Here is a 57,671-nt window from a genome sequence, read left to right on the forward strand (position 1 = left end):
TGAGTATAAAAACAATGCCACTTTAACACCTACAACGTGTGGGGTATTAGGCTGTAAATCTGAAATTATACAAAATAATACAGTAATAAGTGATGTTATTTTTAGTGGTCAAGTCAATCCAAATAATAATACTTCTAAAGTAACAATTGAAGTTACAAACAGAAGCAATAATGAAGTCCGCTTTGTTACTTCAATTTGCTTACCAAGCAATGAATGTAAGTTTTTCTTACCCGCTCAGTTTGAAAACGCAAATTATGCTTATAATAATGGTGAATTTGTAAAACAAAGAGAAAAAAGAAATGCTTCGCCTTATAGGGAAACGCTTAAGTGGGTTGGAGGAAGTATGGTTGGAGCTTGGGTTGGGAGTCAGTTTAATGATTTTAATAATAATATTGGAAATATGCTTCAAAAAATCAATCAACATCGTCAAGATTATCTAGTGCGGGGGGGGGGTATTTCAAGAACTGGTGGTGGTTCATACCTTCAAGAAGCACATGGTGAATCTGATTTTCAGCAGTAATATAAGAAATGAAAATTTTAGAATATATCTCCTACTTAATTCTTCAAACAATTTTTAATTTTCTTTTATTTAAATTTATTATTCTTATTTTAAAAGGAAATTTTAGATCAATTGATTTATTAAATATATTTTTTAGATTTATTCTATTTGAATTTTTATTCTATTATATTTTTTTCATGCTAAAGAATTAGCATGAAAAATGCTTTTTTAAATAAAAAATAACTCAACCAATTAATGGAAATCTATAAAATAACTCAATAACTATTATAGGATAATTCTATGAAAATTGTAATTTCAATTTTGTCAATGTTTTTTGCAACATCGGTTTTTGCAAATAATCAAAATTTGAATATTGAAATATCTTCAATAGAAAATAATGGTCAGGAAGATTCTCATAACAATCGACGATCTAAAAGATGTGCTACTCGTAGCCCAGTATCAGGTAATTGTATACCTAAGCAAATATATGAAATTGAAGCCGCGTGCATAGCAACACTAAATAACCCAGCAGGCGCAAGTCCCGAGGGAGTTGGTTTATGCACTTCAATCATTCTAGGTTGCTGGAACCACCCTAGTGTATGTCGGTATCAAGTTTGGTGGGGATAGTGCAGGGCAGTACCTCTGGGGTGCAATGATAGTCTGAAAAAATCCTCACCAATTTTAATTCTCCCACAAAAAAAACTCCGCTTTCGCGGAGCCTTTTTTTGCCAAAGAACTTATATTTAAGAAAACAAACTGGGTGCAGGGAGTTAAAATTAGAAGCGGTAGTGTGCAAATGCTTTGTTTGCTTCTGCCATTTTATGAACGTCTTCACGTTTCTTAATAGCAGCACCACGGCGGTTTGCCGCATCGAGGATTTCGGCAGCAAGCTTATCGCGCATGGATTTTTCATTGCGTAAGCGAGAGTAGGAAATGAGCCAACGAAGAGCAAGAGCTTGCCTGCGCTCAGGACGAACTTCTACAGGGATTTGGTAGTTAGAACCACCAACGCGGCGTGTGCGAACTTCAACTTGTGGTTTGAGGTTTTCAAGAGCGCGTTTGAAGACAACAATAGCTTCTTCACCTTGAGCTTTTTGAGTTACAATTTCAATGGCGCCGTAGAATATTTTTTCTGCTGCGCTTTTTTTTCCATCTTCCATCATACAGTTGATGAACTTAGTGACTAATACGTCACCAAAGACGGGATCTGCTAATACTTCGCGTTTTACCGGGCGACGTCTGCGTGCCATAAATTAAATTCCTTTAAAAATAAGAGAAACTTCAAAGTTTCTGTGAAACCTTTACTCAAAAACAAAGCTTTTAACTTTATTTCTGTTTGATGTGTTCACCATATTGCAGGCAGGGAGCAACAAATCTCACCTCAGCGAAAGCTTACTTCTTGCCTTTTTTAGCAGGTTCAGCAGCCGCAGCGCCTCCCTTAGGACGTTTTGCGCCATAAAGAGAACGGGATTGGCGACGTTTTGCAACGCCTGTGGTGTCAAGTGCGCCACGAACAATGTGGTAACGCACACCAGGTAAGTCTTTTACACGACCGCCACGAACGAGAACAACGGAGTGCTCTTGTAAGTTATGGCCTTCACCTGGGATATAGGAAATCACTTCAATACCAGTCGTTAAACGAACCTTTGCTACCTTACGAATAGCAGAGTTTGGTTTTTTTGGTGTTGTTGTGTAAACGCGTGTACAAACGCCACGACGTTGTGGGCACTCTTTAAGTGCAGGAGATTTGCTGCGGTAAGGGTTTGGCTTACGGCCGCTTGCGACAAGCTGGTTAATGGTTGGCATACGAAACCTTTCCTTGTATGTAGCCTTTTGTTTTCTTTGCACACGGTTCTTTGGCATAAATAGTGTGCATAAAGTTGCCTTAGGCAATAGGGGCAAACAATAGAAAAGCTTCCCGTCAAAGTCAACTCTTTTTTCTAGGGAAAAAGCGCATCTGTTGCAGGAAATCGCGCAGGCACTTTTGGCAGCTAAAAACGCTTAAATTATTATAATATATTAATATTATTAAATAAAAATCCCCCTAAAAGAATTTGCTCATCCTTCCTTTGCAGGGCGCCCCAATGACATCCGCACCCCCTACTTCCCAAGCCAGAGCTCTTTTATGGGGCAAGTTGTGGACTCAAGTTTTATTTCTATATCAGTTACCTTAGCTTTAAAGAAACAAAACTCTGTTTCCTGTTACGGGGGCTACAATGGCAATGCAAACCTCAAATTCGGGTCTATTTTCTATAGGAGCAGTAGCAACTCCTCCTCAAAAAGAAAATAACCTTGAACAACAAGAACCCAAAAAAGGGAACAATAATAATGTTAATTTTGCAAATTTCATCGATGACTTATTTGCAAAATATAGCATGGACGATGAAGGCGGCGAGGATCCCGCACCTTTGCTTTTCAAAAAAAGTGATAATAAAAAAGCGGACGATTTAAACAATCTAATAAATTCTGTGTTAACACCCACATTTCCGTTTCAAAGCTCTCTACAAATGAATAAGGAAGACAATACCTCATTTGCATGGCAGCAACCTAAAGCAAGTTTTAATACCGAAAATAAAGTAGCAATAGATTTAAAACCCGTGGAAAACTTTTCCATAGGAGATTATAAATTTTATCCTATTTATCCAGAAAATATGAATATTTCAAAAGAGGAACAGCCAACACTTATCGATAAAAACGCGCAACCTTTAAATAACTTAATGAAATTTGATGCCGTGGATTTGAAAGTGATTCAAAATCCCAATATCACGGATAATAAATTCACAGCCTTTGATAAAATGAGCGTTCAACCAACTCCTATTGCATTGAAAGATTTGCAAAAGGGTGATTTGGTTTCTATAGCGCCTCTTGATAATAATAAAAATATATTTTTACCCTTTTCAAAAATGAATGTAGAAATACAGAATGCGATTCCTGATGTAAAAATGAATAACGCAAAGTTAGACAATAAAATAAATTTAAATAACATCAACTTATTAGAAAAAGGGAATCCGAAACAAGAAATTATTGATTTTGGTGAGAACTTTTTTGGGTATCCCGTTTCACACTTAGAGCAGGACAATAGCATAAAAACAGATTATTACTTATTTAAGAAAGAAAGCCTACCTGAGGGAGATAAGCAATTATTAATTGGTATTTTATCTAAAGATACCGATAATGATGCTTTACCAAACAATTTTGACTTAGGAAAACAAGGAAAACCCCTCCTTATAGGATATCAAGAAGACAAACCAAAATTTTCAAAAATGATGACTTTAACAGATTTAAAAAATAATATCGATAATTTATTTAACCGTATATTAAAAAATCAAAATGAAGATGATTTTTTAGGCGATGATCAACAATGGAATGGAAAAAACTTTAAACCCGCATTTTCAAATGCTCCAAAATCAATTTTTGATGAACCGCACAAATATTTTTTTAATGCTAAGGATTTTGAAAATAAAGATTTTTTTAGCAACGGTAATTTTAATAATATCAATTTTAAAGGTAAAAATATTGATATTAATCCAAATGCATTAAAAGCAATGGAAGATTTATTAAAAGCGAAAATGCAACAAGGATTTGGAAATATCAATTTTGAGAATGTGGATAAAGATAAAAAAGGACTTGACTTATCAAAGACAGATTTCATTCGTACCAATTTTGAGAAAGTAAAGTTCGAAGGTTTAAATAACAAAGAGAATAGAGAGGATTCTCCTTATTCCTTTATGTCCGACTCTGATAATAATAAAGATACACCCAAAAAAGAACTGGGTGAAAAATTATCATTAGAAAATAAAGGGATCTCTTTTGAAAAAGGCATCACACCTCATTCTTCATCTCCTATTGTGGTTTCAGATAAAAGCAATGCCGATTTTTCAAATACCATTATATCGACAGCAACACGCAGAGCAGTCGATCTCTCTAATCAATTACAAGCACGTGGCGGTGGTACAGCAAAAATTCAAATACAAGACGATAAAGTAGGCAGTCTTGAATTAAGTATTCATATGAAAAAAGACAATACCGTCAGCATGGAAATTAAGGCTTCGGATAAGGATTTAAAAAATATCCTAGAAAAAAATTCTGATACTTTAAGAAAATCATTGGACAATCAAAATATATCACTCACTGATTTTAAAGTTTCCACCATTGAAAAATCAATTCAAACAAACATGGGAAGTGCGGCAGGGCAAGGTTTTTCACAACATCAATCCCAACATAATGGTCAAAATGGAAATCTGAATAATCCTGATAATCCTCAACAGGCTTTAAATCAAAGTTTTTTACAGAATAGTTTTAGCAATGGAAGCAATTCTTTTTTTAAAAATCCTGAGTCCGATTTTTCATTTAATAGAAATCATATTCAAGATTACGTTAATAAAAACGTATCTTTTAAAAATGTGGAAAAAAATTCCATAACAAATATTCAACGCGGTGCAAATGGATCTATTAAAGTTTTAGTTTAATCATGGTATTTTTATTATTATTTAATAGTGGAGTGAGCTATGGATATTGGAGCAGCAAGAGGTCTTGCAAAAATACCGGAACAACCTTTAGAGCCACCGAAAAGTGCGGGACTCAAAATGGAAAAAGGCGATGAGGCTATTAATTTTGATGATATGATTTCCTCATCGAATCAAGCACGTCAGGCAGAAATTGAAAAAGAAAAAAATGAAGCCGGTGGTGATTTCCGTCTCGGTGAAACAAAAAATGATAGAGAATTCCGTCAACAGCTGGAAAAAGTAACAGGAAAGAAATTAAATACACCGAAAAACAAAATGGAAAGAGATGATTATTTGAATTTACTTGTAACTCAATTAAAGTATCAAGACCCTAGTAAGCCCATGGAACACTACGAAATGGCCTCACAAATGGCTCAATTTAATACCGTTGAACAACTTATGGGTGTGAATAAAGTATTAGCTGATATGAAAAAAATGCAAAATGAAGCTAAGGCTGAAAAACTCACTCAATATTTAGGAAAAGATATTGAAATACAAGGTAACAACGTCAGACTTTCTCCAGACGGCACCGCAAATACAATGAAGTTTGAACTCCCTTCAGCAGCTTCTAATGCCATCGTTGAAATTCGCGATGAGCATTTAAAAGTTGTGAAGAGCATTCATATGGGTGCCGTACAAATTGGCACAAATAAAGTAACATGGGATGGCACAAATGATAAAGGTAACAAATTACCAGGCGGTGACTACACATTTAGCGTATTATCATCAACGGAAGACGGTAAACCCATGACAGCAAAAACTTCATTCATGGCTAAGGTGGAAGGCATTTCTGATATTTTTTCAGGTGGCAAGTTAGATACAACCGTGGGCGCCGCCGATCCTTCCAAAATAATTGCCATCCGAAATCCTGAAGTGGCAGATGCAAATAAAGCGAATAAATCGCAATTAGCAGCCTATGCGCAAAATGGAGCACAAGTAGGGCAGCCACAAAATAAAGACCCCGGCGCCCAAAAACAATTAAATCCAAACGATCCCAATAATCCGCCCGCAAATCAAGGGATGAACAATGCTCCTATGAATTTAGGTAGTAACAATCCAAATTCAAGTTCTCCACAAAATTCAGATGCAAATACGGCAAAATCACCTTATGAAAGGGCTCCCTTAAACAATACAAAACCCTTAGCGGAAGCACGTCCTATTTTTAGCTCAACACCTCCTTGGGAACAAAAACCAGGAGCAAGCGCTAATGTAACAGAAGAAACACGATCTCCCCCAGCAAAAACAGTTATGAATTCAACACCTAAACCGCAGTCTAGTTTAGATGAATTTAAAGCCGCTCCTAAATACGGTGGCGCTCCCGCAGTAGCGGGAATCAGTGGCAGGGCGAATTAAGTTTAGTTACCTTATGAAAGGAATAGTATCATGCCAATAAATTATGCCTTATTTAGTGCGGTAACAGGTTTAGGAACAAACGCTGATGGTATGTCCGTTGTTGCCAACAATATTGCCAACGCAAACACCCGTTCCTTTAAAACAGACAGAGCTGAGTTCGAGGATATGCTCGCCGTTTCTTTAAATGAAAATTCACAACTAGGACGTGGTGCCCGCTTAAGAAATATTACAACACTATATAATCAAGGCGCCGTTACAAATACGGGACAAATTACCGATTTAAGCGTTCAAGGTGACGGATTTTTTATCATTAAAAGCGATACAGCAGAAGTAAAAGAATCTAACGGTTTATTTTATACGAGACAGGGAAGCTTTCGCTTTGATAAAGACGGTAAGTTAACAGATCCTTCAGGCGCCCGCGTTCAAGGTTACATGCCCGACCCCGATAGCAACAACCGCCTTTCCGTTAAAATGACGGACTTACAAATTCTTTCCAATATCATTCCACCTAGACCCACAAACATTGTGAATGTCGTAACAAACCTGGATGTACGTGATAAACCACCCGTAGACACCTTCGATTTGTCACGCCCTGCAGACACCTCAAACTTTGCCAGTGCCGTCACAATTTACGATAATTTCGGTAATGGAAGGCAAGCGGTTATTTATTATGTAAGACAAAAAAATGAAGAAGGTGAAAATAGAAATCTCTGGAAATGGTATGCTACTGTGGATGGTGGGGAAGTCAGAAGAGTCGGCAATAAAGACGGTATGGAAGAAGTCACTCCCCAAAGAGATGCCAAAGGAAAGCTCCTTCCTACGGTTATTAAGGAAGGCTCCGTTGAATTTGATGAAGATGGCAAACCCATTCTTCCCTTTAAAACCAAAGCGGGTATTCCTATTCAAATTGATATTATTGAAAAGACCGACGCCGCTCAGGTTGAATTTACCAACGGTGCCAGACCTCAACTTATTCAATTTAACTTAGGACCTACAATTGATGAAGATTTTGTCATCGGTACGCAAGGATCTACAAGCTTAGCAGCAAAGTCAGGAGTGGCTTTCCACTCGCAAGATGGCTACGAAGCGGGCTATTTAAAAACGATTAAAATTGACCTCGATGGCATGATCCGAGGAACATATACAAATGGCCTAGAACGCCGCCTCGGAGCGGTTGCCTTAGCTGCCTTTCAAAATAACCACGGCTTACAAAAGATTGGTCGTAACAATTACATTGCCACACCTAAAGCAGGTGAAGCCCGGATTGGTTTGCCCCAAACCATGTCCCGCGGAAGTATTTACTCCGCCAGCCTTGAGGAATCCAACGTCGACCTGGCGCAGCAATTTGTGGATATGATTTTAACCCAGCGTGGTTTCCAGGCAAACTCCAAAGCCGTCACAACGACCGACACCATGCTTGAAGAAATTATTAACTTAAAACGTTAATAGTTAGCAGAACCCCCTCCACCTAATAAATCCTGAATAGATTGCATTTCTCATTTAAGCTGCTAAATGTAGCATGTATTGTCTTACTGAAATTAATGGTAAGATATTGATATTACGTATTTTTATAGCAGTGTTGTCATGAATCAATTCTCACAAAGTAAAAACCTGTTTCAAAAGAAGCTCAATTTTGCTTGTTCCAATCCCATAAAAGGGATACTCATCATTTTTATGCATCTATGTTTCATTTTTTCTCCCATTTTATTATTTCATTACATTTCATTAAAAAATACATTATTAAACATTATAATAACGACTTTTTTTATATTTTTTAATGGAACGCGCATGAGAGCGCTGGGTAACATTATTCATGAATGCTGTCACTATACCTTTGTTCCTGGTAAAAAGTTAAATACCTTTTTGGGAAAAACACTCTGTACACTGGAACTGAATTGTTTTCATACCTATCAAAAAGAACATTTTTCACATCATCGTTATCTTGGAAACATTTTATACGACGAAGATTTTAAAATAAGACATAAACTGGGAATTTGTGATAAAAACCCATTTAAAATATCCCGATTTTTAAAAATCATTTTTTCACCTAAAAATTGGTATTTCTTATTTATATCCTCTATTAAATTAAAAATAAAATCATTAAAATCTCTCATTTTTTATACGATATATCTTTCTGCATTTATTTGTTTATGTTACTTATTTGGATTCCAACTTATATTTCTATTTATCATAATCCCTTTTTTAACAACATATCAAATGATGAAATTAATGTCCGATTTTCTCGATCATGGTGGACTTTATTTTAGAAAAGATGATGAATTTAAAACACGAAATCATTATTTTTCTATTCCCTTACTCAATTGGATTTTTTTTCCGCGCAGCGATTGTTTTCACTTAGTACATCATTTATACCCACGCTTACCGAGCAATTTTCTTTATAAAAAACATGAACACTTATTAGAGGAAAATGATAATTATAAAAAAAGAAGGCATTGTATTTTTTAAATTCATATTAAGGCCACAATAAATATTGGCTTCCTATGGGATCGCGACCTTCACGAATATAATGTGCTGCTGATTTTTCTTTTAATTCCACATCGTCATAAGGTAAAAAAGTATAATCACCATTTTCTTTTTTTATAGTTAGCGTATTGGGTTGTCTCTGATTTATACCCTTAATTTCTACTTTATCTCCAGAGTCCCAATCATCACCTTTTTTCCTTGCAATTGTGACATCATCCCCTTCTTCCATGTCGTGCAATTTAGGCGGAGGCACCCGACGGATAGTTTGTTTCTCTCCGTCTTTATAGTATTCAACAATGTAAGGCGTACGATCGTAGACTGGTAGAACCAATGATCTCCCCCTTGAGTGGGCACAATTTACCCATGGTTCCGTCGGCATAATTTGTTAAAGGCTTAAAAAATATGAAAATATTTAAACTTATTATCCTCTTATTGTTAAACTTTTTTTTATTTCCAATTTATTTCGTTTTGTATGTTTGTTGTCTTTTTCTATCCTTTTGCCCTATTTTTCCCACTAAAGTGGCAAAGGAAAACCTCAAGCAACGCTTGGGAATGAGAGGAATCAAAGCCCATTTTTTAATTTCTTTAGTTTATTTAGGGTATGTTTTCTATTTTTTTGAAGCTTTTTTCTTTGAAATATTTCATCTAAATATTTGTTTACATGAAAAAGGATTCAACTACGAACAACTTTTGCAGGGAATTCGCGAAAAATACCCTGACTCGCACAACAAAGGTATTGTCTATATTTTATCGCATATGGCCAATGTGGAAATGTACTCTATTCCTGTTATGGAAGAATATCGCAAAGGCAAGCACACTCAGGTTTACGCCTTGGCACAACCCTCCAAACTGAACTTTATCAATAAGCTTCTTTCCTGGTACCGGGTCCGACCAGGCATGGGCGTGATTTGGACAACAAAAAGTCTATTTTCTAAAATGGAAGAGGTCATCGTTCAAAAAAAAGCATCCTTTTGCATGCTTGTCGATCAAAAACCTAAAAGCGGAGGACTATTTATACGTTTTTTTGGAGAATACGCGGCTTTTCCCGTATCGGGACTTAGAATGTGCATGAATCAAAATTTGATTGTGGTTTATGCGGCTGCTTATCGTATTTTACCAGGTATTGTTAAGTTAAATATGCAATGCGGTAAAAATCCTCATCTGAAAAATGAAATAGAATTACCTCATGCACCTCATTATCTATCAACTATGGCCTTATCAGAAGCAGAATTATATCATAAAAATAGTATTAAAGAACGCGAAAAAGATGTCAGCTTAGAAATGTCATTTTTTGTAAATTGGATTGAACATCAAATTCGCAAACACCCCGAGCAATGGAGTTGGGATTATAAAAAATGGTCTCGAGATCCTGCCGGCAATTCTAAATTAATATAGTCATAAAAAAACTGGTAAGTTGTTAACTTACCAGTTTTAAGGTAATTATTAAATGATTTCGCGTCCTGCAATAGTTCCGGCAGTACGGCTAGAACAGCCACAAGTGCGGTTTCCTGCAGATTCAAACATAGAACCGCAAGTTAAACAGCGACGAACACGAACATGGATAGGAGAAAGTCCCGCAAGGCGTCTTGCGATGTTTTTTTGCTCAATATCCTTAATCACACTGGGAGGTAGTGTTTTGACGCGAAGACCGTTTTCAAACCTTTCCCCATTAGCTAACTCAGACACTTGGTTATTGGTAGATTCTTTCGTTGACACGATTTCTGGCTCACTTGAAAGAAATAGGGCACGAAGGTTGCGCTTAAACATAATCACCTCATATATGTGTTTAGGTATTCTTATACTTATAAGATGGGATCTTGGGGGGAAACCCCTTCAGAAGTTCAGAAGTTAATGGAGTTTATACAAATATTCTTTGATCTGGATCAATAACAATTATGATACATTCTTTATCCCCAAAAAAACGCATACAATACCGTAGTTTAGCCAAAACGTCCATGATATTTTTATTTTTTTTCTGCTTCTTTGCAGGATGCGTCCAATCTAAAAACGTACATCACCAGTTTTTTGAGGAGTTTTCGCAGTCTTTTTCATCAAAGTCCAGTAATTCACCATTTCTTTCGTATAACTATATAGATTTAAACCCATATGTAACAAATGGTCTTGTTTGGGCGCCTATGGTTTTACCCATAGAGCCATGGTTTAACATGCGAGAATCCGATCTTTTAATTGGCTATTGGAACGGACTCAACAACCCTATCTTGCCACCTGAACCTGGCAATTGTCGCATTTTAGACGACAACAATCTCGAAGAACTGCCCAAAGGTTCGTTAAAACTCATTCATTTTACTTCCGATCGCATCAATCCAGAGCAGGACGCCAATGAACTCTTCTTTTTATTAAGCCCCAAAGATCACAAACCCTTTGCTATAGTAAAATTAAACCCTTACGGTTTTGCTAGCTGTTTTATTTCACTTTTATCTTATCATATTTCCACAGGATATGGACAATATCGAAAAGAAATGAAAGTTGAAGACAACATACCCAATATTAAAGTTCCCTTTCCTGAAAATGTTTTTATAAAAATAGATCCCACGCCTCAAAATGGAATCATTGAAGGAGATACCTTACGCATTGGAAGAAATATTTCAGAACATGGTATTTCCTCAATAGTAGAAAATTATAATGAAGGACGTTTTTTAATTCCTTCTAAAATTAAAGATGATCTTTATGAACAAGGGAATTTTACAACAAAAAGCTTGGGTGTTGATGAATATTTAAAATCTTCTATATTAATTGGAAAAAATCCTTTTGAAATCACTTTAGAACCATCGTCATACAAATTTGCTATTTTTAGAAAAAACAAATTAATTTGTTTAAAAAGCGCCACAATTAAAGAATTTGAAATTTATGAATTAACTTGTCCTCAATTAATTAAAGATGAGTATGAATTTGAAGACGAATCAAAAAATTATTATCTAGATTCAACTTTTTTTCCATTCACATTTATAGAAGGAAAAGAATTTCAAAATTGGCTTTTTGCTTCATCAAATTATTTTTTAGCAGCTCCCTCATTTGAAAATCTAGATAATTTTTATAAGAAAGAAGATGACACTAATATAAAAAAACAATTTTCAATTGTGTATCAAAATCAAAAATCAAAAGAAGTAAAATATTTACCATTTACTTATTCTGCAAAAGCTGCATCTGAAATAAAAAAAGGAAGTTTATCTGAACTTTATTTAGGTGTAAGTGGAAAAATAAATTCTACATATATCACTCTACTCAGAAATAATCTTGAAAATAATTATTATTTAGGCGTTCCCTTAGGCGGGGCAGGTGAAGAAAACGTTGCAAAATACTCTGTTCCTTTTTCAAGTTATACAAAAATAATTAATTTAGTCCCCTCATTAAACTTTTTAAATTTGTCTAATATTCAAGCAACAAATGGGGCTTTATTTTATTTGTTCGAACCCATGACCCTGCCGCAAAATGAAGGGCTGTTATCGAGTTATGTACAACAACGTTTTCGCCTGAGAATTTCAATTCCGGCATGGAATTCTACTAATGTTGTCGAAATGTATATTAATGGTAAAATTCATCGTCGCTGGATTCTCGACCGTGGCGATATTTCAAAACCTTTTTCTAAAACATTTGAAGAAAATTTATCGGAATCAAATGCTTTTACGGTAAGGTGGGTTGCTTGGGGAGAAGATTTTCTTTCTAATTTTTTAACGGGAACAAACAACACTCTCCCATTTGCCATGACACGGGATTATTGCATAGATACCGTAGGCGATGGGATATGTCATGTGGAGGCAAATAAATGATTATATTTCGTCATAAATCACTTGAACAAGATTACTTAAATCGCTTCGATATTTTAAATAAAAAAAGCGCTTCTTTATATTCCTCATTAATTGATTCTACTCTTTTAAAACAAAGTTCTACGGATTCACAGATTATTGAACTCTGTCAAGAAGCTTTACAAAATTCCTTTAGAGCCGTCTGCGTTCCACCAAACTATGTCGGTTTAGCAAAAAAAATCCTGCAGAATTCTAATGTAAAAATATGTAGTGTTGCTGCTTTTCCTCTCGGATATTGCAGCCTCGATACAAAAATATTTGAGATTGAAAACTTAATCCAAAACGGCGCCGATGAAATTGATTTTGTTCAAAATGTCACTTTGGTTAAAAATAGTAATTTTAGTGAATTAGAAAAAGAATATAAAACCATTGTTTCTGTCGCAAAAGATAAACTTATAAAAGTAATATTGGAAACAGCCCTACTCTCCGATGAAGAAATTTATAAATGTTCTTTTTTAGCTGCCCTTTCTGGAGTTCATGTGGTAAAAACATCGACGGGATTTTCAACTCGGGGAGCCTCCTTAAATGACATTGAAGTTATTAAAAACGCACTGTCTAAATACCAAAATGAAACAGGTTACTACGTAGGTATCAAGGCAAGTGGAGGCATTCGATGTTACCAAGACGCTGTTTCTTTTGTCCAAGCAGGAGCAACCCGATTAGGAACCAGTGGCGGATTAGCCATTATTAACGAAAAAGAAAATCTTTCATCTTACTAATTTTTTTATAGGAATTCTCTATGGAAAATAATACCGAATTGAACCATAATGCAAATTCAGAATCTTATTTAAACAATCTTAATATTTTAACAATTATTCTTGGTATTGCTGGTTTTTTTGTCTCATTATATGCACTCGCTATCCATTTGCAACTCAGCACAAAAGGCGGGGCTCAAATCTGTGATTTCAATTCAACAGTAAATTGTTCCAATGTGATTGGAAGCTCTTACGGTTCCTTTGCCGCCATTCCTTTAGGTGCATATGGAATGACATATTTTGCCATAATTTTATCTGCTTCATTCATGCCTAAATTGGCAAAAGTAAGCAGAAAATGGCTTGCCTTTTGGGAAATGATTATTGCTCTCGTAGGTTTTGTTGTTGTTGGAATACTCATTTATATTTCTTATAATATTTTAAAAATGATTTGCCCAACTTGTTCTATTATTCATGGAATTGTTACTTTGTATACTATTCAAAAAATAGTCCAGTTTTTTAAATCGAAAAATGAACCCAACCTTCCTAAAAATGATTCCTTTTTAAGGCTTATGGCTGTTTCCTTATGCCTTGGCATACCGCCACTTGCCATTGGTCTTATTTCTCCTCTTTTTGCTCATTACTTCATCAAAGAAACCCCAGCGAATCAAAGCAATGCGAGCAATAATACAACCAACTCAAACAATCCCGATCCCTCAAACTTAACACCAGCACACCCCCCAGAAAGTGCTATGTTAACTTTTAATAAAACAAACTTTGTGGGCAATGGTGAGGATTACCGTAGAGGCGATGACAATGCAAAAGTCATCATTCAAGTATTTTCAGATTTTGGATGCCCCCACTGCCGTATTGCTACCGATGCGATTATTAAGGCACAAGATACTGTCGGGCATGATAAAGTTTTATTTGTTTACCGCTTTTTTCCTTTAAGTAACAAGTGCAATCCCTACATTCCTGGAGAAGGAGGCTATCCTTACGCTTGTTCCCTTGCCGAAGCCGCACGCTGTTCAGGACAACAAGGTAAATTTTGGGAATTTAAAGCTTGGGCGTTTGAAGGGCAAACTTGGAGCGACTCAGAAAGAGCACAGAAATTTTCAATGGAAGGGTTAAAAGTACAGGTGACTACCTTAGGTATGAATGCAGAATCTTTTGCACAATGTGTGCAATTAGACACCGAATTGCCAAAAATTAAAGACGATGCTGCCCTTGCAAATAAAATGGGGATTATGGGAACACCTCTCATTGTTATCAATGGCATTCAATATGATGGTCCTCATTCCCCAGACGCTTTTATGCAAGCTTTTCAACAAGCACTTAGCAGAGTGAATTAAAAAATTCTTAAAAAAGAAATTATTTACAACTTTAAAAAATTAAATTAACACTCTACACCATATTAATAATAATTTAATATTAATATGAGCTTTATATTTTTTAATAAATTAAAATAAGAGGTCTTACTTTGAAAAAAATCTTTAGCTTATTTGCCATAATTTCATGCTTTCATTCCGTTTCTTATGCCGACTGCTTTATATTAAGTGAAAATAATAAAAATATTATTAAAGAGGGTGATTGCGAGACAGCTTACACCCCGGCATCCACATTTAAAATACCAATAAGTTTAATTGGTTATAATGAAAAAATTCTAAAATCGGAAACCCAACCCAAATTAAATTTCGAGGAAGGTTATGTCGATTGGCTCGATAAATGGAAACAACCACACGATCCAAAGTTATGGATGGCAAATAGCTGTGTCTGGTATTCTCAATTGATTACAAAAAAAGTGGGAATGGACAAATTTAAAAAATATATGAACGATTTTAATTACGGTAATAAAGATCTCTCTGGCGATAAAAATAAAGATAATGGTCTCGAACGTGCCTGGCTATCAAGCTCCCTCGAAATTTCTCCAGAACAACAACTTAATTTTCTATATGGATTAAATAACAAATCATTAAAAGTAATTGATTTATCTTATAAAATGACTCAAAATATTTTATTTAATGAAGCACTAAAAGACGACTGGAAACTATATGGAAAAACAGGAAATGGAAATGTATTAAATAGAGATAAAACTCAAAAGACAGAGCGTCAAGTAGGTTGGTTTGTAGGGTGGATAGAAAAAAAAGATCGTAAAATTATGTTTGTTCACCTTATTGTTGATTCCGACAAAAAAGACTCCTATGCAAGTTTACGTTCAAAAGCAAAAGCTAAAGAAAAATTAGAACACTATTTAAAGAATAATTAAATTATTATTTTGCAAGAGCTGCTACTCCCACTAAGCTTTTAATATCATCGTCAGTAATAGAAATTCCGGCACCTACAAATGGGAAAGGCTTGTTATATAACACAAGTCCATCGACACCGCCCGTAACAAAGAAATTTGGCGTGATAAATACGTTTGAAAAAGCTTTAATATTAAACGCGCCTTTTGTTCCATATATTGTATCGGAAGGAGTAGGAGCACCACCAAACTGAGAAAATTCAAAAGTTGTTACAAATTTATCGTTAAATGCGTAAAAATCTGTAGCAAATCCTCCAGAGTTGGCAAACATACCAAGACGTAAACCTACAAATCCAAAGCGCTGTGCAATTTGCAAATTAAAGCGTAAATTAGAAAGATTTTCAGGCGTATTTTGCTGCACATTTGTCGTTGTCGTATTTCCATTTGTTGTCGATGTTGTTGTTGAATTTGTTACCTGTCTTCCATAGGGAGCATTGGTAATACCAAGCAAATAATAACGATCAGGACGAGTAGCTAAAGTAACATTAAACTCATTGACGAATTTATCTCCCGTTTCTGCATTTTCAAGGCGATATTCTGCTCTATCCATTATAGTTAATTTTAATTGTGAAATAGGTTTAACGACATCTTGAATACTTTTTAAAGTTGCTTTTACTTCGTCTGCAGTTTCATCTTTTGCTATTAATTGCCCTAAAGTACCTTCACCACCTTCAATTTTAGTAGCCATTCTTTTAATTGATGCTGTGGCTTCATCTACATTGGCAATAATATTTTCAATACGCTCTCTGTTTTCAGGAGTTGAAATTTGTCTTAATTCCGTTGTAAATGATTTCATATCAGAAATAATTTGATCAATTTTAGAGTCGTTTCGTGCAATTAAATTAGAAATATGAACAGCACTATCGCGAATTCCTTTAATGGCCTCTTTAATATTTGTTTTTTGTGAGGAAGTGATATCGCGCAGATCGCTTGTCATACCCTCAATATTTGTCACAATATTGCGAATGGAATTTTCACCATCTTTGGTTCCTAATACGTTAGCTAAGTTACCGCTAATTTTTTTAATATCATTAGCAATCTGATTTAAACTAGCCATCAGGGAGTCCATATCGTTGGACTCAGAATTTCGTGGCATGAGATCACCGGAACTCATATAGCCTACACCCTGATAATTACGAACAACTTCAATATAAACATCACCCAAAATTCCACGAGATCGGATTTCAATAAAAGATCCTTTAGGTATTTTGAGATCTCCATCCACACTAAAATTAATTCGCGCACCATCTTGTAAAATTTCAACTGAGGTGACTTCACCAACCTGAACGCCCGAAGCGCGCACCTGGGTTCTTTCTGCAACCCCTTTCACGTTATTTAAAACAGTATAATAATGTTGTTTTTTAGATGAAAAGGGATTTCCCCCAAGCACAACAGCAGTCGTAGTGAGAACTACGGTTCCCACAATTGCAAACAAACCAACTTTTACTTCCGAGGACAAAGACATGAAAACTTAACCCTTACCTGCCACAGATGGCATAAATAAATATTAAATTAAGCTATAGGAACTTCCAAAGGACCATTTCTGCCGCCGGTAAGAAATTGTTTTACAAGATCGTCTTTACTAGAGCGAAAGTCTTCTGGTGTTCCTTGAAAGTAAATTTTCCCTTTATGCAAAAGGAAGATATACTCAGCGATACTCATTACAGATGTGATATCGTGGCTCACCACAACAGAGGTTATACCACTCATTTTCTTTTGTGTGCTATAGATAAGCTTGTCAATCAGATCGGAGACAAGAGGATCCATACTGGTTGTAGGTTCATCGTAAAGTAACAATTGAGGTTTTAAAGCTAAAGCCCTCGCTAAGCCCACTCTCTTACGTTCACCAATGGAAAGTTCTGGCGGATATTTATTTTCTATTCCAGGCAAACCAACCAACTCGAGCAATTCGGAAACTACATTTTCAATTTCTATTGCAGATAATTTCAGATGATTTTGAATAGGAAAAGAAACATTTTCAGAAATAGTTAAGCTATCGAATAAAGCACCATCTTGAAAAAGAATTCCTATTTTTTTACGAACTTCAATCCATTCATCTTCTTTAGCATTTTTCATTTGCACGCCATCGATCCATATTTCACCAGAGTCGGGCTTTAATATTCCAATAAAATGCTTTAAAGTAACAGATTTTCCTTCACCACTTCGTCCAATAATAAATGAAATCTTGTGTTTTGGAATTTCTAAATTTAACCCATTTAAAACATGATTATTTCCAAAAGATTTTTTTACATTAATTAATGATATAATGCTATCATCATGAGACATTTTTTATTTACCTTACCTGGAAAATCGTAATTATAAAATCTCCCACCAATATAGAAAGCAAGCCCGCAACAACAGCACTTGTTGTCGCTTCGCCGACGCCTTTGGCTCCCCCCTTTGCTTTAAACCCTTTGTAGCATGCGATAGATGAAAAAATAAAACCAAATACCGTGGCTTTTACAAGACCCTTTACCACATCACTCCAATAAACAATCCATTTTAATTGCTGCATAAAAGTCATGGTGTCAACACGATAAAAAAGCACCGCAACAAGGTAACATCCAATGACGCCAACGAATAAAAAAATTCCAGCTAATATAGGCATCATAATTGTACTTGCTATAACCCTAGGAACAACAAGGTAACTAATAGGATTTACACCCATAGCTTCCATAGCATCAATTTGCTCATTCACACGCATAGTTGCAATTTCTGCAGCCATGGCAGCTCCGGCGCGTCCTATAACAATAAATCCACACATCACAGGACCTAATTCTAGTGCTAACGATTTTCCCGTTGCCGCTCCCATTAATCCTTCAGCACTAAATAATTTAAAAATAACTCCCAATTGCAACCCTAAAACAGCTCCCACAAACAATGCTGATATAAATATAATTGTTGAACTTTTATTACCTACAAATTCTAATTGTTTTACAATAAGGCCAATACGAAAAGGGGGTAAAAAAAACCATCTGAATACATCTTTTATAAATATTAAAAAACGGCCAAATCCCGCAAATAATTTAATTAAAAATAATCCAATTGTTTCTGGAATTTTTAAAATTTTTTTCATAAAGAGGTTTTTCCTGTTTTTTGCCTAATGATATCCCCTAAATTAGATAAATCGGAGAGTCTTAATTCGTTATCTAAATCTAAACTTGCTGAAAGAGGGATTTCAATAACATCCACAGAAAATTCAGATAATTTTTGACGAACTTTATGCTGTGTTGAAAAATAACTTGCTAAATAATTAGCAAACATTTTTTCATTGGAATTTTCAGAATACTCCTGATCCAAAAATTTATTTAATAGTTCTTCATCTTTTAAATTTAAAGGAAAAGCTCGATTTATAATGGCTAAACTCGGATTCATTTTCATTTGATTTAAAATTCTTCCAATTTCTTTTGTAACAGCTACAGCATCTTCACGAATAGAACTCACTAAAATAATATTTGTTGAGTTATGCTTTAACCATTTTTGTGTATATTTCAGACGCTCTAATGCCGTAATAAAAACTTTGTCTAGCATAGTCAAAAACTCACCAAAATTAATGATAAAATTTCGACCACCAACCAACGCTAAGCCTTCTAAAATTTTTCGAGCGCCCGACTTAAAAGCCCATGCCACAATGTTGGGCTTTTCTTGAGCACTTCCAACAAACCATTTTAACCAATCAATAATTTTGCTGTCTAAAAAAGAAGATACTTTTTCAGGTTTCGCAATAAAATCTATGGCATGAATTCCAGGTGCCGTATCAATGACCAATTCCTCTACATCGGGATATTGCTCTACCCATTCAGCTACACGAATTGCGGCTAAGGTGTCTATAGCTGTGGCCATTTTACTTGAAAGAGCGACATAATATGGATTTTGAAATAATTTCGTTTGCTCCTCATTTTTTATTCCTTTTTCTTCAACCCAACGCGCTAAACTCTCACCAATATGTAAAATAGCAGCACGTAATTCTCCATCCTTATTTTGCAAGGGAATCAGAGTTCCTACTTCAGAGAGAGCACCCACTCCTAAAGCAGATTGCAGTCTCTTGGCGGGATCAATACTCAATAGCCCCACTTTTTTCCCTGAATTTGCTAATGAAAGAGCAAATGATGCAGAGAGTGTTGTCTTCCCAACTCCTCCTGCACCCAAAAATATGTGAAGCTTTGGAAAAACAAAGGACATAAAAACCTCAACAAATATTTGTTACTTTAAGATATGGAAGAAAAATAATTAGATAATGCTTCAATAATTTGTAAGGGAGATTCAATTTTTTGCAATAATTCAACATCAGGCAATGACATAATGGGAAGCTGCTGATTTGTTTTTGCAGTAAAATCATTCACCCATTGTGTAAGTTTATTTTCATATAGATTTCTTTTGTTGAGCATGGATAATATAAGATCAATTTCTTGTTTAGATTCTTGTTGAGTCAAGCTTGATTTTAAATTTAAAAACCATTCTTCATGTTCCGCCCTGCTTAACTCTGGAAAAAATTGAGCGTTATTCGACTGATTGACAATAACAGCTAAGGGAGGACGCTGCATTTGCGCTGTTAATTTAGGTATAGATTCGAAACATTCCTCAATGGGAAGCTCTTCCGGTAACGTAACAACAAAAAAACCTGTTTTTTCTTTGTTCATTAATAATTTTGTAACCCGCTCACATTCTGCTGCCAAAGGCCCTGTCATACCTAAATTTGCAACGGCAGGTGCAATTCCAAACAATGAAATACCATGTCCTGTCGCAGGAGAATCAACAATAACACGATCGTAATGATAACCCTTTTCTTGTTGTGCTAATTCAACAAGCCAGAACAAGCGACCTAAAAAAAATAATTCCTGAACTCCGGGAGCGGCATGTATAAGACGTTGCACATGGCGATTTTCTATGACCATAGCATAAATTAATTTCATTTTTAAATGATCGACAAAATACTCTCGAATAGCATCGGAAGCAGAATAATTCATCACTTTGAAACCACCTGGCACAGCTGTTTCTTTGTGATGACATGGAGACATAGAATATAATGGAGAAATAGAGTCTTTTAATGACCATTGAACAACAAGGACTTTTTCGCCTTGTTTTGCAAAATAGGAAGCTAAAGAGGCAGATACTGTTGTTCTCCCTACGCCACCTTTACCAACAACAAATAAAAGTTTTTGGCTGATTTGTTTTAAAGGAATCATGCCTTAAACTTTTGGGATATCTTTGTGATCAACATCTACAACTTGTGTTTGGCTTTGTGAAGACGGAGATTTCAATTGCTTTTCATCCGCATTAGAACTGTTGAGTCCTTTTTTAAAATTTGAAATGCCTTCACCAAGAGATTTTCCAACAGATGCCAAGCGACTTCCGCCAAATAACACAATAACAATACCAAAAATAAGAGCAAGTTCACCAAAGCTAAAGGTGTGCATAACCACCCTCCAAATAATAACGAAAAACAGTCCCACTTTACAAAGTAAGGTTTTTAAATAAACCATCTCGCATGGGATAACCTTAGCACAATCATATGTCAAATATCAATTCACCTTTGACAGCGCTGCATTTTTCGCTTCAGGAGGCATAGCCATCACAACTGCTTCGGCCAAATCCATAATTTCAAGATCTTTTGTTGCTTCTAAATTTTGAAAAGCACTCTTAAAATTGATCATACAAAAAGAGCAACCTGTAACAAGCGTTTTTGCACCTGTCTGCGCAACATGTTGCAAGCGTCTTTCGACAATTTTTCCGCCACCTTCGCTTTCATACCACATGTTGCCCCCACCCATGCCGCAACAGCTTGAGGTTTCTTTGCTGGCTTCCATTTCAGAAAGACGAATGCCTGCAACCGCTTCCAAAATTTGTCTGGGAGCATCGAATTCACCATTATGTCTCCCTAAAAAGCAGGGATCATGAAAAGTAACAGACTTATTAACTTCAATAGGTAACTGCAGTTTGTTACTTTTAAATAATTCAGTTAACAATTGTGAGTGGTGATACACTTCGTACTTTCCACCATATTCTTGGTAATCATTTTTTAACGTATTAAAACAGTGAGGACAGTGAGTTACTATTTTTTTAAATTTTAATTTATTTAATTGCTCAACATTACTATTTGCAATTTCAGCAAAAGAATATTCATCACCAAGCCTCTTCACAGGTTCGCCATTGCATTTTTCTGCTTTGCCCATAACGGCAAAGGAAACACCACAATATTTTAAAATATTAACAACAGCTTTTGCGACGCGCTGATTGCCCAAATCGTAAGAAGCGGCACAACCCACATAATACAAATATTCGACTTCCGGAGTTTCTCCCGTAATAAGGGGAAGATCGAGTCCCTCTGCCCACTTAAAACGATCGGCATGGGGCAATCCCCAAGGATTATTATATTGCTTTATATTTTCAATTGCTTTTCCAGCAGAGGCGGGTACTTCTCCTAAAGTTAATGTTTGATAACGACGCAATTGCATAATTGTTCTGAGCTGATCAATTCCAACAGGACATTCATTGACACAGCCCCCACAATTCGTACAAGCCCAAATTTCATTGTGAGTGATAACACCATTTTCAAATAAAAAATGTTTTTCCATTTCACCGTCTTTTGGAAACAAAGCATCGACTGTCATACTATTTTTTAATTTTAAAATAACTTCACGGGGATCGAGAGGTTTTCCAACGGCATTTGCAGGACAAATGTCTGTACAACGTCGACATTCTGTGCAACTGTCAAAACTCAATAAATCTTTCCAACTAAAGTCACGAATATCTCTTGAGCCAAAATATTCCGCCTCTGCATTTTCAAAATCCATTTTTGCAAGAAATACCGTAGGAGTTATTCTTTGTGTGTATAAATTTAAAGTTGCTGTTACGATATGCAGAGCTCTTGTATAAGGAATTGTCGCAATAAAAGCCATGGTTGTGACCATGTGAAAATACCAAAGACTGGTATAAATTCCGTTTGCTGTAGTTGAATTCATATCTTTAGGAAATAAATAACTTGCTAAATAACCGACAAATGCCCACTGAGCATCTAAAGCATTTTGCTCAAAGGCAAGACGAAAACCTTGTAATAAAAATCCTTGAATAACTAATAAAAATAAAAAACTATATAATAAAGTATAACCGAAACTGTGCGAAAAATTTTGCGATTTATTACTACGACGAATAATTCCCATTAATAAACCAATGGCAAGTGCAACTCCTCCCACTTGGCATGTTACTTTAACAAAAGCGTAAAACCATCCATGATATAAATCAACAATGGAATATTCCTTTAATGCAACAATTGTGGTACCAAATACAAGTGCAAAAAATCCGTAAAAAATAAGTCCATGCATCCATGCAGCATAAATGGAACGAGGTTTTGGATCGCGCTGCCTTCGGGAACGCAATACCTTTGCTTGAGCCAACACATTTCTTATAAATAAAATGACTCTTTCATTAGGCCTATCAAAACAAATTTCTGATTTTCCGGCACGCCAAAGTCTGATATGTTTCCATATACCATAACCAAAAATAAGAATTGCTGCTGCCAACCAAATATACGTTGTTTGATGTAGAATATCGTTTAATCCACCAGATGGAGACCAATATATTTGCCGCGTTAAGAGTTGTGCTTCCATGCAATAACCTTTTTAAGCTTACCTTTGCCAAAAGAATTACAAAGGAATTATTGAATAATTTATAGTAACAAAAATTATTGCCCTCGCATTAAATGCTTTTGAACATATTTTGCTACACCTGCTTTAAAGCTTGAAAACTCATGCTTAATGCCTATAGAACGTAACGAAGTCAAATCAGCACAAGTATAATTCTGATACTGTTTTATAATATTAGCAGGCATAGGAATATATTCAATGGACTCAGGCAAAGAAAGTGCCGCAAAAACTTCTTTTGCTAAATTATTCCAAGTTTCTGCAACGCCGCGACCGACATTTAAAAACAAACCATTTTCTGGTAAAATTATTTTTTGATCGGCGTTTTTACGCGCAATAGAAAGACGAATAAGATCCATTGTAATAGCAATGAGATCGTCAATATACACAAAATCACGAAGTTGCTCCCCCGCTTTATATTGTGTGGTATTACTTTCAAATAAACGAATTTTACCCGTGCGTACGGCTTGATTGTAACCGTGGTAAACCATGCTGGCCTGCCCGGCTTTGTGTGATTCAAACTGACCAAAAACATTAAAGTAACGAAGACCAAACCAGGAAGGAGGCGTCTTTTTTTGCTTTAATGCCCATATATCAAAATCAAGTTTTGATTTTCCATAAAGATTTAAAGGAATATATTTTTCACAATCTTCTTTTTTATCAGAAAAACCTAAAGTACCATCGCCATAAGTCGCAGCGCTTGATGCGTAAATATAAGGAACATCATAGCGTACACAAAAATCCCACATTGCCTTTGAATAGCCTACATTTAATTTGCTAAAAATTTCGGGATCAGTTTCTGTTGTAGAAGAACAAGCTCCATTATGAATAACAGCATCTGGTTTTACAGAAAGTGATTCTAAATAAGGAATCAGCTCTTCGTAATCGACATATTGATAACGCGCCGAACCTAAAAAGCGACGTGCCGTAGTACGATTGATGCTGCTCGATAAGTCACTTGCAATTATGGAACATCCCTTTTCTTGATGGCCTTCGGACTCAAAATTAGAAAATTTTAAATTTGATGCTTTAGCAAATCCAAGTTCCTCGGGTGCCATTGAAAGCAATTTTTCAACAACATTTGTTCCAATAAAACCATGGGCACCCGTAACAACAAATAGTGGCATATTCGCTCCATAATAGTTAATAACTAGCAATTCGCTTCATAATAGTTCATAAGTTGAAGCGTTCGGCATTATATGCCAATAAGGTTTTTCGCATAAATTTAGTACTTTCAAAATACTAAACACAGTTTATGCACCATAATACGAGATTTTAAAAAGGGGAAATGAAATGAAAGTTGCAGTCATTGGCGCTGGTTTGGCAGGAAGTGAGTGTTCTTGGATACTTGCAGAAAAATATGGACTCTCAGTCACACTTTTTGAAATGAAATCGCAAAAAACAACACCGGCACAAATTTATCCCCATTTGTATGCAGAACTCGTATGTTCGAACAGTTTAAAATCAAAAAGTCGCTTGAATCCTGCTGGTACTTTAAAAGAAGAAATCTTAAGGCTGGGAAGCTTAATCATCCCCTCCGCACGCCTTGCCGAGGTCCCTGCCGGAGAAACACTCGCTGTTGATAGAGAACTGTTTTCCGGTGACATCACAAAAAAATTAAAATCTCACAAAAATATTAAAACTATAGATCTTATTGTTGAAACAGTAGAAGATGTCTTAAAATTTGGGGATTTTTCTGCTGTTGTCATTGCCACAGGCCCCTTAACGGATGATGCTCTTGCTCAAGATCTCCGTAAAATCTCACAAAGTGAACAATTGTACTTTTACGATGCCATTGCCCCTATTTTAGATGGCGATACCATCGATCACAACGTCGTATTTTTAGCAAACCGCCAATCAAAAACCCATGCCTATGAAAAAAAGAAGGCAAATGAAGCAGCAATATTAGAAGGACTTCCTGAATTAGACCAAGGCGAAGAAGAGGGTGATTATTTAAATATTCCGTTAAATAAAGAAGAATACTTTGCCTTTGTAGAAAAGGTATTAAATGGCGCTAAAGTACCACACAAAGACTTTGAAGAACCTCGTTACTTTAACGGTTGCCAGCCTATTGAAGTCTTAGCAGAAAGTGGTCCCCGCACTCTCTCCTTTGGTCCCATGAAACCCAAAGGGCTGACTGATCCCCGCACAGGAAATAGACCCTATGCCGTTGCTCAACTCAGAAAAGAAAAGCTGGGCGACACTGCTTGGAATATGGTGGGTTTTCAAACACGCCTCACATGGGGGGCGCAAAAAGAGATTCTTCGTTCCTTACCAGGCTTAAGTAACGTCGAATTTTTCAGAATGGGAAGTATGCACCGCAATACTTATCTTGTTTCTCCAAATATTTTAAATGAAGATTTTAGTTTTAAAACCAATGAAAAATTATATTTAGCAGGACAAGTCATGGGAGTAGAAGGTTACTTAGAAAGTGCTGCCATGGGAGTTTTTATTGCCCATGTCATCGGCAATAAATTAACAAAAAAGAAAACCTTGACGATGCCTCCTGCAAACACATCCCTAGGATGCTTAGCGCGTTATTGTATTTATGGAGATAAAAAACGTTTTACACCTATGAATATTCACTGGGGTTTATTTAACGAGTTAACAGAAAATGACATTCGTAAGTTTAGTGTAAATCCAGAACAGCTTTTAAAACTTAAAAAACTAGATAAATCAACAAAAAGAGAGTTGATGGCAGCACGTTCGGAAGAATTATTTGCAAATTGGATAAAAGAAGAAGAGTTATAATCAAAAAAAAATTTTTAACGAAAAGTTTTTCTATTGAACTGAATTAAACAATACCTCTCAAGAGCCCACCTTCCACTCTTAAGGCAGCGCCATTTGTTGCAGAGGATAAGGGACTACAAACATATGTTACCATGTTGGCAACTTCTTCTACAGACGCAAAACGTTTAATTAATGAGGAAGCCCGGTGTTCTTTAAAAAAAGATTTTTCTAATTCTGAATTTGTTTTTTGAGTTTGTTTCGCTAGTTCCGACATAAATTTTTCAACACCTTCTGACCAAGTAGGACCTGGCAATACGGAGTTTACCGTAACACCCGTTCCTGAAGTGGTTTCTGCTAATCCACGAGATAAAGCAATTTGCGCCGTTTTTGTTACCCCATAATGAATCATTTCACTCGGAATATGAACGCCAGATTCACTGGAAATAAAAACAATACGACCCCAGTTTTTTGCCTTCATTTTTGACAAATAATAGCGACTTAAACGTATACCAGACATAACGTTATAATTAATAAATTCTATCCAGTCTTCATCGGAAATTTCGTCAAATGGCTTGGCACTATAAATACCAAAATTATTAACTAAAATGTCAACTTCATTTATCTCATGACACAGTTTTTCAACCCCAGTTTTTGTTCCAACATCTGCTGCAATACCATATATTTTTTGTGAATGCGGATTTAATTTTGAAAGTTTTTCAATAGCCTGATCAACACGTTCCTGAGTTCTTCCATTAATGACAATGGCAGCTCCTTCATTCAATAACGATTGAGCAATCGCATATCCAATACCCGAAGTAGAGCCGGTAATGAGTGCTTTTTTACCAATTAATTTCAAATCCATTTTAGTCCTCACTCAATAAAAAGTTATATTACTTTAGACATTGCCATTCTGATTTTTTTTCATTATAAGACCAAAATTCTCCGTTATTATCTTGTAGCTGCTTTGTCATGGGCTCTGAAATAAGTTTCATTATATTTTTAGCACAATGGTCTAAACTTATTGCACCTTCTAGATTCATATCTGTTTTAACACTACCAGGATGAAAGCTTAATATGGTTATTTTTTTATTTTCAGCATCGCATTGTAAAGCAACTAATTTTGCATAATGAGCAACGGCACGCTTAGAAATACGATAAGCCATAAAACTATAATCTTCATAAGAAGAATGTCCCATAATACTTGAAGTCATCAATATTTTTGAATGGGGAGACATAAAAGGAATGAGAGCATTATTAGATTCGAATATGCCTACAAAGTTTGTTTGAAAAACTTCATCAAATTCACGCGATGATAAATTTAAAGCGTTGCTTTTAGAGATTTCGTTTACAGTTGTTAAAGTTCCTGCATTGTGAATCAATAAACTTAACTTAATATCACTTTTTTCTAATAAATCTGTCAAAGCTAAAATCGAGTTTTTCTTAGTAACATCAAGATATAAACTCTCAAATATTTCTTTTTCTTCAAATGTTACGGGTGAACGCGATGTGGGAATAACGGCATAACCCTCTTTCACTAAATATTTAGCTAAAGTGTATCCTATTCCGCGAGAACTTCCCGTGATAAGAGCGATTCCCTTGGGAGACTCGAGCGCAATTTCCTTTAACCATTTTTTTAATTTTTCACATAATTGTTCTTTGGGATCCCAAATATTCACTTCCTTTTCGTTAATAAAAAGTTTAGGTGTAATGTGACAACCTGACTTTTTAATCATGGCAGTCACACCGCAATAATCCATAAAACTTAACTTAACAGCAAGTGCAACGCGATCGGGAGCTAAATCATTTCCTTTAATATGATAAATTAAATTACATTCCGAAAAAATAATAGGATGTTGTTCCGTGAGTTTACCATTGCATTCCACTGATAAACTTTCCAGAGGTTGTCGCATTTTTTGTAAAATACTGACAACGTCAATACCCGTACATGTAGCCATTCCTTGTAAGATAACTTCTTTTGGATTTGGAGCCATTTTTGTAGATTTATCATCATGTTTTACAACAATAGGAATGCTTTGCCCCTCTTCGCATTGTGCATTAAATTCCCAATTATGTGGAAAGGGCTGAGCAGTCCAAATCGCTTTAACTTTAATCATATATTCTCCAATAAATTGCTATTTATAATAAATATATTTTTTAATTTATTTAATTATCATTTTTTACTAAATTAAAAATAGCTAATTTTTTTAAAACTTCAAAAAAATTTTTGCTAATATCGGAACGCTGTTTTAAATAACTTTCTGAATAAGGTGGCATGATGGGCTTATAATCATAATTTAAAGATTGCAAAGGCCAATCCGAATTTCCTATTGCGATGGAGCCTAAGTTTATAAATGTAGCTCCTAAGTCTATAGCTCGTTTCGCATCATCTGGGGTTTTTATTCCCCCTGTTACGATAATAGGAAAATCTTTTATTTGTTCTCTAAAATAAGAAATAGAACATATATTTTTTTCAGGATATTTTTTTACTGGTTGAAATAAATTCAATTCAGAAAAATCGATGAAGTCAATACCATCTTCAATTAACCACTTTGCTAATTGAAGATTTTCATCTAAATCCAATCCTTTTTCTCCAAAAGTACCTTCTGGATTAATCCGAACACCAATTAAAAAACTTCTAGGAACTTTTTTTTGACATGAATAAATAATATCTCTTAAAAATCTTGCTCTATTTTCAAAAGATCCGCCATATTCATCATTTCTAAAATTCGTCTGCTTACTTAAAAATTGTGTAATTAAATATCCATTAGCACCGTGTATTTCAATCCCATCAAAACCTGATTTATAAGCCCGCTCTGCAGCATTAGCAAAATCATTAATAACATTTTTAATGTCATTTAAATTCATTGCTCTTGGTTTTTCAAAATTGGGGACATCTAATATAAACTCACTGGCACTCAGGGGCTGAGCGCCTGTTACCTTAGAAGGACTTCTTGAACCCGCGTGAAAAAGTTGTACAATATTTATGCTTCCCTGTTTCTTTAATGAACAAGCCAACTCAGTTAATCCTGGAATAAATTTATCATCATATATTGCAAATTCATTATCCCATCCTTGCCCTTGTTTAGAAACATGGCTACAGCAGGTGATAATCAAACCAAATCCACCTTGCGCACGCAAGGTTAGCCAATGAATTTCCTGCTGATTTACTGTTCCATCTAAGTTACTTTGTAAATTTGTCATGGGGGCAAGAGAAATTCTATTTTTAACTTTGATACCCTTATGAAATTGAAATTCGCTATGATAATTTAGCATATGAGGAACCTCTGATTAAAAATTTTATTTATAAACAATACACAGAGTTTCTGAAACAAACAATAAGTCCCTAAGCTTCTTTTTTTATATATGATATAGTATTAATTAGTGATTTTTTTCTTTTTAATTAAATTATATATTGAAATAAATAATATAATAAATGCAAATATAAAAGTCACAAAATTTGCTGAAATAATAATAATATCTTCAACGAGAATCCCATAGACAAGCCAAAAAAATATCCCTATTGTAAATAAGGAATACATCACAGCAGATATGCCTTCTGTGCATTTTGTCCGAATCGTTTTAATTGCCTGAGGCAAAAAAGAAAATGTTGTCAAAAAGGCGGCTAAATATCCAACATAACTATTCATATTCTCAATCATAAAAGTTCCTTCCTCTAAAGATAGACTTGCTTTTACAAATAAAAAAACAACTTAACATATTTTGTCTAAGTTTAAAAAAAAATTAAAGCAATTTATCAAAAAATGCAAGAACTTATCAATTAACTTCCAATAATGACGCACTTTGTGGCCTTATTTAAGCATATATATTTAAAAGATTATTTAAAAATTCAAGAATAAATTTTTTAAACATTTTTAAGTATTTATAATGTTTATTTTAATACAATAATATATTTATTAATTATTATAAAAATTGAAATATACAATAATTAAAAATTTTTAATCACAATTCAATCTTATCTATTTTTTTTAATTTTTTAATATAATATAAATTTGACAATTAATTTATTTAATCTATAAATAAATAAGTTTATTTTTTTAATAAATAAACTAAATAGTCTATATTATATAATTATATTAACAATTTAAAAAACGGGTTAAATATGAATTTATCAAATTCCAGGGCTTTTTTTATCTCTTCTCTCTTATTTCTTAACTCAGAATCATTTGCACATAATAAATTAATAAATGGAATTGGTGTTCAATGTCAAAATGATATTCGTTTCCCAATTCCTAAAGTCCACTCTGATAACAGTATGCCATGGAGTTCACCTATTCCACAAAGTCAATTATGGCCAGAAGGAAAAGTTTATTATAAACTTTTCCCTGGACATTATACTTTTGAACAAGAGTTAAAAATTAAAGAAGCAATGCAAATTCTTGAAGGAATTGCGGATATCCAATTTATTCCCGCAACGACAAAGGAAGGCAATAATCATATTTTAATTAAACGCCTTAGTGAGCATAATGAAGAATTTGGCTGCTTTGCCCAAGTGGGAAGAGTCCCTCCGAATAGCCCCTATCCCCATCCTGTTGGTTTAGGGAGTGCCTGTGTCAACGACAGAGGAACAATTTTACATGAGCTTTTGCATGTTTTAGGATTTTTTCATGAACAATCAAGAGAAGATAGAGATTCTTATGTCACTTTATTAAGTGAAAACCATGGGAGATCTTTAATAGAAAATCATAACTATTTTCTTTACAACAAACACAATAACACGCGATTCACCTCCTTTGATTTTGCTTCTATTATGCTTTATCATCCTTATGCTAATTCAATTAATAATTTACCAACACTGTTGCCTTTACGATGTAAGGCTGATTACGATAAAGAAAATAGCATTCATTATAGCGATATAACAAAACATAAATACCACTGGTGGAATTTTAGTCAAATTTCAAATTGCCCCGAATTAACCCAAATGGCAGAACATAAAACAAATTTAAGCCAAAACGATATTTATTCTTTACAACAAATGTATGGCAAACCAAAATCAATTAAACCAACCCGTCCTATTCGTGATACGACAAAAGAAGATAATGATAAAAATAATATTAAGTTACCTCCTTATAATGAAGAAGGTTATATTTTATGTCAAAAAGAGGGTAAACCTACCAAATGGTATGAAGATGAAGATACAAATCATCAAGAAGGTATTAAAAATTATCACCAATTTTCACCTTCTGACGATGGTATTTCTTGTAAATTATATTATGTAACTTATACTCGTGATAAAACAACAGATGAATGGGTTTACTCTCAAAAAGAATTCATAATACAAAAATAGTTTTTTAAAATTTATTTATGCAAATTTTTTAGGAAATAATTTATTTAATACCATTGCAAATACAAGTATTCCAACCATAAGTCCTAAAAATAGCCCTTCAGGCATGGGTTTATCAATGGTTAAATAAGTAAATCCTAAATTGAGATCTTTTAATTTTAAGATCACATTTAATCCTGCTATACCGACAAGAACAAAGGCTGTTTTTTCTAGAATGGGGAATTTCTCGATAAGGGTAATAAAAAACTGCGCAGCAATTCTCATAAGTAACACACCTAAAACGGCACCTGTTACCAATACCCATTTTACATCGGAAATAGCTAAAGCAACAGCTATAGAATCGATGGAAAACATCAAATCCATTAGCTCTACTTGCAAAATAACCATAACAAATGCTTTCGTACCAACAAGAAGTGAAGAGCCATTGCTACCACCACTTCCATTATTTAATTCATCAAACTCATGGGCATTATTTTTATGGAAAAATAATTCATGAATTGCTAAATAAACTAAATAAGCTCCTGCGAGTGCTTTAACCCATTCATATTTCATCAGCCAAACACCAACAAAAATAATTCCAATTCTTAGGATATAAGCACCCCAAATTCCCCAAACGAGAGCTCTCTTTTGTTGGATGGGATCTTTCAATTTCTTTCTCACCAATGCAGCAAGAGCCAGGGCATTATCAAAACTGAGTAACCCTTCAAGAATAATAAGCTGTATGATTATAAGGATATATGTAAAATTAATATCTATCAAGGGAGATTCCTTTCTCTATAAAGCAAAACAAATGAATGCAATTAATGATTTCGCTCAAATCTTATGATAATGCAAGGATCGATCTCATTTCATATGAAATGGCTATAATAAAGCTATTTTGTAGTGAATAATACGGAAGGAGCCTTGAAAAGTGCATATAAGTGATCAATACGTTTCGGAATTATTTTCAATTAAGGAAAAAATGAATAATTGCTTAAAATCTTTTCAAAAAGGAGAGCTTATTTTAGTAGGAGATGATGGCTTAAGAGAAAATGAAGTCGATCTTGTTTTTCACGCTAATGGCGCCACTCCTGAAAATGTAAACTTCGCAATTACACATGCAAAAGGCTTACTTTGCGTTTCTTTAAGTCATGATCTTGCGAATAAATTAGGATTTAGCACCGCGCCTCAGTTACCTGGAGGCATGGCTCACACAAACTTTACAATATCTGTAGATGCCAAGCACAATATAACAAATGGAATTTCAGCAAAAGATCGTGCCCATACGATTGGCTTAATGGCACAGCCTCAAGCTACGCACGATGATTTTATTTCACCAGGTCATATTTTTCCGTTACGAGCTATGAACGGAGGATTATTAGCACGTGCAGGGCACACAGAAGCACTCTATGAGATTTGTCGCATGAGCCATTTGCCTTACGCGGCTGCCATGTGCGAGATTTTGGGAGAAAATGGAGAAGCGCTAAATCCCCAACAGCTTTCAAAGAATTTAGATAAAAAATGCGTTTTTCATAATATCCCTTATATTTCAACTGTGGATATTTTATGGAACCGTATTTTATTTGAAAAGAGTCATGAAACCCAATTTTATGAAGATAAACAATTTCTTTCCTCCACAAAAAGAGAAGAGCCCATATCTGTTTATATATTAAAACCGGGGCTCGAAAAAAATATAACATTGCCGACTGTCATAAGTATTTATGATAAAAATATCACGCCTGAATCCATACGAATAACAATAACAAACTCTTGTTCTAAATGGGAAAACTCTGTTTCTTTAAAAGAATGTTCTGCCGAAATATCCCTATTCAGCTTAGGAAACTGCATTGAAAAAATTCCAAAATTTGTAAAAGATTTTTGTGATATGAGTGCAAAAGAAGGCTTAAATGGAACAAAAACTTCAGTCAAAAGAGCTATCAGTATTCTTCGTTCCCTGCAATTTATACAAGAAATAAATAATCACAATATTTCTCTTCAATATATTGTTCAAAAAGTGAAATTTTTATCCGACGATGACAAAGAGTTTTTTATGGCTGTCAGCAAAATTTCATCTTAATGAATTTAATAAAATAATATTTAATTAATTATTTGTCTCTGAAAATAAAGCATTTACAAATTCATGAGCCTCAAATACTTCTAAATCTTCAACAGACTCACCTACGCCGATATAACGAATAGGCACTCCGAGCTCAGCGGCAATGGCAATGGCAATGCCGCCTTTTGCTGTGCCATCTAATTTTGTTAATACAAGCCCCGTAATATTTACGACTTCTTTAAAGACGCGTGCTTGTTGCAGCGCATTTTGACCCGTTGTAGCATCGAGAACCAATAAGACTTCATGAGGTGCATCGGGGTTTTCTTTAGCAATAACACGACCAATTTTTGCTAATTCTTGCATGAGATCTTGCCTATTTTGAAGTCTTCCTGCCGTATCAATTAAACAAATACTTGCATTATTCTCTGAGGCCTTTTTCACTGTTTCAAAAGCCACAGAAGCAGGATCGGAGCCTTCCTTTAAACGAATCATATCCGCCTTGGAGCGCTGTGCCCAAACAGCGAGTTGTTCTACAGCGGCAGCACGAAAAGTATCAGCTGCTCCTATAACAACTTTTTGGCCACGAAGATGCGATTTAAATGCCAGCTTTCCAGTCGTTGTGGTTTTACCCACACCATTAACGCCCACAATCACGACAACATGAGGAAGTTTTTTATCCGCTAAACTTTGCAAGGGATTTTCTAAAGTTCCTTTAGGATTTTCTCTTGTCGCCGTAAGAATGTTAAATATTTCTTCACGCAAAATATTTTTAAATATTTTCGCATCAGAATAATCTTCTTTTTGAATTCGACTTTTTACTTTATCCACTAAATATTCCGATGTTTTTACACCGACATCGGCTTGAACTAACAACTCAAAAAGCGTTTCTAGTGCTTCTTCTCGGGTTGCTTTATCTTGTTTTGAAATAAAAAACTCATCGAGCCCATGCACAATTTGTGTGTGCGTTTTTCTCAAACCGGTTTTTAAACGATCAAACCAATTATGAATTTCAATGGTGTCTTTAGGTGAGACTTCTTTAGGCACATCAGGAACAAATTTATTTGATTTTTCTTTCGGCTTTTCTGGAACAAGATTGGGATCGTGTCTTCTTTCCGAAATATCGATAATGGTCTCACGAATAGAATCTTTGGGGAGAGACTTAGGAGGAGCTTTTTTTCCATTACGAATAAGATTAACAATTATAAGTAAAGCAATGACAGAAACGGCAATGCTGACTGCAATCGTGAATTGATCGCTGCTTAAATAATTCATTCCTAATTTTTCCTATTATACCAAAAATATTCTACTAAATTTCCGAAGGGATCGCGAAAATAAAACGCTTTACCATCGGATCTCTCTTGAGGTTCACGCACAATTTCAAGATTAAAATCAACAATACGGCGGTAAAAATGATCGACTTGTTCGGGACTTTCTGCTTGAAAACCATAATGGTCAAGAACCTGTCTTCCCATATCACCCGTTTGGCGAGATTTATCTACAGCATCTTTAGAAAGTTTTGCAACAAATACGGAAGAACCCATTTCTACCATAATTTGCTCACCTTTATACATATAAAAAGGTGTTTGCAACACTTCACCAAAAAACCACTTTCCTTTATCAAGATCATCAATAACAAGGGCAAGATGACCAATACTTCTTACCCACGGGCTGTTATTGCTCATGATTTTACATCCATTTATGATTTTGAATAATAGAATGAACCACACCTAAAAATCTTGAATTCTCATCGGTCATGGCTGCTTTTGAAAGCTCTAAAATAATTTCTTTTGCTTTTACGCTCTGCAGAGCATGTTCTTCCAAGCATTCCAGTGCAGCCATGCGGATATTGTCATCGCGACTTGTCAAAAATTCTGTTACTTTTTCAACTATAGCCTCGCTATTTCCCCTGACATCTTTAAGAGCAAGTAAAATTTCTTCATTTCTTTCTAAAGAAGTTTCATCAAATACTTCAATATTAGAGTCGAGATTATTTAACAAAATATCCACATATTCTTCATGAGAAAATATTTTTTCCGCAATTTTAATGGGCCACGAAATTTTTCGTTGCTTAGCAAGAACGTCCGCAATAAATGCCTTTGATTTATCACCAAAGTTAACAATGAGTTTTAAACATTGCTCTTTTTCTTTTGTATCTTGAATACCAGAGTCAACTGATATTTCAAATCTTTTTAGAAGCTGCGGCACGGATTGCTCTGCGGTTAAACCTTGCAAGGCCTCAATGGCTTCCATCCGTTGCTCTTTTGTTGTCATTAATTTTTTTAAAACATCACCATATTTGTCATATGATTTTGAACTAGATGAAAAAAATCTATCGAAAATTCCCACATTTTTCCCCTTAACGATAATTCCTTGCAGCATAAAGTATAATAACTAAGCCAATAATACAGCAAATAATACCTGTGATAATTCCTATATCAATAAAAAATGAAGAAATTTGTGAAGCATTGTGTACTTTAATAATTTGGCCAGTCATGGTTCTTTCCTTAGTACGCCAAAAAATGGCACTGATATTTCTTTGTAATCGGGATCATTGGTTTTGACAACAAAAAAACCTGAAACATTGACCCCAGGAGCCCCTTGTGCATCTGAGCTTACACTATTGAGTTTTTTAGGATAAAAAAGCTTAAAAGAAACCAAGTACGATGTGACACTGCCATCTGAAGTTGCTTGAGGATGAATTGTCCTATCTTTTCTGACTTCAAATAATTCAGAATCTTTAATATTTTTTAATTCAGGTAATTTTTTTAAATCAACTTTTACTCCCGTAACGGTAAATCCTTTATTCATTGAACGTAAAGTAATCACGCGTTCTGAAGGTCTTGAGCCATTAACAACGCCAAATTCAACATATTTTGCTGATACTTGTACATGTCCAACAGACTCTCCTATGACAGGAATTTCAAAGTTTTTATAGTAAGTAGAATTATTCCAAACTTTAATTTTCGCATTGATAGAACCAATAGGTAAAGATTTTTCATCAAATTGCACAATTATTTGCGGTGGCTGCCCAGTAATTGTAGGTGCTAATTTAACTTTAATATAAGGGACACTGGATTCGACTGCTATTATTTTTAAAGGTTCTAAATTTGATAATATACTTTCTTTAAGGGTATCCGCAATTTTTGAATTTGAAATTTCAGATAAAATATAATCTAATTTAGAATTATTTTCCGATTTAGGTGTTGATTTAGCTCGACTCATTAAATTCATAGTTATATTATAAGACTTCTGAATTTCACCCTGTATTTTACCAACATATAATAAAGAGGGATTAGAGGTTAATTCTTGTAAAACATTTGCTGTGACCGTTAAAGTAACTGTCGGAGATGACGATCCCATATTCGTTTCTAATGTAATGGTGCGAATAAGATTCCCGGAAAAATCCTGAGAATTAAATTCAACATTGACAACTCCTGTTTCATTAGGTTTGAAAATATTTTTTGCCGTTTTGCCATCATCTGCATAAATTTTTGTGTTCATACACCCGCATGCCGCATGAATATTACTAAATACAAGTGTGCCATTACCCGTATTTTGAAATTTATAAGTATGAAGTAATCTTTGTCCCCGATAAATATCTCCAAAATCATAACGAGTTGAATCAAATTCAGCACGTGGAATTTGTCCTTGGGAATTTATTTCCGTTGGGGTCTGCGCAAGAGCATAAAATGAAAAATACGTAAAATTTATTATAAATATAAAAATCAATTGTAATATTTTAATTATTCGAGAAAGACACATATTGTGATCCCCATTAGCACATGTTATCATCCTACCCGCTGTTGGTATAATCTTTTTTAACGCTTAAGTCCAAACCCTGCAGGTTATAATAAAACATGGTAACAATTAAATCACAAATTCTAAAGTACATTGCCCTTTTCATAAGTGGCACCTTGGTTTCTATGGGATTTCCCGGTTTTGAATTTCCAACATTAGGAATTGGTATCGTTTTACCTTTTTCACTTATTCCCCTGTTTCTCATCCTTGAAACTCTTCCTAAACAGCGATCTGCAAATTCAAATTTAAAAAAACATTATGCGACATTTACTCCCAATCAGCGTTCTCTTCATGCTTTTTTTGCTATATGGTTTTTTGGCTTTGTAGTACAATTATTTGCCTTTTTTTGGATTACAAGTCCTATGATTTATTTTAGCTCATTGAAACCTTATGCTGCCTATCCAATGTTTGTTGGCATTTCGGCAGTAACCTCACTCTACTTTCCATTTATTTTTTCACCTTTAATTCTAAAAACTTGGATTACAACAAGACATCCCACTCGAAATTTTCCAATCACAGCCTTAGCAATGTGCTTCGTTTTTATGGAAATCATAGCTCCTCGATTTTTTAATTGGACGTTTGGAAGTTTGATGCATTCCGAAATATATGTAAACCAATTATCAAGTATTTTTGGATTTAATATTATTTCATTTTTTATTTTTTTTACAAGCCTTTCTTTAGCAAAGGCAGTCTTAAAGTTTACAAAAGACAAAGGTCTATTTATTTATACTATAGTAATCAATTGCCTTGTGTGGAGTAGCGTAATCACTTTTGGTTACTTTAAAATTCAAAATGCAGATACAAATCCAGAAAATAAGAAAACAACACGCATTGCCTATGTGCAACCTAATTTTACCTTTAATTCTATTGCCTCATTGCCACTGCCCGCAGCCGACGCGCAAAGACAAAACTTATCTCGACTTATTGAAATGAGCCATGAAGCAATTGAAAAAGCAATAAAAAAAGATGGTAGAAAACCCGATCTTATCGTATGGCCCGAAAGCGCGACACAAAGTTTCTTTCTTTTAGATGCACAAGATGTCAATATAACAAAAAAGTTTGCCGCTCAAACTCAAGTCCCTGTTTTAGTTCAAGCGACAAAATGGAATCCAGAAGATATTAAAACCTTAGGATTTGAAAAAGCGCCATTGTGGTCTGCTTCTTTTTTAATTCGTCCCGATGGTTCAAAAAGTAAAGATTTTGAAAAATGGATTCCCATGCCTTTTGGAGAAAGTTTTCCCTTTGAAAAATACTTTCCCTACTTAGGAAATTCTTATAGAAATATTTTTGAAAACGCGAGTAAAGTGGAACCGGGAACAAGTTACGATGCACTTGCCTATACCGAGCATGAATTTGTCGCACCATTAATCTGTTTTGATTCTATATTTCAAGAACTGCCCCGATTAGCGACAACAAAAGGAAGTGCCAGTCTTTTTGTAAATCAAGCCAATTTTGTTTGGATGGTAAATAGCAATGCAGGATTTGAATTCAGTGTTCTAAATAAATTTAGAGCCATTGAAAATTCAAGAGGGCTTGTTATGGTCTCAAACACGGGTCCTACAATGGCATTTGATCCCTACGGTCGCGTTATATTGCAGCCCACAAAATTGCTGACGCAAAGCACGGGATTTATAGACGTTCCTCTTTCTAAGGACACAACACTGTATTCTCTTTTTGCAAATTGGCCCCTCATTTTATTAGGAATATTATCTTATATTTGGTTATTTATTGCTATGAAAAAAAACACTTATGAACCAAGAAAATAAATTAAACACATCATTACTCGCAGAAAAGCTCAGACCTAACTTACAAGAAAACCAAAAATTCTTATTAGGGTCTGCAAAAAAAATTTGGGATCGCGATCTTTCACAGTGGTTGCATAAAAATAAATTTCACCTCATTCTTTGGGGGCCTCCCGGTTCTGGAAAAACAACTTTAGCTAAATTATTAGGCGAAGCTAGTAAGCTGCCTTTTGTAAATTTATCCGCTGTCCGAGATGGGGTTAAAGAAATCCGCGCAGCAGTTTCTGGGAAACAAGAAAAACCTATTATTTTTATCGATGAAATACACAGATTAAGCCGATCCCAACAAGACAGTCTTTTGCCTATTTTAGAATACTCAGAAGCTTGGATTATAGGAGCAACAACAGAAGCCCCTACTACGGAATTGAGCGCCCCTATTTTAAGTCGCATGAGATGTATTTATATTTCTGCTTTAAACGAAATTGAGATATTAGATGGATTGTATAATGCTTTAGCATTCACTCAGGAAAATGACCCACATATTTTTAGTGATAAATATCCTGAATTTAATTCGCATTTAAAAAATAATATTTTGCCAAAAATTGCTAAAATGTCAGGAGGAGATCTCCGTTTTTCTCTAAATCTATTTGAAAATATAATTCATTGCCAAAATATTGAAGAAGAAAATGAAGTCTTTAAAAACTCCTTAAAATCTTTTTCAACTAAAAATCATTATGATTTTATAAGCGCCATGATTAAAAGCATGAGAGGCAGCGATCCTGACGCTGCTTTATTTTATGCCATAGCTTCGCTAGATAAAGGTGAAGATCCTTTATTTATTTTAAGAAGATGTATTATTTTTGCTAGTGAAGATGTTGGCAATGCCGATCCTCAAGCTCTGACTCTTGCAACGAGTGCTTACAAAGCTGTGGAATGTGTTGGCATGCCAGAAGGACGCATTGCTTTATCACAGTGTGTTACTTATTTAGCAAGCACACATAAAAGTAACAAATCATACATTGCTATCGATAAAGTAAGACAATGGCGTATGGAAGCTGAAGAACATGGATTCTCAATTGCACCTCCAACTGAGCTTACTGTAAAAGGAAAAGAAAAATATAAATATCCACATAATTTTGAAAATTCATTCGTGGCTACAGAATATTTGCCAGAATCTATTTCAAAAATAAAGAAACAAGAAAAAACACCCGCATATTTGCCTTCCGATTATGGAGTTGAATTGAGATTAAAATCAAGACTTGCAGAATTATGGAGCAATACAAAAAAATAGAATTTTTTATTTTAGCAAAAAAATTTCTTATTTAATTGTAATTGTATAAACATTAAGCTGCAGAATTCGTAGAAGAACTATCGCTATTTTTACTGTACTCTGTCGCTTTACCTCTAGGCACATAACTTACGGTATCAATATAACTTAACACCAATCGGACAAAATGCCTACGTGCACGCACCACACTTTTTGTTTTTGAAATATCGAAATCAAGAAGAGCTTCACGTGTATTCTTTGAATAAACAATCATGTGTAAATAATCAGAATTTAAATTTGTATCATATTCAATGACGACAGATCCCATCTGTTCCCAAGTATAAACCACTTTTTTTAATCCATAAAACACTTGAATTCCACCAAGTCCTACCAAGATCTTTTTTATACCCTGCAAATTTAAAAATAATAATAAAATCCAAGGGACAACAACTAAAGATAAAAAAGATAAAATGAGCCCAGATGTAACAGGTGCTGACGAATTTTCAAAAAAACTGGGACTCGTAATGAGAAAAAGAAAACATCCCATCAGCCCCATTAACGAAACAAACATTTGTAAGGGAGAGAATTGAAAATACCATCTTCCTTCAGGAGTGAGTCTGCTATAAATAAGAGATTCTCTATCTTCCTCAATCCGTCTATCAAGCTCTTCAAAAGGATCTTCATCCGAGGAAGAGAGTTTACCTAACTGGTGCAAAATCGCTAAAGACTCATCAAATCGCCCCCAAGAATCAAATATGAAGGACTTCATTTTGAGGGCTTCCGTATTACGCGGAGATAGCGACAAAAGATTTTCAATAATCTCTATTGCCCCCGCAGAGTCCCCTTGTTCCAGTAGAATTTTAGCATCTTTTAAATGTTTCATAATTCTAAGATTCGGCAAAAAACCCGTGAACTTGACCCCAAAACATGACAAAAAAAAGCAGATCAATCGACATGACCTGCTTTTTTTTAAAAACTAAATCTTATTCAGGTTTAGTTTTGAGCCACAACCCAAATATTGAATTGAGCCACAACTTCAGGATGAAGCTTCACAGAACCTTTATAAACGCCAACAAGCTTGATGTCGTCAAGGATAGTGATCATACGGCGATCAATGTCATGACCGGCTGCGCGAAAGGCTTCTGCAAGTTCTTGAGTTGTAACAGTTCCAAAGATCTTATCTTCTTCACCAACAGGTTTTTGAATTGTAAGTGAAAGAGCGCTGATTGTAGCAGCAAGTTCTTTCGCTATTGAGAGATCTTTTTGTTTTTTAGCTTCCGCTTGACGGCGTTGATGATCGAGAAGTTTCTTATTTCTTTCATCAGCTAAAACAGCTAAATCGCGAGGAAAAAGATAGTTCCTAGCGTATCCTGACTTCACTTTAACAAGGTCGCCAATGTGACCTAAGTTTGGTACATTTGCTTGCAAAAGTACGAGCATAATTTTTACCCTCTTAATAATTAACAAAGTTCATTTTGATATACGTGATAAAAAGGTTTTTAAGCCTTTATCCCACGCCAATCATACACATAATCTAATAAACCCACAGTCCCAAAGACGGCGAGAACAGCATAAGGCCCTATAACAAAATCAAGCCGAGAGCCGATAAATAACAAAAATGCCATAATAATCAGCAAAAATAAGCTTGGCACTCTTTTATAAATAGTAAACATCCCTTGTAAAGCTATAATTGTGATGGCAATAAAAGACAACACAGATAAAATAGCAATAAATGGAGCAAATACATTATGTTCCATTGAAGTCAGGATTGTTTCAAGGTTTCCATACCAAAAACCCATTGCTCCTAAAACGGCAATGGAAAGACATGCTAAAGGGAATGGTAATGAAAATTCTCTTAAACTCCAAGGACATTTTCCTTCAAATTGAAAAGAATAACCTTGCCAATACATCATATTTTTAGGCTTTATAGGCTTCCAAAAAGCTAAAACAAAACGCCATCCGCCTTCACTCTCTGAGGATGACATTTCTACAGATTGATTCCCGTGATGATTGATAAATAGAGGTGTTTGTAACCGATTGGAGCGCACCATAGGCAATGCAAATAAGGCTGTGCTCAACTGCGCCGGAAAAGCAGCAGGATTGCGTTTCACATAATTTACAATAGCTCTCAGACGCTCAATTTGCTCAAAGCCAAAATCAACAAAGACCACATTAGCAATTGAAATAAGCAAAACAATTAAAAATAAAGAAGCGCCCATTCCAAAAACCATATAACCTAATCTTTGCCAAGCGGAATAACCAAAAAATTCACGAACAAAAGGCACCGCAGCAAGTTCATCTACCTGCTTTAATAAAGCCTGAGAGGAATCCTGAGCTGCTTTTTCAGCTGCTGGATTTTCCTTAATAGCCGCTGCTGCCTTTGCAGTAACCTCCTGTTTTACTTCAGTTATTCTTTGTTCAAACTGAAGATGGCTGTAGGTTGGTATTGTAATCAATACCCCCAACAACAATAAAACGGGAGTAAACAAAATAGCGGCCGCATAGAACCAAGGGCGTTTCTTTTCGCGAATAGATATAGCCAGCATAAAGATAGGAATGGTTGCTAAAACCAAAAAACCTGTAAACAGCAAAGGGCTATTTCCAAATAACCCTCCTAATACGACAAATAACGCCGCAATACAAAGCATTAAAACAAATGCTGCTTTTTTGCCAAGCACGGCAGCTACTTGAGAAATATTAAAAAGAGCCAAAGGAATTAACATCACAATAAAACTAACGGCCACAAAAAATGCCGAAAACAAAAGCGCGGGCGTAAATTTTTTCACGGGCGGTTTGTCATTCTGAGGGGGATTAGACCCTTGTGGTTGGTTAAAATTTTGAGTCATTAAAATCCTCAATACTTTTTTAATTTCAACAAGTTGAAAACTTTTTTTATTAAAAAAGAGTTACTCGTCGTCGCGGCCTCTACGTGCACCGAGAGACTCAGATTCCGCTTTTTCACGAGCAGCCTCTGCAGCTCTTTGAGCAGCAGCTTCTGCTTGTTTTTGAAGTTCTAAACGGCGATCTTCAACATTAACTTGATCGGCAAGTTTGATAACCATGGAGCGAAGTACGTTTTCTTCGAGTTTTAAAACGCGCTCAAGCTCGTGGACATTCACTTGATTTGTAGCAACGTCATAGACAAAATAATTGCCGCGATTTTGCTTATTTATAGGATAAGCAAGACGGCGAACGCCCCAAGATTCTTTTTTAATGACTTGTCCACCATCAGTTCCAATGATAGTCTCCCATTTAGAAACCATCTTGGATAGTTCAGCTTCAGGTAAGTCAGCCTTAGCAATAATCATTGCTTCGTATTCACGCATAGAATTCTCCTTATGGATCGCGCAACTAAAACTTGAGCCCCAGACTTGAGGAGCAAGGAGTTTGGTCGAAGTATGTCCCCTAACTTTATTTCTTACTTTTTTCAAGTCTAATTTAAAAAGACTATTCTGTTTTATAATTATTGTTTCTGAATTTTACTTGAAAGAGAGCTTTCTTTACGGAATGGAGAGAGAAATCACTCTTTATCCTTTTCAAGATATTCAACTATTTGAGAATAACGGAAAAACTAAAAAGGTACGTTTTGGAGTTACTAAAAGCCTAATAAATATCAATAACTTACCTTGCTTCTTTTTTATAAACCAAATTCCGCTATTATATTCGATACTTCAAATAGGTGCGAGCGGCGCCACGGCATCTTCACAAAGAAATAATGTGTCCCTAATATATAACACCTCAAATCAAGGAGATATGCTTTTTTTCAGCCCAAACGAACAGGATGGATTTGGAAACTTAACGGGAAATTTACCAGAAACGAACGTAAAGCCCCGACTTCTAAAGTCGGGATATAAGTGAGCTGAAAAGGCCGCAGCATCAAACGGTGCAAGGTTGAATTGAAAGCCTGACGAGGCATGCAAAAAGACAATAGGAATTTTTGCTTGTCGAAAGTTAGTTTTAGCCGCTCTTTAATCAGACGTAATTATAATTATTAATTTTTGATATAGAAAATTTGATATTTAAATAAATCGGTAGTATCCTATAATTAATAGGAGAGATTCATGACGTTTGAGTTAGATTCTAATAATCATTCTGTATTTAGTTTAAACTATCATTTGATTTTGGTTATTAAATATAGAAAAAAAGTTTTAACAAATCAAAAAATGTTATTGCGACTTAGAGAAATTGCAGAATATATTGGTAAAAGCCACAATGTAAAAATTAAGGAAATGAATGGGGAACCCGATCATGTTCATTTTTTGCTTAGAACAAAACCAAACTGTGAACTTTCTAAATATATAAATGCGATGAAATCGGCTACAAGTAGACTTCTTAAAAAGGAATTTCCTGAAATCAAAAAGAAACTTTGGAAAGAATCTTTTTGGACAACATCCTATTGTTTAATAAGTGTAGGCGATGCTCCTATAAATGTTCTGAAAATGTATATTGAAAATCAAGGTGGAGTTGAGCATTAATGATAACAACATATCACTACAGAATTAAAGATTCAGGGAAAGCAAATAGAGTGCTTTCTAAGATGTCTCGTTCTGTAAATATGGTATGGAATTTTTGCAAACAAACTCAACAAGAGGCTCTTAAAAATAAATCCGTTAAGTTAATAGATGATGATAAAGAAATTGGTATCGATATTGGAATTAAAACCCTCGCCACTTGTTCAAATGGTGAAAAGATTGAAAGGCCAAATTTAAGAAAAAATGCTTTAGCAAAAATGCGGTATTTAAAAAGATGACAAAAATTTGCACAAAGAAAACAATCAAAAAGTAAAAAATATTATTCTCTTCCAAAAGCAAAAAAAGAAAGAAAACTACATGTAAAAGTTGCTAATATAAGGCAAGACTATTTGCATAAGGAATCTACAAAACTTGTTAAAAAATGTTTCCTTATTGTTGCAGGTGATGTTCCTTGTAAATTCATGAATCGCAATAAAAAGCTATCAGGAATATCACTCGATTCAGGAATAGGGATATTTAAAAATATGTTGAAGTACAAAGCCGTTAGAGCTGCTTCAATATACAAAGAAATTTCAGAAAGAGATTCAACTCGGACGTGCTCAAAGTGTAGTGAAATACTACCACGGATCGGGCTTGGAGTAAGAACATGGACTTGTGAAAAGTGCAATACGATCCATGATCGTGATGTAAATGCGAGTATAAACATACTCAATGCATACAAGAATATGTTCTCTATCGGGCATGATAGGCCGACTCGTACGAAGAAAAATTCTAGCTAGTTTTTCTTTTGTATCTAAAGAATCCCCTTCCTCAAAAAATCGACGTTAGGAGGTTTTTAGGGAGGAGAGGATGTCAAATTGGTTATCTTATGACCTCAGCTAACTATAGCTTTGAAAATATGGATACTTGTTCCACAATGCATGGTTCACAAACAGTCGATGCTATTATAAACGGCTTTATTGATGGATTGCATTGAACAGAATTGTAATATAAAATAAACAGCTTATTATAGTTTTTATAGCTATAATATTAATTTTGCTATATAAAGAATTAAAAAGGCTGCAAATGGAACTTATATCAGTTGTTGTACCATGCTATAATGAAGAAGAAGTTATTAAAGAAACACATAGTCGACTCGCTCGTGAAGTAGAAAAAATAGCAATTAATTTTAACGTTAATTATGAAATTATTTATGTCAATGATGGCAGTAAGGATAAAACGTTACAAATTCTTCAAAGCTTAAAAAATATTCATCCTATTGGGAGTGGAAATGTCGTCATTATTTCTCTTGCGAAAAACTTTGGCCATCAAACGGCACTCACAGCAGGATTGAATTTTGCAAAAGGCGACGCCATTATTTCCATTGATGCGGATTTACAAGATCCACCTGAAGTTATTGAAGAAATGATGAAAAAATGGAAAGAAGGCATGGATGTTGTTTACGGGGTTCGCACTTCCCGAGAAGGAGAAACCTGGTTCAAACTCATGACTGCAAAATTATTTTATATCATTGTCCGAAAAATAACGAAGTTTGACATTCCATTAAATGCCGGGGACTTCAGATTGATCAGTAAAAGAGCTTTGGAAGTATTTAAATCAATGCCCGAACGCAACCGATTTATTCGCGGCATGATCCCATGGATTGGTCTTAATCAAATACCCATTTATTATGAAAGAGCATCACGATTTGCTGGGACAACAAAATATCCATTTTCAAAAATGCTAAAATTAGCTTTAGATGGTATCGTTGGATTTAGTAACAGCCCTTTAAAAACAGCTTATTATGTTGGATTTGTAATAGCATTGCTATCATTTGCATATGGAATATTTATTATATTTTATTCATTATTAAAAGGTTTTCCTGTTCATGGCTGGAGTAGCATTATGGTGACAATTCTTTTCACGGGAGGTGTTCAACTCATAACAGTCGGTATTTTAGGAGAATATATTGGAAGAATTTATGATGAAGTTAAAAAGAGACCTCTCTATATCATTGATGAACAAGAAAGCCGTTTTTAATACAAATAATAATATTTAATTACATTTCACTAAAACAACTTTTCCAGATTTATCCACAATCCGACATTGTTCAGGTAAAGGATAATTTAAAGTAAAAAATCCGTAATTATAAAAATGACTTTGTTTATCTAATATATCTATTTTAGAATTTTGAATAACTTTACTTGAAATATTTGTTCTTTCTGCAAAACACACTCCTAAAAAAGGTGCTTCTGTAATATCAGATTTAAAAACATATCCTTGATTCCAAGGAAAATCTAAATTTCTATTTTTTAATTTTATGCAGTCTGCATAAGGAGTTTCTGAAGATTCTCTTCGTTGGGCACTTAATCCTCTTAAATCAAAATAAATTATTTCATAAAAGCGAATGATAAATAAACTCACTAAAATAATCTTTATACATTTAATATATATATTTTTTCTATTTTCTAGTAACTTCCATGTTGCAAGAGCAATAAAACAGAAGGAAGGAGACAATGAATAAGCATAATAAAAATGAGCAAAACTATGTCTTCCATCCAAAATTGCGAGCAATAAAAGCTGAACTAAAATCAGAAACCATATTTTAAAATAAAGAATTTTTCTCTCTTGAAAAGAAAAATAAGAGATAATTAAAATAGAGCATATTAATCCAAATGGAAATAGAGCATGATAATTTATAAACTCAAGAAATTCATTAAAATAATAAAAATACTCTTTAAGAAAGGTTATTCCTATATCTTTATGGACTCCAAAATTTTTTGGTATTTCTCTATATTTTTCAATATAAGATAAAATTTTATAATAATATAAAAATCCAATACCCACTGCAGGAATTAACCAAATTAAATTATTTTTCTTTTGCCAAAAATTTTTATGAGCTATATATAATGGAAAAACCAATACTGAAATAGGTTTTAATAATAAACCTATAGTTGTAACTATAAATGGCTTTGCATATACATTTTTTTCCCACGTTAAACCCAGTGCTATTAAACATAATTGAACAGAAATAAAGTCAGGCATAAAGCGCCAACCAATTGGAGCAGAAAAAGAAAACATGGGAAATAAAAGCATCGCATTAAAAGCGCTCAACCCACAGACCGTAATATTTTTCCAAATTCTTAAATTAACAATAATTAATGAAATGATAATCGACCAAATAAAAAGCCCTGCTAAAACCTTCCCCCAATAAGGACCAAAATAAAAAAAAGGAGCGGTCAGAATACCGAAAAATGGAAATTCCATAGGCATAATTCCAGAACTCGCTCCGCTATTTAAAACAGCAGGCAAAATTTGAGTACCTGCATCGGACTCATAAACCCACCTTGACCAATATCGTATGGCAACAGCAAGAGTATCTGTTTGCCTGACAACATGCGGCATATCAAATGGTAAAAAACAATTAATAAAAGCAGCAATAGCTCTTGTTAATAGCAAAACAATAAGTGTTTTTTGAAAAATAGAATATTTCTCTCTGAATATGGTATAAATACTAAGCATTGCTAATCCTAATTTCAAAACAAATTAAAATATATTACAAATGTGTAACACGCGAATCAATAGATTATAAATTTTTAAACTTGTAAAGCTCCCCTTCTGCCAGAGAGATAAAAAGCTTCAGTGCCTTAGCTCAAAGAACTTCTTGTAAATCTGTGAGTTTTATATTCAGCACTCCTTTCTATACATTGAGTCCAATATATGATAGCTATTTTTTAGATATAAAGTTGATACTCTTAAATTTAAAAAAGAAAAAAAATGAGTAATTTCAATGAATAAATCTTTTCGTCATAATAATTTAAATAATTATAATATTAATTTAATTACTTATATTTTATAAAATTAATATTTTTAAATAATAATTAATAAATATTATTTGTAATTTTTTTTGGATATCTTTAAAATGGAATATTCTTAGTATTAAAGACATTTTCAATTTCAATTTTTTATTTTTTTTTAATAATTTATAATATTAATTTCTTCAAAAAATGTAATTAAAAATTTTAGGAAATAGAGTTGCAAAATTTTATAAATATATATATCAATGAACTACAGAAAAATTATTGATATATATTTAAAACATCAAATAAAAATTATATCTTACATTATAAAGATTGGATTAAAATATGAATAAAGAAATTATCGCGCCCAAATTTTTATTACCTTATTATTATTCTTGGAAAATAAGCAAAAAAAGCAGAAAATATAATGTTTGTTTTTCATATACCCTTAACAGTTTTGTAAATACTCAAAAACTGAGAGCTGCGATTGAAATTCTCGTAGAATTAAGACCAAACTTACGAGCTCATTTTAAGCTAACTCATAATTGTATTAAATATGCTGTAAATAAAAATCTTCCACCCATTTTTAAAAATATTAATATAAAAAATGAAGAAGATTATTACAAAAAAATAAATGAGCTCATGAATGAAGAACATAACTTACATCAGGGCTCACTTTTAAAATGTACTTTTATAAATCGCTTATACAATAATGATAATGTAATTTTCTTTAATATTCATCATGCCGTCATTGATGGATCTACAGTAGATAAATTCTTAGAAGATATTTGCAAAATATATAACGGCATCTGTCCTCAAAAAGAAAGCGATAATGAACATATAAATTCATTACTAAAATTATCTAAATTAGAACAGAAAATTGACGATAAAGATTTAAAAAAATACATAAATAAAGTTAATGAAATTAATAATAAAAATGAAAAATATATTTTTGATGAAAAAAGTGACATTATCTCTTCACGAGGAAAAATAGATAATGAAAAATCAATAAAAATAGAACAATTTTTAAAATATCATAATATTAGCGGATTTAACTTCTTTTTGCTATCATGGTGTATTTTTGAAGCAAAATTATTTAATAAAAATGGACTCATCGTTACTTATCCAATAAATATTAAAAATCATAAAGATGAAAATGGCTGTATGGTTAACACCATAAATTATCCATTTCAATATAACAATCAAATTAGTATTCTAAATGTCATCGATGAGTTCTTACAAAATATTCCTGTTCTTAAAAAATTACGTTATGTCAATTTTTTGGATTATATACAAAGTAATGATATTAATAATAGTCATTTTACAAATTCACAGTATGCAAAATTCAAGCCACTGGAGTTAGAAAATGAAATTTATAATCCTATAACTTATCCTCAAATGGCAAACTCAGCTTTTGGAATGAAATATATGTGTGATGGAAGGAATTTTTATTTTTTAAGCGATTGCTATAAAGATATTTTACCAGAAAATATTTCAAAAAATTTATGTCATCGATTTATAAATTTCATAGAAAAATTAATAAAAAATCCACAAAAAAACCTTTCAAATATAGATATTCTATTTGAAAAAGAATATTATAAAATTGTGTCTGATTTTAATAAAACAGAAAAAGCATATACAAATAATAAAAGTATTAGCAAAAAATTTGAAGATATTGCTGAAAAATTTAGCGATAAACTTGCCGCTATTGACGAATTTAAATCTTTTACGTACTTAAAATTAAATCAACTAGCCAATCAGCTTGGTAGAACTTTAATACAAAAAAACATCAAACAAACCGATATTGTACCTATTCTTATTGATAACAGAATAGAAATGTTAATTGGAATATTGGCCGTTTTGAAAGTCGGAGCAGCATATTTGCCCATTTCACATGACACCCCCTTAGAAAGAATAAAAAATATATTAAATGAAAGCAATTCTAAAGTCATGCTCAGCATTCCCAATCTAAGTATAGAACTAGAGAATAATATTCATATTATTAATTTATTTGATCAAAATAATTTCCACGAAAATACTTCAAATTTAGATATTAGCGTTTCTGAAAAAAATGCGGCTTATGTTATTTTTACTTCAGGATCCACAGGAAAGCCAAAAGGTGTTGTCATTGAAAACAAATCTATAATTAATTTAATTGAATTTCTAATGAATAAATGCAATATATCTGATAACGATAATATATCTAAATATTCTTCTTTTAGTTTTGACGCATCTGTTATCGAGATATATACTACGTTATTGAGTGGAGCAACTCTGTATTTTGTTCCAAATGATATAAGAATTGATGTTCATAAAATAAATAGTTATTTTAATTTAAATAATATTACATTTTCATTTTTACCCACACAATTTGCTGAAATTTTTACGTCCTTAAATAATTATTCTTTAAAAAATTTAATTATTGGAGGAGATAAAATGAAAGTTTATAATAACATAAATTATAACTTGATAAATGCCTATGGACCAACTGAAGCAAGTGTATGCACTACAGTATTTGATGTTAATAAAAATTCAAAAAATATTCCTATAGGTAAACCAATTCAAAATGCAAAAGTATACATCTTAAATAAAGATCTTTCACTTTGTCTCAATAATACTGAAGGAGAAATATATATTGGAGGTGAAATATTAGCACAGAAATATTTGAACAATGAAAAATTGACAAATGAAAAATTCATTCCAAACCCCTTTCAAACCTTAGAAGAAAAAATTCAAGGGATAAATGCTCGAATTTATAAGACGGGTGATTTAGGTAAAATAAATGATGATTATAATCTTTTAATAACAGGAAGAAGCGATTTTCAAATTAAAATTAATGGATTTCGCATTGAATCGGGTGAAATTGAAAATCAAATGCTCCTTATAAATGAAATTAGAAATGTCTGTATAATAGATTTTAAAGATAAAAGTGATCAAAAATACCTTTGCGCTTATTATGAAAGTAACAATATATTGGATACAGATTATTTAAGAAATTTTCTAAAAAAATCATTGCCCTATTACATGATACCAAGAGTATTTCAACATATGAATTTCTTTCCAATCAATAACAATGGAAAAATTGATAGAAAAAAATTGCCTGAACCTAATCTTAAAAAGTACATTTCAAATAATAACATAGTTCCGAAAAATGAAAAAGAAATATTAATCGCAAAAATATTTAGTGATATTTTAGAAATTGACAACCTAAGTACATCAGATGATTTTTTTCAATTAGGAGGTAATTCATTAAAAGCCATTCATTTGACCTCTAAATTGCAACAATACTTTGATGTCGATGTATCTAAAGTATTTATTTTTCGAACCATTCAAAATCTTTCAAACTCTTTGGCTTATAAAAATTGAATGAGTAAAAAATTTAAATTTTAGATAAAAAAAAGACTCTATGTAAGAGTCTGTTGCAATAATCACCTTGCCACTTTAGTGTGCTGAGGAGCCGCTTAAAAANNNAACTCGCGACCCTCTGCTCCCAAGACAGATGCGCTACCACTGCGCTAACCCCCGACTCAGTGAAACGATACTTGCCACATAAAATTTTTAAGTGCAAGCTCTGAGTCTGATTTTTTTGTTTTCTTTCGGTTTATTTTTTTAAAATAAATAATAACAAGGGGTTATAAGTGTCTCAGGAAGTTGTTGGAGTCCTTTCGAAGGTGATTTTTGAATCGGATAGGGGTGATTTCCTTGTTGCAGAGTTTATCAATGCCCAATCAGCTAAAAGATTTAAAGCCTCTGGCAAAATCCAACTCTCTCCCAAAGCCGATGCCAAGCAACGCTACCGGCTCATAGGACAATGGGAAAGCACTCCAAAATATGGAGAAACCTTCGTAACCATTTACACGGAAGCCACCAGACCCACAGAGCTTTCCGGAATCGCACCCTATTTAGCCAATAATGTGAGGGGTGTGGGAGAGGTTACAGCAAAAAAACTTGTGGAATCTTTACAAATTAAAGATCTGGACTCCTTAGTGACAATCTGTCGCGATGAAAAAGAAAAAATATTTCAATTTTTTGGGGAAAAGAAACGTAAAATCGCTGAAAATGTGGTGACATCTATGGTCACCGATGAAGTTTTCCGAAATGTGATGATTTTTTTGCATGAACACAATATCCCACCTCGTTTTGCCAAGCGAATTTATGAAAAATATGGTTCTGCTTCATTAACAAATTTGCTCGAGAATCCATACCGTCTCATTGCTGATTTTAGGCAAGTGGGTTTTTTACGCGCCGATGCCATTGCGCAAAAACTAGGTTTGCCGAGCACATCCCCTTTTAGGCTTGAAGCGGCTTTTGTCTATGCTCTTGAAACAGCTCAAGAAGAAGGCCATTGTTGTCTTCCTCGTGATTTGCTCGTGGATAAATCACGAGACCTTTTGGGCGCAAAAACAGACCCCACATTTTCTCGAGAGTTTGTATTGGAACAACTCCGTAAAATTTACAAGAAAAATCGTGATGAAAAGAAAGAAACCTTTCTCATACGAGAATCTGCTGCTTTTCAAAAAACCACACCTGAAAATAGCGTGCCTGAAATTTTATTTTATTTACCAGAAGTTCTTCGTATGGAAGACGAAGTCGCAGGATTTATTGCGGGTCTTTTAAATAATCAATCAGCCTTAGAGCATAAAGAAAAATTGGCACAACAAGAGGTGGAAAGCGGTGAAAAAACTTTTGAAGAAATATTTCCTAATTTACCTTGGGAAAAGCTATCAGACGAACAACAACTTGCTGTTAAAATGAGTTTAAGTTCTCGATTTATGGTGTTAACCGGAGGGCCTGGCTGTGGCAAAACCTTCGTTCTAAAAGCAATCTATGGCATTCAACGAGCTTTGAACAGGCGTGTGGCGCTTTGTGCCCCGACAGGTTTAGCTGCAAAAAGAATGAGTGCATCCATTGGTGAACTAGCGAGTACTTTGCACAAACTTCTTGGCCTAGGTAAAAGGCCGCAAGAAGAAACGCAAAATGTGATTGAAGAACTGGAAGGAAGCACAACAGCCCTAGAAAATGTCAACGTGGTCATTGTTGATGAAAGTTCCATGCTAAGTCTCGATCTATTGCACTCCCTACTGTCTGCATTGGGTGCCCATAGAAGACTGATATTGGTTGGAGATGTGGATCAATTGCCAAGCGTAGGAGCGGGTAATTGTCTACGCGATATTATCAATTCAGGAAAAGTTCCAATTGCGCGTTTGACAAAAATATTTAGACAAAGCTCGGAAAGTCCCATCCCGCTTGCGGCGCGTGATATTATTTCTGGAATAAAACCGGAATATAGTTACGTTAGCAGAATATCTTCTTTTCCTAGAGCAGAACCATTTGCATTTATTCCTTGCTCACAACAAACATTTTATGAAGTTTTATTACCTTTTTTATGTCAAACAGTAGCAAATATTTATAACCTCGATCCTATTAAAAATTCACAAATATTAGTTCCTATGCGCAGAACGGAAGTCGGTCAAGAAAACATTAATAAAATAATGCAAAATCATTTAAATCCTGCTTCACCCGATAAAAATGAATGCTCATTACCTTTTGGTGGAATATTAAGAGAAGGTGACAAAGTCATTCAAACAAAAAATAATTATGAACTTGATGTTTATAATGGTGATTTAGGTTATTGCAAGAGTATCACTAAAACAAAAGAGAAATTAGAAGTTATTATTGAATTTAGTGATCGCATTGTTACTTATGAAGATGATGAAGTTGATGATCTGCAACTTTGTTATGCCATGACAGTACATAAGTCCCAAGGCTCTGAATTTCCGCTATGTATTATCCCTATGTTTGGCGTCTATTATACAATGCTTGATAGAAATTTACTTTATACCGCAATAACGAGAGCTAGTAAATTTGTAATTTTATTTGGTGAAGATTGGGCTATTAAAAAGGCTATTGGAAGTCAAAATACAATTAAAAGGTTTACATTTTTAGATATTTTATTAAAGGAGTTTATAAATTAAATCTCATCTAAAATATTTCTTTATTCTCCATGAGTTAATTTTTTCATCTAGACTCGTCAATTTCACCGTCTAAAAAGCAGCATTGAACTACTCTACATGTTACGTTATTCTCTTCTACGAATAACTGTCAAATGCAATAAGTAAATTATTAGAGTAACAAAACTATGTGGATTATAGAACTTGCCTTACGAAGACCCTATACCATAGCTGTCAGTGTTATTTTAATTTTTTTACTTGGTTTAATTACTTTACAAAGAATGATTATTGATATTTTTCCAACCATTGATATTCCTGTTGTCAATGTTCTTTGGAACTACCCTGGATTAACACCAAATGACGTAGAAAGACGCGTTATTTTTTTAGCGGAACGCGCTTTTACAACAACAGTCAATGGCATATCAAGACTCGAATCAACATCAATTCAAGGTTTAGGAATACAACGAATTTACTTTGAGGATGGCACAGATATCGGATCTGCTATCGCACAAATATCTGCCGTTTCAAATACGGCATTACGCTCTATGCCACCAGGTATGACATCTCCTGTTATCTTAAAATTTAATGCCTCAAATGTACCTGTTTCACAGCTCACGCTTTTTAGCGATAGCTTAAAAGAAGAACAAATATTCGATTATGGGTTAAATTTTTTAAGAGTGCAATTGTATACCTTACCAGGTATTGCCATCCCAGCACCTTATGGTGGTAAACAAAGACAAATTAGCATAGATCTCAATCCCTTTTTATTAGAATCCAAAGGACTCTCACCGCAAAATATAGTCGAAGCCTTACTTGCCTCAAATATCATTGCCCCTGCAGGCAATGCGCGCATTAATAATTACGAATACAGTATTTTGATGAATTCAAGTCCCGATATTTTGAGTGAATTTAATAAAATTCCCATTCGTGTATCCAATGGTGCTGCTTTAACCATGAAGGATATTGGCACAGTAAGTGACTCTTTTGCAGATCAAACAAACATTGTCCACGTCAATGGAAAAAGAGCATCTTATTTAAATATTTTAAAAAAAGCAGGAGCATCCACATTAGATGTGATCAATAATGTGAAAAAGAAAATTCCAGATTTACAATTAATCGCACCAAAAGATCTTAATATGAGATTAGACTTTGATCAGTCTGTCTTTGTTAATGCTGCCATTATGAATGTTTTAACAGAAGCTCTTATTTCATCAGGACTTGTTTCGTTAATTATTTTGATTTTTTTAGGAAGTTGGAGAAGTGTGATCATTGTATGCACTTCTATTCCTACTGCTATTTTCGCGGCAATAATTGTTTTATTTATCACAGGTAATACAATAAATATTATGACTCTGGGAGGGTTATCTCTAGCCATTGGCATGCTCGTTGACGATGCTACTGTAGCTATAGAAAATATTCATCGCATCAGAGCATTAGGAAAACCATTAACTATTTCTATTTTAGAAGGTTCAAGTCAAATAGCCCTCCCCGCCCTCATGGCAACGCTTGTCATTTGCATTGTATTTTTTCCTGTTGTTTTATTAACTGGTCCTTCTCGTTTTTTATTTATTCCCTTAGCCCTATCCGTTGTTTCATCAATGCTTGCTTCATATGTTCTCTCACGAACACTTGTTCCTTTATTATCACAGATGTTACTTAAAACGGAAGATCCCCATCATGATGAAAGAAGTTATTTCAATAATCTCTTTAAAAAATTTCAAGATAATTATGGAAAATTTTTAACTTTATGCTTGAAAAATAGAAGTTTTATTTTATGGATTTGCCTTGCTTTTTTAATAATAACGAGCTGGATTCCTTTCATTATAGGTACAGATTTTTTTCCAAATACAGATGCGGGAATTATGAAATTGCATTTCCGCGCTAAAGCCGGGACTCGCTTAGAAGCAACAGAAAAACAAGTGTATATTATTGAAAATAAAATTCAACAAATAGTACCTAAAGAAGAACTTCTTACAATAAACTCTTTAATTGGAGTACCAATATATTTTAATCTTGCTTTTGTCCAAACTGACAATATTGGACCTATGGACGCAGAAATTTCTATTGCATTAAAAGAAAATCATAAACCATCAATTGAATACATGAAAGAAATTAGAAAATATATTGCAACAAATTTTCCTGAATCAAGCTCATTTTTTCAACCAGCCGATATTATTAATCAGGTTCTTAATTTTGGACTCAGTGCTCCTATTAACATTCAATTTGAATATTCCGATGTTTACAAATCCTATGATTTTGCAAAAATATTAATTCAAAAGTTAAAATCTGTTCCAGGAATTGAGGATATAGCATTAAAACAAATTTTCAATTACCCCGCTCTCTTTGTTAATGTCGATCGCATTAAAGCGGCGCAACTTGGGATAAACCAAAGAGACATTTCCAATAGCATGCTTGTTTCTTTATCTTCTAGTTCACTGGTTGCACCTTCCTTTTTCTTAAATCCTTTAAATAATGTGAATTATAATGTTGTTGTAAAAACACCTTTAGATAAACTCTCTCGAGTTACAGAAATATTAAATACACCCATAACAGGATCGGGCGGAATTTTAGATAGTAACTTAACGTCAACATTTCTTAATCAACCAAATTCAAATGCGAATAAAATAAAAACAGTACCATTAGGTAATTTAAGTACTGTCACAACAACAGAAACATTAGATGCGGCATCTCATTTAAATGTACAAAGAGTTGTTGATATATTAGCAACACCCGAAGGAAGAGATTTGGGATCAGTCATCAAGGAAATCGAAAAACAAATAAAGAGTTTGGGTGAGCTTCCTAAAGGTATGAAAGTAACAATAAATGGCCAAGGACGAGTTATGAAGGATGCCTTTTCAAAACTCTCTGTAGGATTGGTTCTAGCCATAGCATTGGTATATTTACTTATGGTCGTCTTATTTCAGTCATGGCTTGATCCTTTTATTGTTATGATTGCCGTGCCAGGCGCCTTATGTGGAATTCTATGGATGCTTTTCATCACAGGAACGACAATAAATGTAGAATCTTTTATGGGCGCTACTATGGCTGTAGGCATCGCATCTTCCAACGCAATTTTACTTGTAAGTTATGCAAATGATGTCCGCGTTGAAAAAGGTCTTTCAGCATTAGCGGGCGCCTTAGAGGCTGCAAAAACAAGAATAAGACCTGTGCTTATGACAGCTATTGCCATGATCATTGGCATGTTACCTTCCGCTTTGGCACTTGGTGAAGGCGGCGAACAAACAGCACCCTTAGGAAGAGCGGTCATAGGAGGTCTCCTCATGGCAACAATTGTT

The 57,671-nt window shown here is 34.1% G+C and carries 50 protein-coding genes and 1 pseudogene (1 of these 51 only partly in view); 24 read left to right on the forward strand and 27 right to left on the reverse strand.

The features are described from left to right. The coding region (locus tag AXG55_RS14875; protein WP_233231142.1) for a hypothetical protein at positions 1-520 on the forward strand (520 nt) is incomplete at its 5' end. 279 nt (positions 521-799) lie between these two features. Next, on the forward strand, positions 800-1,126 hold the full coding sequence (locus AXG55_RS10095; protein ID WP_148698000.1) for a hypothetical protein: 327 nt from the start codon (positions 800-802) through the stop codon (positions 1,124-1,126). A gap of 149 nt (positions 1,127-1,275) precedes the next feature. On the opposite strand, the gene rpsG is transcribed toward AXG55_RS10095, so the two are convergent. Next, a complete protein-coding gene (gene rpsG / locus AXG55_RS10100) occupies positions 1,276-1,749 on the reverse strand; it encodes a 30S ribosomal protein S7 (RefSeq protein ID WP_148698001.1) in 474 nt (157 codons plus the stop codon). Between the two features lie 142 nt (positions 1,750-1,891). Continuing rightward, positions 1,892-2,305 (reverse strand): 30S ribosomal protein S12, encoded by a 414-nt coding sequence (gene rpsL, locus AXG55_RS10105; protein ID WP_148698002.1) that lies wholly within the window; start codon positions 2,303-2,305, stop codon positions 1,892-1,894. Between the two features lie 410 nt (positions 2,306-2,715). On the opposite strand from rpsL, the gene AXG55_RS10110 reads away from it, so the two are divergent. The 4 genes from AXG55_RS10110 (at position 2,716) to AXG55_RS10125 (ending at position 8,823) form a co-directional block, all read left to right on the forward strand. Continuing rightward, complete coding sequence (locus AXG55_RS10110; protein WP_148698003.1) at positions 2,716-4,968, forward strand: flagellar hook-length control protein FliK; 2,253 nt, start codon at positions 2,716-2,718, stop codon at positions 4,966-4,968. Between the two features lie 39 nt (positions 4,969-5,007). Continuing rightward, complete coding sequence (locus AXG55_RS10115; RefSeq protein ID WP_148698004.1) at positions 5,008-6,357, forward strand: FlgD immunoglobulin-like domain containing protein; 1,350 nt, start codon at positions 5,008-5,010, stop codon at positions 6,355-6,357. Positions 6,358-6,387: 30 nt separating this feature from the next. Next, a complete protein-coding gene (locus AXG55_RS10120; RefSeq protein ID WP_148698005.1) occupies positions 6,388-7,803 on the forward strand; it encodes a flagellar hook protein FlgE in 1,416 nt (471 codons plus the stop codon). A gap of 228 nt (positions 7,804-8,031) precedes the next feature. Beyond that, on the forward strand, positions 8,032-8,823 hold the full coding sequence (locus tag AXG55_RS10125) for a fatty acid desaturase family protein (protein ID WP_233231143.1): 792 nt from the start codon (positions 8,032-8,034) through the stop codon (positions 8,821-8,823). 7 nt (positions 8,824-8,830) lie between these two features. Here AXG55_RS10125 and AXG55_RS10130 read toward each other — a convergent pair whose 3' ends face one another. Further along, positions 8,831-9,172 (reverse strand): hypothetical protein, encoded by a 342-nt coding sequence (locus AXG55_RS10130; protein ID WP_148698007.1) that lies wholly within the window; start codon positions 9,170-9,172, stop codon positions 8,831-8,833. A gap of 221 nt (positions 9,173-9,393) precedes the next feature. On the opposite strand from AXG55_RS10130, the gene AXG55_RS10135 reads away from it, so the two are divergent. Next, positions 9,394-10,236 (forward strand): LpxL/LpxP family acyltransferase, encoded by an 843-nt coding sequence (locus AXG55_RS10135; protein WP_233231144.1) that lies wholly within the window; start codon positions 9,394-9,396, stop codon positions 10,234-10,236. Between the two features lie 48 nt (positions 10,237-10,284). Here the strand turns inward: AXG55_RS10135 and AXG55_RS10140 are convergent, their stop codons facing one another. Beyond that, on the reverse strand, positions 10,285-10,608 hold the full coding sequence (locus tag AXG55_RS10140; protein ID WP_148698009.1) for a hypothetical protein: 324 nt from the start codon (positions 10,606-10,608) through the stop codon (positions 10,285-10,287). 128 nt (positions 10,609-10,736) lie between these two features. Here AXG55_RS10140 and AXG55_RS10145 point away from each other — a divergent pair, with 128 nt between their 5' ends. The 4 genes from AXG55_RS10145 to blaOXA all read left to right on the forward strand — a co-directional run bounded on the left by AXG55_RS10145 (position 10,737) and on the right by blaOXA (position 15,623). Then, positions 10,737-12,629 (forward strand): hypothetical protein, encoded by a 1,893-nt coding sequence (locus tag AXG55_RS10145; RefSeq protein ID WP_148698010.1) that lies wholly within the window; start codon positions 10,737-10,739, stop codon positions 12,627-12,629. Next, entirely contained in the window at positions 12,626-13,384 is a 759-nt protein-coding gene (deoC, locus tag AXG55_RS10150; RefSeq protein ID WP_148698011.1) for a deoxyribose-phosphate aldolase, read from the forward strand. The genes AXG55_RS10145 and deoC overlap by 4 nt, the downstream gene beginning before the upstream one ends. Positions 13,385-13,404: 20 nt before the next feature. After that, a complete protein-coding gene (locus AXG55_RS10155) occupies positions 13,405-14,709 on the forward strand; it encodes a vitamin K epoxide reductase family protein (protein WP_148698012.1) in 1,305 nt (434 codons plus the stop codon). Positions 14,710-14,837: 128 nt separating this feature from the next. After that, the gene (gene blaOXA, locus AXG55_RS10160; protein WP_148698013.1) at positions 14,838-15,623 is read left to right on the forward strand and encodes a class D beta-lactamase; all 786 of its coding nucleotides are present in this window, start codon (positions 14,838-14,840) and stop codon (positions 15,621-15,623) included. Positions 15,624-15,627: 4 nt separating this feature from the next. Here the strand turns inward: blaOXA and AXG55_RS10165 are convergent, their stop codons facing one another. From AXG55_RS10165 to AXG55_RS10200, 8 genes are all read right to left on the reverse strand, one after another. Beyond that, a complete protein-coding gene (locus AXG55_RS10165) occupies positions 15,628-17,124 on the reverse strand; it encodes an MlaD family protein (protein ID WP_148698014.1) in 1,497 nt (498 codons plus the stop codon). A 47-nt stretch (positions 17,125-17,171) separates the two neighbouring features. Continuing rightward, positions 17,172-17,945 carry an ABC transporter ATP-binding protein gene (locus AXG55_RS10170; RefSeq protein ID WP_148698015.1) on the reverse strand — a complete coding sequence of 258 codons (774 nt, stop codon included), beginning with the start codon at positions 17,943-17,945 and terminating at the stop codon, positions 17,172-17,174. A 7-nt stretch (positions 17,946-17,952) separates the two neighbouring features. After that, a complete protein-coding gene (locus AXG55_RS10175) occupies positions 17,953-18,735 on the reverse strand; it encodes an MlaE family ABC transporter permease (protein WP_148698016.1) in 783 nt (260 codons plus the stop codon). After that, positions 18,732-19,841 (reverse strand): ArsA family ATPase, encoded by a 1,110-nt coding sequence (locus AXG55_RS10180; protein ID WP_148698017.1) that lies wholly within the window; start codon positions 19,839-19,841, stop codon positions 18,732-18,734. Before AXG55_RS10180 ends, AXG55_RS10175 begins: the two co-directional genes overlap by 4 nt. A 26-nt stretch (positions 19,842-19,867) precedes the next feature. Next, entirely contained in the window at positions 19,868-20,845 is a 978-nt protein-coding gene (locus tag AXG55_RS10185) for an ArsA family ATPase (RefSeq protein WP_148698018.1), read from the reverse strand. 3 nt (positions 20,846-20,848) lie between these two features. Further along, entirely contained in the window at positions 20,849-21,076 is a 228-nt protein-coding gene (locus tag AXG55_RS10190; RefSeq protein WP_148698019.1) for a Sec-independent protein translocase subunit TatA/TatB, read from the reverse strand. Between the two features lie 105 nt (positions 21,077-21,181). Beyond that, complete coding sequence (locus AXG55_RS10195) at positions 21,182-23,266, reverse strand: heterodisulfide reductase-related iron-sulfur binding cluster (protein WP_148698020.1); 2,085 nt, start codon at positions 23,264-23,266, stop codon at positions 21,182-21,184. Between the two features lie 74 nt (positions 23,267-23,340). Further along, positions 23,341-24,426, reverse strand: coding sequence for an NAD-dependent epimerase/dehydratase family protein (locus tag AXG55_RS10200; RefSeq protein WP_148698021.1), 1,086 nt, complete (start codon positions 24,424-24,426; stop codon positions 23,341-23,343). Positions 24,427-24,592: 166 nt separating this feature from the next. Between AXG55_RS10200 and trmFO the strand changes: the two genes are divergently transcribed. Further along, positions 24,593-26,050, forward strand: a complete 1,458-nt coding sequence (gene trmFO, locus AXG55_RS10205) for a methylenetetrahydrofolate--tRNA-(uracil(54)-C(5))-methyltransferase (FADH(2)-oxidizing) TrmFO (RefSeq protein ID WP_148698022.1) — start codon at positions 24,593-24,595, stop codon at positions 26,048-26,050. A gap of 43 nt (positions 26,051-26,093) precedes the next feature. On the opposite strand, the gene AXG55_RS10210 is transcribed toward trmFO, so the two are convergent. The 4 genes from AXG55_RS10210 to AXG55_RS10225 form a co-directional block, all read right to left on the reverse strand. Further along, complete coding sequence (locus AXG55_RS10210; RefSeq protein ID WP_148698023.1) at positions 26,094-26,891, reverse strand: SDR family NAD(P)-dependent oxidoreductase; 798 nt, start codon at positions 26,889-26,891, stop codon at positions 26,094-26,096. 28 nt (positions 26,892-26,919) lie between these two features. Beyond that, entirely contained in the window at positions 26,920-28,143 is a 1,224-nt protein-coding gene (locus AXG55_RS10215; protein ID WP_148698024.1) for an SDR family NAD(P)-dependent oxidoreductase, read from the reverse strand. Positions 28,144-28,192: 49 nt separating this feature from the next. Beyond that, entirely contained in the window at positions 28,193-29,302 is a 1,110-nt protein-coding gene (locus AXG55_RS10220) for an NADH:flavin oxidoreductase (protein ID WP_148698025.1), read from the reverse strand. A 101-nt stretch (positions 29,303-29,403) separates the two neighbouring features. Further along, the gene (locus tag AXG55_RS10225; RefSeq protein WP_233231145.1) at positions 29,404-29,688 is read right to left on the reverse strand and encodes a SemiSWEET transporter; all 285 of its coding nucleotides are present in this window, start codon (positions 29,686-29,688) and stop codon (positions 29,404-29,406) included. Between the two features lie 461 nt (positions 29,689-30,149). On the opposite strand from AXG55_RS10225, the gene AXG55_RS10230 reads away from it, so the two are divergent. Next, positions 30,150-31,334 carry a M12 family metallopeptidase gene (locus tag AXG55_RS10230; protein WP_148698026.1) on the forward strand — a complete coding sequence of 395 codons (1,185 nt, stop codon included), beginning with the start codon at positions 30,150-30,152 and terminating at the stop codon, positions 31,332-31,334. A 15-nt stretch (positions 31,335-31,349) separates the two neighbouring features. Here the strand turns inward: AXG55_RS10230 and AXG55_RS10235 are convergent, their stop codons facing one another. Beyond that, on the reverse strand, positions 31,350-32,090 hold the full coding sequence (locus AXG55_RS10235) for a TerC family protein (protein ID WP_148698027.1): 741 nt from the start codon (positions 32,088-32,090) through the stop codon (positions 31,350-31,352). A 151-nt stretch (positions 32,091-32,241) separates the two neighbouring features. On the opposite strand from AXG55_RS10235, the gene AXG55_RS10240 reads away from it, so the two are divergent. Continuing rightward, complete coding sequence (locus tag AXG55_RS10240) at positions 32,242-33,387, forward strand: 3,4-dihydroxy-2-butanone-4-phosphate synthase (RefSeq protein ID WP_148698028.1); 1,146 nt, start codon at positions 32,242-32,244, stop codon at positions 33,385-33,387. A 24-nt stretch (positions 33,388-33,411) separates the two neighbouring features. Here AXG55_RS10240 and ftsY read toward each other — a convergent pair whose 3' ends face one another. Genes ftsY through AXG55_RS10260 form a run of 5 tightly spaced genes read right to left on the reverse strand, consistent with a single transcriptional unit; the run spans position 33,412 to position 37,128 of the window. Then, complete coding sequence (gene ftsY / locus AXG55_RS10245; protein ID WP_148698029.1) at positions 33,412-34,638, reverse strand: signal recognition particle-docking protein FtsY; 1,227 nt, start codon at positions 34,636-34,638, stop codon at positions 33,412-33,414. A 2-nt stretch (positions 34,639-34,640) separates the two neighbouring features. Next, complete coding sequence (locus tag AXG55_RS10250; RefSeq protein WP_148698030.1) at positions 34,641-35,048, reverse strand: VOC family protein; 408 nt, start codon at positions 35,046-35,048, stop codon at positions 34,641-34,643. Between the two features lie 4 nt (positions 35,049-35,052). After that, entirely contained in the window at positions 35,053-35,712 is a 660-nt protein-coding gene (locus AXG55_RS10255; RefSeq protein WP_148698031.1) for a hypothetical protein, read from the reverse strand. A 10-nt stretch (positions 35,713-35,722) separates the two neighbouring features. Beyond that, complete coding sequence (locus tag AXG55_RS14880; protein WP_233231146.1) at positions 35,723-35,860, reverse strand: hypothetical protein; 138 nt, start codon at positions 35,858-35,860, stop codon at positions 35,723-35,725. Further along, positions 35,857-37,128, reverse strand: coding sequence for a DUF1573 domain-containing protein (locus tag AXG55_RS10260; protein ID WP_233231147.1), 1,272 nt, complete (start codon positions 37,126-37,128; stop codon positions 35,857-35,859). Before AXG55_RS10260 ends, AXG55_RS14880 begins: the two co-directional genes overlap by 4 nt. Before the next feature lie 95 nt (positions 37,129-37,223). Between AXG55_RS10260 and lnt the strand changes: the two genes are divergently transcribed. Together lnt and AXG55_RS10270 are read left to right on the forward strand one after the other, a co-directional pair. Further along, positions 37,224-38,930: an apolipoprotein N-acyltransferase gene (lnt, locus tag AXG55_RS10265; RefSeq protein ID WP_148698033.1), complete on the forward strand. Its 1,707-nt coding sequence runs from the start codon at positions 37,224-37,226 to the stop codon at positions 38,928-38,930. Further along, a complete protein-coding gene (locus AXG55_RS10270) occupies positions 38,914-40,197 on the forward strand; it encodes an AAA family ATPase (protein WP_148698034.1) in 1,284 nt (427 codons plus the stop codon). Before lnt ends, AXG55_RS10270 begins: the two co-directional genes overlap by 17 nt. A 52-nt stretch (positions 40,198-40,249) precedes the next feature. Here the strand turns inward: AXG55_RS10270 and AXG55_RS10275 are convergent, their stop codons facing one another. The 4 genes from AXG55_RS10275 to rpsF all read right to left on the reverse strand — a co-directional run bounded on the left by AXG55_RS10275 (position 40,250) and on the right by rpsF (position 43,499). After that, a complete protein-coding gene (locus AXG55_RS10275; protein ID WP_148698035.1) occupies positions 40,250-41,056 on the reverse strand; it encodes a tetratricopeptide repeat protein in 807 nt (268 codons plus the stop codon). Between the two features lie 110 nt (positions 41,057-41,166). Then, a complete protein-coding gene (gene rplI / locus AXG55_RS10280) occupies positions 41,167-41,613 on the reverse strand; it encodes a 50S ribosomal protein L9 (protein ID WP_148698036.1) in 447 nt (148 codons plus the stop codon). A gap of 59 nt (positions 41,614-41,672) precedes the next feature. Beyond that, positions 41,673-43,019: a hypothetical protein gene (locus AXG55_RS10285; protein WP_148698037.1), complete on the reverse strand. Its 1,347-nt coding sequence runs from the start codon at positions 43,017-43,019 to the stop codon at positions 41,673-41,675. A 60-nt stretch (positions 43,020-43,079) separates the two neighbouring features. After that, complete coding sequence (gene rpsF, locus AXG55_RS10290) at positions 43,080-43,499, reverse strand: 30S ribosomal protein S6 (protein ID WP_148698038.1); 420 nt, start codon at positions 43,497-43,499, stop codon at positions 43,080-43,082. 61 nt (positions 43,500-43,560) lie between these two features. Between rpsF and AXG55_RS10295 the strand changes: the two genes are divergently transcribed. From AXG55_RS10295 to AXG55_RS10315, 5 genes and pseudogenes are all read left to right on the forward strand, one after another. Continuing rightward, positions 43,561-44,031, forward strand: a complete 471-nt coding sequence (locus AXG55_RS10295; protein WP_148698039.1) for a hypothetical protein — start codon at positions 43,561-43,563, stop codon at positions 44,029-44,031. 203 nt (positions 44,032-44,234) lie between these two features. After that, positions 44,235-44,648, forward strand: coding sequence for an IS200/IS605 family transposase (gene tnpA, locus AXG55_RS10300; protein WP_148698040.1), 414 nt, complete (start codon positions 44,235-44,237; stop codon positions 44,646-44,648). Next, positions 44,648-44,923, forward strand: a complete 276-nt coding sequence (locus AXG55_RS10305) for a transposase (RefSeq protein ID WP_148698041.1) — start codon at positions 44,648-44,650, stop codon at positions 44,921-44,923. The genes tnpA and AXG55_RS10305 overlap by 1 nt, the downstream gene beginning before the upstream one ends. A 69-nt stretch (positions 44,924-44,992) precedes the next feature. Beyond that, positions 44,993-45,424 (forward strand): annotated as a pseudogene (locus AXG55_RS15180) (RNA-guided endonuclease InsQ/TnpB family protein); the annotation flags it as partial. Between the two features lie 286 nt (positions 45,425-45,710). After that, positions 45,711-46,664 carry a glycosyltransferase family 2 protein gene (locus AXG55_RS10315; RefSeq protein WP_148698043.1) on the forward strand — a complete coding sequence of 318 codons (954 nt, stop codon included), beginning with the start codon at positions 45,711-45,713 and terminating at the stop codon, positions 46,662-46,664. Positions 46,665-46,679: 15 nt separating this feature from the next. On the opposite strand, the gene AXG55_RS10320 is transcribed toward AXG55_RS10315, so the two are convergent. Further along, entirely contained in the window at positions 46,680-48,146 is a 1,467-nt protein-coding gene (locus AXG55_RS10320) for a hypothetical protein (protein WP_148698044.1), read from the reverse strand. A 623-nt stretch (positions 48,147-48,769) separates the two neighbouring features. Here AXG55_RS10320 and AXG55_RS10325 point away from each other — a divergent pair. The 3 genes from AXG55_RS10325 to AXG55_RS10335 form a co-directional block, all read left to right on the forward strand. Then, positions 48,770-51,790 carry a non-ribosomal peptide synthetase gene (locus tag AXG55_RS10325; protein WP_148698045.1) on the forward strand — a complete coding sequence of 1,007 codons (3,021 nt, stop codon included), beginning with the start codon at positions 48,770-48,772 and terminating at the stop codon, positions 51,788-51,790. Between the two features lie 272 nt (positions 51,791-52,062). Beyond that, positions 52,063-54,399, forward strand: coding sequence for an SF1B family DNA helicase RecD2 (gene recD2, locus AXG55_RS10330; RefSeq protein ID WP_148698046.1), 2,337 nt, complete (start codon positions 52,063-52,065; stop codon positions 54,397-54,399). 164 nt (positions 54,400-54,563) lie between these two features. Beyond that, positions 54,564-57,671, forward strand: the 5' portion of a protein-coding gene (locus AXG55_RS10335; RefSeq protein WP_148698047.1) for an efflux RND transporter permease subunit. Its footprint extends 99 nt past the window's final position; 3,108 of the gene's 3,207 nt are visible here — the first part of the coding sequence; the start codon lies at positions 54,564-54,566; its stop codon lies off the right edge, out of view.

The organism is Silvanigrella aquatica (assembly GCF_001907975.1).
In the GTDB taxonomy this organism is placed as follows: Bacteria; Bdellovibrionota_B; Oligoflexia; order Silvanigrellales; family Silvanigrellaceae; genus Silvanigrella; species Silvanigrella aquatica.

Excerpts from the sequence above, each read along its gene's own strand:
- AXG55_RS10135 (WP_233231144.1), top strand. The coding sequence starts at position 9,394 with ATGAGAGGAATCAAAGCCCATTTTTTAATTTCTTTAGTTTATTTAGGG.
- lnt (WP_148698033.1), top strand. The coding sequence starts at position 37,224 with ATGGTAACAATTAAATCACAAATTCTAAAGTACATTGCCCTTTTCATA.
- AXG55_RS10200 (WP_148698021.1), bottom strand. The coding sequence starts at position 24,426 with ATGCCACTATTTGTTGTTACGGGTGCCCATGGTTTTATTGGAACAAAT.
- AXG55_RS10210 (WP_148698023.1), bottom strand. The coding sequence starts at position 26,891 with ATGGATTTGAAATTAATTGGTAAAAAAGCACTCATTACCGGCTCTACT.
- AXG55_RS10305 (WP_148698041.1), top strand. The coding sequence starts at position 44,648 with ATGATAACAACATATCACTACAGAATTAAAGATTCAGGGAAAGCAAAT.
- AXG55_RS10170 (WP_148698015.1), bottom strand. The coding sequence starts at position 17,945 with ATGTCTCATGATGATAGCATTATATCATTAATTAATGTAAAAAAATCT.
- AXG55_RS10195 (WP_148698020.1), bottom strand. The coding sequence starts at position 23,266 with ATGGAAGCACAACTCTTAACGCGGCAAATATATTGGTCTCCATCTGGT.
- AXG55_RS10180 (WP_148698017.1), bottom strand. The coding sequence starts at position 19,841 with ATGTCCTTTGTTTTTCCAAAGCTTCACATATTTTTGGGTGCAGGAGGA.
- tnpA (WP_148698040.1), top strand. The coding sequence starts at position 44,235 with ATGACGTTTGAGTTAGATTCTAATAATCATTCTGTATTTAGTTTAAAC.
- rpsL (WP_148698002.1), bottom strand. The coding sequence starts at position 2,305 with ATGCCAACCATTAACCAGCTTGTCGCAAGCGGCCGTAAGCCAAACCCT.
- AXG55_RS10095 (WP_148698000.1), top strand. The coding sequence starts at position 800 with ATGAAAATTGTAATTTCAATTTTGTCAATGTTTTTTGCAACATCGGTT.
- AXG55_RS10115 (WP_148698004.1), top strand. The coding sequence starts at position 5,008 with ATGGATATTGGAGCAGCAAGAGGTCTTGCAAAAATACCGGAACAACCT.
- AXG55_RS10320 (WP_148698044.1), bottom strand. The coding sequence starts at position 48,146 with ATGCTTAGTATTTATACCATATTCAGAGAGAAATATTCTATTTTTCAA.
- AXG55_RS10155 (WP_148698012.1), top strand. The coding sequence starts at position 13,405 with ATGGAAAATAATACCGAATTGAACCATAATGCAAATTCAGAATCTTAT.
- rplI (WP_148698036.1), bottom strand. The coding sequence starts at position 41,613 with ATGCTCGTACTTTTGCAAGCAAATGTACCAAACTTAGGTCACATTGGC.
- deoC (WP_148698011.1), top strand. The coding sequence starts at position 12,626 with ATGATTATATTTCGTCATAAATCACTTGAACAAGATTACTTAAATCGC.
- trmFO (WP_148698022.1), top strand. The coding sequence starts at position 24,593 with ATGAAAGTTGCAGTCATTGGCGCTGGTTTGGCAGGAAGTGAGTGTTCT.
- AXG55_RS10270 (WP_148698034.1), top strand. The coding sequence starts at position 38,914 with ATGAACCAAGAAAATAAATTAAACACATCATTACTCGCAGAAAAGCTC.
- AXG55_RS10140 (WP_148698009.1), bottom strand. The coding sequence starts at position 10,608 with ATGTTTAAGCGCAACCTTCGTGCCCTATTTCTTTCAAGTGAGCCAGAA.
- rpsF (WP_148698038.1), bottom strand. The coding sequence starts at position 43,499 with ATGCGTGAATACGAAGCAATGATTATTGCTAAGGCTGACTTACCTGAA.
- AXG55_RS10110 (WP_148698003.1), top strand. The coding sequence starts at position 2,716 with ATGGCAATGCAAACCTCAAATTCGGGTCTATTTTCTATAGGAGCAGTA.
- AXG55_RS10190 (WP_148698019.1), bottom strand. The coding sequence starts at position 21,076 with ATGCACACCTTTAGCTTTGGTGAACTTGCTCTTATTTTTGGTATTGTT.
- AXG55_RS10315 (WP_148698043.1), top strand. The coding sequence starts at position 45,711 with ATGGAACTTATATCAGTTGTTGTACCATGCTATAATGAAGAAGAAGTT.
- AXG55_RS10125 (WP_233231143.1), top strand. The coding sequence starts at position 8,032 with ATGCATCTATGTTTCATTTTTTCTCCCATTTTATTATTTCATTACATT.
- AXG55_RS14880 (WP_233231146.1), bottom strand. The coding sequence starts at position 35,860 with ATGACTGGCCAAATTATTAAAGTACACAATGCTTCACAAATTTCTTCA.
- AXG55_RS10275 (WP_148698035.1), bottom strand. The coding sequence starts at position 41,056 with ATGAAACATTTAAAAGATGCTAAAATTCTACTGGAACAAGGGGACTCT.
- AXG55_RS10175 (WP_148698016.1), bottom strand. The coding sequence starts at position 18,735 with ATGAAAAAAATTTTAAAAATTCCAGAAACAATTGGATTATTTTTAATT.
- AXG55_RS10250 (WP_148698030.1), bottom strand. The coding sequence starts at position 35,048 with ATGAGCAATAACAGCCCGTGGGTAAGAAGTATTGGTCATCTTGCCCTT.
- AXG55_RS10325 (WP_148698045.1), top strand. The coding sequence starts at position 48,770 with ATGAATAAAGAAATTATCGCGCCCAAATTTTTATTACCTTATTATTAT.
- AXG55_RS10260 (WP_233231147.1), bottom strand. The coding sequence starts at position 37,128 with ATGTGTCTTTCTCGAATAATTAAAATATTACAATTGATTTTTATATTT.
- AXG55_RS10220 (WP_148698025.1), bottom strand. The coding sequence starts at position 29,302 with ATGCTAAATTATCATAGCGAATTTCAATTTCATAAGGGTATCAAAGTT.
- AXG55_RS10285 (WP_148698037.1), bottom strand. The coding sequence starts at position 43,019 with ATGACTCAAAATTTTAACCAACCACAAGGGTCTAATCCCCCTCAGAAT.
- AXG55_RS10165 (WP_148698014.1), bottom strand. The coding sequence starts at position 17,124 with ATGTCTTTGTCCTCGGAAGTAAAAGTTGGTTTGTTTGCAATTGTGGGA.
- ftsY (WP_148698029.1), bottom strand. The coding sequence starts at position 34,638 with ATGAATTATTTAAGCAGCGATCAATTCACGATTGCAGTCAGCATTGCC.
- AXG55_RS10185 (WP_148698018.1), bottom strand. The coding sequence starts at position 20,845 with ATGATTCCTTTAAAACAAATCAGCCAAAAACTTTTATTTGTTGTTGGT.
- AXG55_RS10120 (WP_148698005.1), top strand. The coding sequence starts at position 6,388 with ATGCCAATAAATTATGCCTTATTTAGTGCGGTAACAGGTTTAGGAACA.
- AXG55_RS10230 (WP_148698026.1), top strand. The coding sequence starts at position 30,150 with ATGAATTTATCAAATTCCAGGGCTTTTTTTATCTCTTCTCTCTTATTT.
- rpsG (WP_148698001.1), bottom strand. The coding sequence starts at position 1,749 with ATGGCACGCAGACGTCGCCCGGTAAAACGCGAAGTATTAGCAGATCCC.
- AXG55_RS10225 (WP_233231145.1), bottom strand. The coding sequence starts at position 29,688 with ATGATTGAGAATATGAATAGTTATGTTGGATATTTAGCCGCCTTTTTG.
- AXG55_RS10145 (WP_148698010.1), top strand. The coding sequence starts at position 10,737 with ATGATACATTCTTTATCCCCAAAAAAACGCATACAATACCGTAGTTTA.
- AXG55_RS10215 (WP_148698024.1), bottom strand. The coding sequence starts at position 28,143 with ATGATTAAAGTTAAAGCGATTTGGACTGCTCAGCCCTTTCCACATAAT.